Below are 57,671 nucleotides of genomic sequence, written 5' to 3'. Positions count from 1 at the left end.
TATGTAGTAAAAGGACATCCTCATGGTATGCCTCCAGGACAGGCTAAAAAGATTTATGGAAAAGGAAATAACGATAAGGGTCATGGAAATGACAATGGAAAGGGCCACGGAAATGGTAAAGGAAAACACTAATGCCCAATTTTATTAACCGATTTAAAAAGAGCTTCTTTCGGGGGCTCTTTTTTTATATATCTGTTACAATAGAAGTTTTGGCACAGCGTTTGAATTATTGAAATACACACAAATAAAATGGATTATTATGAAAAAGTTATTTATCATCTCCGCGATTTTAGGTATCGTGGCTTTAACATCTAATCAATCTAACGCTCAGGTAAGTATTAATGTAAATATAGGTGCGCAGCCAGCTTGGGTGCCTGCGGGTTATGAAAACGTTAATTATTACTATCTCCCAGAAGTTCAATCTTATTATTATGTCCCTCAAAGGCAGTTTGTTTATTTAAGTGGAAACAGATGGACAAGATCAAGGTATTTACCATCGAGGTATAGAGGTTACGATCTGCATCACGGAAGAAAAGTAGTCGTTTACGGTAATAGCCCATATCGTAATTATAATACCCATAGAGTAAGCTATTCACATCATAACAATTATTACCGCTCATCTTATGGTGGTGGAAACCGAGTACGTTATAGCTCGCCAAGAAATAATTACAGATCTTACCGCGTAGATAACAGATACCATGATAGAAGAGTAAATTCGAGTTTATTCTCTAGAGGACATAGAGAAAAACACGGAAGACATTAAAATAAAAAAGAGGCTTCAGGGCCTCTTTTTTATTTGTATATCGTCATGCAGATCCGATAGCTATCGGATTTGTTTCAGCATCTTTCAATCAATGGTGAGGAATAAAACTTTCCGCTTTTTCCAGAACAACTTTTAGTCCGGCTGGGTTTTTACCACCTGCGGTAGCATAAAACGGTTGGCCACCGCCACCGCCCTGAATTTCTTTACCCAACTCGCGAACAATATTAGATGCATTTAATCCCTTTTTCACCAGGTGATCAGAAAGCATTACGGTTATTCCCGGTTTGCCATCAATTTCTGTAGTAAAAACCAGAAACAGGTTATCAACCATGTCCTTCAAAGAGAAAGCAAGATTTTTAACTGCATCAGCGCTCTGGAGATCAATGTGTTTAGCAATCAGGTTAATGCCGTTAATTCCTCTTACATGATGAACGATTTCATGTTTTAAGGTGTTTACCCGTTCTATTGTCGACTTTTCAATCTCCTTTTTCAGTTTTGCATTTTCATCCAATAAGGCCTGAACAGACGCCGATAAATCTTTACTTCCATTTAGTAATGCTTTTAAATGGCCAAGTTCTTTTCTTTGATCTAAGAAGTATTGTTCAGCTTTGTCAGCAGTGATGGCCTCGATACGGCGAACACCAGCTGCTACAGCACTTTCCGAAACAATTTTGAATGAGCCGATCTGCCCGGTTGCTTTTACGTGTGTACCTCCGCAAAGTTCTTTAGAGAAATGGTCGTCAAAAGTAATCATACGGACAAAATCGCCGTATTTTTCGCCAAATAAAGCCGTTACACCACTTTCAATGGCATCTTGATAAGGAACGTTACGTTGTTCCTTTAACTTAATATTCTGGCGGATTTTCTGGTTCACAATTACCTCAATCTGTGCTAATTCCTCGTCAGTAACTTTAGCGAAGTGAGAAAAATCGAAACGTAAGTAGTCTGCATTCACCAACGAACCTTTCTGGTTAACATGTTTGCCTAAAACTTGTTTTAATGCCGCATGCAGTAAGTGTGTGGCAGAGTGGTTATCTTCAGTTAAAACACGTTTATCTTCATCTACAACAGCCCAAAATTTACCTTCTAAATTATCCGGTAAGATATCGGTAAAATGAACGGTTAAGCCATTTTCTTTTTTGGTATCGGTAATGTCTACCCAAAACTGGCGGCTGTGGTCTTCTAAACGGCCGGTATCTCCTACCTGACCACCACTTTCGGCGTAGAAAGGTGTTTGGCGAAGTACAATTTGATATTGCTCTTTACCCTTAGCTTTTACTTTACGGTATTTTAAAATTTCGGTTTCAATTTCTAAATCATCATAGCCTACAAATTCGCTCTGTTCTTCAGTATTTACGACGATCCAATCGCTTGTATCAATGGCTGTTGCGGCACGACTATCGTCTTTTTGCTTTTTCAAAGCCTGTTCATAGCCAGCCAAGTCAACGCTCCAGCCCTTTTCTCGGGCCATTAATTCCGTTAAATCGATCGGAAAACCAAATGTATCTGATAATTCGAAAGCGAAATTACCCTCTACTACATCATTCGATGCCTGATATTTTTCGAAACGTTGAATTCCCGTTGATAAGGTTCTCAGGAAAGAAACTTCTTCTTCCAGCACTACTTTTTGCACAAAATCCTGTTGCGAAATCAGTTCATCAAATACACCTTTAAATTGCTCAGCCAATAAAGGAACCAGTTGATTTAAGAAAGGTTCTTTGAAGTTTAAAAACGTATAAGCATAACGTACGGCCCGGCGTAAAATCCTACGGATTACATAACCCGCTTTATTATTAGAAGGTAACTGACCATCTGCAATAACAAATGAAATGGCACGGATGTGATCAGCCATAACACGCATGGCGATATCGGTTTTTTCGTCAGCACCATATTTAATGCCCGATTTTTCTGCAATAAACTGAATCATCGGTTGGAAAACATCGGTATCGTAGTTAGAGGTTTTTTCTTGTAAAACACGTACCAAACGCTCAAATCCCATTCCTGTATCAACGTGTTTAGCTGGTAAACTTTGCAAAGAACCATTTTTTAAACGGTTAAACTGCATAAATACATTATTCCAGATCTCGATTACCTGAGGATGATCGGCATTTACTAAAATAGCACCATCAACTAAAGCTTTTTCTTCATCAGTACGGCAATCTACATGGATTTCAGAACAGGGTCCGCATGGCCCGGTATCGCCCATTTCCCAGAAGTTGTCTTTTTTATTTCCTGGTAAAATATGGCTTTCATCAACATATTGTTTCCAAAGATCGTAAGCTTCCTGATCTTTTTCCAGACCTTCTTTTTCATCGCCTTCGAAGTAGGTGACATATAATTTTTCTTTCGGGATTTTGTAAACTTCGGTCAGTAATTCCCAGCTCCAGGCAATGGCTTCTTTTTTGAAATAATCGCCAAAACTCCAATTTCCCAACATTTCGAACATGGTATGGTGGTAAGTATCAATACCTACTTCTTCCAGATCGTTATGTTTGCCAGAAACACGTAAACAACGTTGTGTATCAGCAACACGAGAATATTTTATGGCCGCCTCTCCTAAAAACAGATCTTTAAACTGGTTCATACCCGCATTGGTAAACATTAAAGTGGGGTCGTTTTTAACGACAATCGGTGCGGAAGGAACAACATGATGTTGTTTCGATTCAAAAAAACTAAGGAATGCCTGTCTAATCTCTTTTGCTGTCATTTCAGTATTATTGGAGGGAACAAAATTAAAATTTTATTGCGTTATTAAGGAAAAATCGAGCTACATTTGAATACTTTAATTAATCGATATAAGACACTCATAATCAAGCACAAAATATGCCGTATAAAGAAAGAGACATTAATAAAATGTATTATACCATGGGCGAAGTGACTGAAATGTTTAATGTTAACGCATCACAGATCCGTTTTTACGAGAAGGAATTCGACATCCTACAGCCCAAGAAAAATAAAAAAGGCAACCGTCTTTTTACTCCAGAAGACATTGAAAACCTAAAGATCATCTTCAATCTTGTTGATGAAAAAGGATTTACATTAAAAGGTGCTAAAGACTATTTAAAAAATAATAAAACAGGTGTTAGAGAGAATCAAAAAATTATAGATTCTTTAGAAAAACTGAAAGGTTTTTTGGTAAACCTGGCAGAAGAACTGTAAACATTTTATTCCCTTTATCATTATCGATTTTCTTTGTATTACTCTTATGTAATTAGAAAAATACATTTTTTGTAGTTTTTTTAACTATTTTCCTATATTAGCAAAACCAAAACATCAATCACCCCTATTTTTTTTAACTGGTATAACCCCTGCTTATGAAAATATGGTATGTATTGTTGCTTGTCTTTTTCCCCTATTTTTTATTTTCCCAAAACCATTTGGGTGGCTATTTATCTGCAATAGTTAATCATTTCTTTCTTCGAGAAATTCCTTTTGGAATTACATTGCTACTTAACCTTTATGATATATTTCTAAATGGAGGTGGCTATGCGGTTTAAGTGCTTAGTTGTTGCATTTGTAATGATTGGATTCACGGCGAATGCTCAAATCAATGCTGGGGAAACAGATACACGAGATATTTTGGAGAGTATGGCTGAAAACCTACCCGATGATTACGATATGACCGAACTGATTGATGTATTGGAGAAATATCGTAAACATCCAATTAATCTGAACCGTACCTCAGTTGAAGAATTAAAAACTTTGGTTTTCTTATCCCCCCTACAGATTGGTAATTTCTTTACACATCTAAAGGAAAATGGTCAGCTTACAGATGTGCTGGAATTACAAAGCATTAACGGTTTTGATATTAAAACCGTGCATAATCTCCTCCCATTTGTAACATTGACCAATATTTCTGAATACCAACAGCTCAATTTTAAAAACATTATAGGTACTGGTGAAAATGATTTGATGATGCGCTTTGCACAGACCTTACAAGAACAAAGAGGTTATACAGATTTACCCGGGAACAGGTATTTAGGTTCTCCGGAAAGATTTCAGATGCGCTACAGATATCATTATAGTTCAATTCTATCAGCAGCCATTACCTTAGACAAAGATGCTGGTGAAAAATTTATAGGCAAGCCTTTCGATTTTTATTCTGGCAATATCGCTCTATTTAAATTGGGTAAGCTAAAAAAACTGGTAGTTGGCGATTATACACTGCAATTTGGGCAAGGCTTAACATTATGGTCGGGTTTTTCTTTTGGCAAAGGCCCTGATGTAACCAGTGTAGCTAAAAAAGATTTAGGTTTAAGGCCTTATAACTCTACGAATGAGTATTCTTTTTTTAGAGGAGGCGCTGCAACGATTAACTTATTTAAAAATGTAGACATTACTGCTTTTGTTTCGTTCCGAAATCTTGATGCCAGCCAAAAATTAGATTCAGCAGGAAATTTAGTTCAGTCCACTATTAATCAAACCGGTTTACATAGAACCCCTACTGAGATTAAGAATAAAGGTGTTTTAGCGCAAAGCGTATTTGGTACTACAGTTCAATATGCCAAAAACGAATTTGCTGTTGGCGCAATTGCTTACCATACTCATTATAAGAACCGCTTTATTACACAAACTGCTACTTATGATCGATATAGTTTCACTGGTACAGCATTAACCAATTTGGGATTGTTTTACAATTATACTTATAAAAATATGTACCTCTATGGCGAGGCGGCCAAAGGTCTAGGTGGTGGCATTGCCTATATTAACGGTGTCCTCATTAGTTTATCGCCAACAGTTTCTGTAGCTTTAACTTATCGCGATTATGCTAAAGATTATCATAGTTTCTTTAATCAGGCAGTATCCGAATCGAGCGAAGCGGTAAATGAAAAAGGATTATATGCAGGCTTAAATATTAATCCCAATAAACATTGGGCCTTTTCTTTCTATGGTGATTATTTTCGGTTCCCGTGGTTAAAATACCGGGTTGATGAGCCATCAAAAGGTTACGAGATTTTAACCCAGGCCGTTTATACACCAAGCAAAACCTTTAAAGTTTTAGTCCGGTTTAAAACAGAACATAAACAACAAAATACGGATTTGGATGTGCCTGTTAACTTTTTAGACCATGTAAAAAGAGAAGGTTATCGGGCAGAGGCAAACTGGCAATTGAATAATAATTGGCGCTTCCAAAACAGGCTAGAGATTTCTCAATATAAAAAAGGTAGTGCCAATAGAGAATTTGGTTATCTCGTTTATCAGGATGTAGACTATTCACCAATGTTCGCTAAGCTAACAGGAAATGTAAGATTTGCCTATTTCAATACCCCAAGCTATAACAGCAGAATTTATGCCTATGAAGATGATGTTTTGTACAGTTTTGCTTTTGGAATGTATAATGGAAGAGGTTTTAGGACTTATTTTAACCTGAAATACAGTATAGTCAAGAAGCTAAATGTTTGGGTTCGATATGGGTTGTTTGTTTATAAGAACGTAGAAACAGTAGGTACTTACCTGGATGAAATTAAGGGCAATAAAAAATCGGAAGTTAAAATTCAGCTACGCTATCAATTTTAAACAATGTTTAAGTCCGAATATGTTTTTGTCAGGATCCTGTTTCCTTTTCTTTTAGGTAGCTGTGTTTTTTATTTCTTTCCAAAAAGCGTATACATTCAATTGTGGGCCTCAGTCCTACTTGCTGTTATACTGAGCATTTTATTGTTGAATATCACTTATAAAAAATTAAGTGTGTACCGTTATAAGGGAGCTGTTGGTATTTTAATTTTTATACTTTTTCTTAGCCTTGGTGCTTTACTTTGCTTGCTCCATAACGAAAGTTTAAACCAAAATTACTTTGCAAAAGTGCAGTGCAGCTATTTAAAAGTTGAAGTGATCAATGAACCTCAGAAAAGTAGTAACATCATACGTTTTAAAGCAAAGGTAGTATCGGGATTTCAAAAAGACAAACAGATCAGATTGTCGGGGCAAATGCTTATTGCGGTAAAATTAGATGGTTTAAACCCAATTGAATTAAAGTATGGCGACGTAATCATAGTTCCGGCTACATATACCGAAATAGAGCCGTCATATAATCCTGCAGAATTTGATTTTAAAGCCTGGTTAGGTAGTCAGAATATTTATCATCAGGCTTTTATAGATCAGGATCATATCGTTAGCAACAAAAATAATATTGGTAATCCAATTATAAAGATGGCTTTAAGCTTAAGAGAAAAGCAGGTAGCCAAATACCGAAACTTGATTAAAAGTGATGAGGCTTTTGCGGTAGCCTCTACCCTTATTTTAGGCTACCGTGCTGATTTAAGCAAAGAAACTTTATCGGCTTATTCCAAAACCGGAACTATTCATGCTCTATCTGTATCAGGAGCACATGTAGCCATTATTTATGTCGTTCTGGATTTTTTGTTCTTCTTTTTGAACAAAAATCGGCCACTAAGAATTGTGAAGCTGTTGTTAATTTGTACTTTGATTTGGGGATATGCTTTGTTAACAGGATTATCACCTTCTGTAGTTCGCTCGGCTGTGATGATCAGCATTTTAATTACGGCTAAAGTTTTATCGAAGCAAACCAACAGTTATAATATTTTGGCCTTTTCGGCATTTTGCCAGCTCGTTTACAATCCATTTTTAATTTTAGATGTTGGGTTTCAGCTTTCCTATCTGGCCGTATTCGGGCTAATTTACCTTCAGCCTAAAATTTATAATCTTCTTTATACCGAACATATTTGGCTAGATAAGTTATGGAGTTTCACAGCTATGTCTTTAGCCGCACAACTGGTCACTTTTCCATTAAGCATCTACTATTTTCATCAATTCCCACTTTACTTTCTTTTTGCGAATCTTTTTATCACCATCCCATTGGTATTAATGATGTATTTAGGAATTGCAGTATTAATTCCAGCATTCAGATTTTTAGCTCCGGTTTTCGAATGGATAATAAATTTTACAAATGCTGTATTAAAATGGATTGCCAATTTACCATATGCTAGTTTTTCATCAATATGGATTAATTTGCCTGAATTTGTATTGTTGAGCCTATCGCTCGGATTGTTTATTTATGCCTTGGCTAAATTTAACAAACGACTTTTGTTCTCTTCTTTAATGCTATTTGTTTGCTATCAACTTTTGGTTGTACACGATGATCTAAACGCCTTTCATCAAAGGAAAATTATTTTCTTTTCACTGAGAAAAAACTATGCTACTGCTTTTATTAATGGAAAGGAAGCTGTTTTGGTTTCAGATTTAAGTGCTGAAGATAAAAATTATAATTTTTCTATTGTGCCGGCACTAACGCAATTGCAGGTAAACAAAATACGTTTTATTAGTTTTAACAAAGATACCGTTTTAGGGCAGTTTGTATTAAAGAACAATCAAATTGCCTTTTTTAATTATAAGATGCTGTTGATCGATGAAAACCTGAATGATAAAAATATAGACGGAAATGCTACTTTTTCAAGTATCTGGTTAAGTGGAAATACTAAATTTAATTTAGCCAAAATGGATCTTGATATAAAATATAAAACTGCAATAATCGATGCTACTAATAAAGATTATAAAATTCAGCTCTTAAAGAAGTATATGGAGAATAATGAAATAGATGTACATGTTTTAAAGAAAAATAAAGCATATTTGGTGCAACTAACCCAATAACATGGAAAATCTGGTTTTATATCAGGTTGCTGAAAGAATAGCAACGATAACTATCAATAGGCCCGGAAAAAGAAATGCGCTAAACCCTCAACTTATCGCTGAATTAACTTCTGCATTTATAAAAGCATCTGAAGATGACCTGGTAAAAGTGGTAATATTGAATGCAAATGGCGATACTTTTAGTGCTGGTGCCGATTTAGCATATCTTCAGCAATTACAGCACAATACATTTGAAGAGAACGTTGCTGATTCTAATCATCTAAAAAAACTCTTTACAACCATTTATTATTTACCAAAAGTCGTTATTGCGCAGGTAGAAGGTCATGCCATTGCCGGCGGCTGTGGTTTGGCCACGATATGTGATATTGTTTTTGCTACCCCTGAAAGTAATTTTGGGTATACTGAAGTGAAAATTGGTTTTGTACCTGCTATTGTTTCTTGCTTTTTAAAACAAAAGGTGAGCGAATCCATCGTCAATGAAATTTTATTAACTGGAAAAATCTTTTCTGCTGAGCAGGCATTGAAATATAATTTGATAAATTTTGTAACAAATTCATCCGATATTCATCAAATAGTAAGAGAATTTGCATTAAGTTTGTGCTGCGGGAGCTCTGGTAATTCATTAATGATTACTAAACAATTGATTACGCAAACAACTAATCCCCTATTGGAAAAATGCTTGGAAACTGCGGTACAGATAAATGCCCGTGTAAGAGAGAGTGAAGATTTTAAAAAAGGAATCTCTTCATTTTTAAACAAAGAAAAAATTAATTGGTAAAAAACTAAACTGAAATAAAAACATGTTCAAATCAATCAAAACTAGTGTTATAGCTTTAATCTTAGTAAGTACTGCTATAATTGCCCATGCACAAAAGAAAATTGCTGAAGGTACTTTGGTATTTGCAGTAACTGCTAATGGTACAACAACCGACGTTAAAACTAAATTTAATGGTAACTTAACCAAAATAGAAATAGAAAATGGACCTGCAATGGTTAATATCATTTCAAACACGGCAGATAAAACAGGATTATTATTAATTGACGTTCCGGTAGCTCAAAAACAGTTTGCGGTAAAGGTGAGCAAAGCTGAAACAGAAGCACAAGAAGCTTTATTGCCAAAATATTCTGATTATAAAGCAACTGGTGAAAAACAGACAATTGCTGGATTGAGTGCTGAAAAATATACTTACAAAGATGACAAAGGTGGAGCTCATGAATTATGGGCAACAAAAGATGTTGATATTGCTTCAGTTACCAATGGTGGTTTCTTTAAAGGTTTAGGTGCACTTCCTGTAAAATATTCGGCAGTAATTAATGGCGTAAATTCAGATCTGGTTCTAAAATCTCTTTCTGAAGCTAAAGTAGGTGCCATTAGCACTGAAATTCCTACTGGTTACGATGTAGTAACTATGGAAGAATTGAAAGCCATGCAAGGTGGTGGTGAATAATTAACCAATTCAAGATAATTTACAGCTTTTTAACTGCAGGCTTTTTATTTAAATTAGCCCGAAAGTTGAAAAGCTTTTTTTATGTCCAAAAACTATATATGATTAAAAAATTATTATTAAGATTATCAATTGCTTGTATAGCATTATGCACGCTAATTGATGCCCAGGCTCAAAATATCAATTGGGCAAAAGACGGTAACTCCTATTATCAGAATATTGGTGGCGAAATCGTTTCAATAACACTTCCTAAAAACGATCGTAAAACCGTTATATCGAGGGGATTATTAACACCTGCCGGAAAAAATGATGCCATTACAGTAAGAAGTTTCCAATTATCGGATGATGGTTCGAAAGCATTAATCTACACCAATAGTAAAAAAGTTTGGCGTTACGATACACGTGGAGATTATTGGCTGGCCGATTTAGCTTCCAATAAAATCACTCAAATTGGGAAAGATAGACCAGCTTCATCACTAATGTTTGCTAAGTTATCGCCCGATGGCAGTAAGGTTGCTTATGTAAGTAAACATAACCTATATGTAGAAAATATTGATGGAACTGGTGCAAAGGCCTTAACTACTGATGGTACAGACCGAATGATTAACGGTACTTTCGATTGGGTTTATGAGGAAGAATTTGATTGTCGTGATGGTTTTAGATGGAGTCCGGATGGAAAATCGATTGCTTATTGGCAGCTTGATGCAACGAAGATCAAAAATTTCTTAATGATCAATAATACAGATTCTATTTATCCGTATACCATTCCTGTAGAATATCCAAAGGTGGGCGAAAATCCGTCGGCTTGTAGAGTTGGTGTGGTTGATATTGCAACAGCCAAAACGAACTGGTTAAATGTTCCTGGAGATAATATTCAGCACTATATCCCACGTATGCAGTGGGTACCTAACAGTAATGACATTATTTTACAACAGCTTAACCGCGAGCAGAACGAAAGTATAGTATTTATCTGTAATGCAGGTACAGGATCGGCAAAAGCAGTTTATACCGAAAAAGCTAAAGCATGGATTGATGCACAGGATGAGTGGAAATGGTTAAATGATAATAAAGAGTTTACCATTGTATCTGAAAAGGATGGTTGGAACCACTTGTATAGAATCAGTTTGGACGGAAAAAAAGAAACATTGGTTACGAAAGGCAATTATGATGTGATTGATGTAAAATTGATCGATGTAAAAAATAATATGGTCTATTTTCTGGCATCACCAATAAATGCCACTCAGAAATATCTTTTTAAAACCAAATTAGATGGAAAAGGTAAGTTAGAACAGGTTACACCTTCGGTTTTACCAGGAACACACAATTACGATATTTCTCCAAATGCTGCTTTTGCGCGCCATTCATATAACAGCTCGCTTGTTGAGCCAATTACAGAGTGGATGAACTTTACTACCGGGAATCCATTTACAATGGACGGGAGCATTACTACACAACTAGCTAAGCAAGCGGCAACTAAAAACAAAGTTGAGTTTTTTAAAGTAACTACTGAAGATGGTATTGAAATGGACGGTTGGATGAAAAAACCTGATAATTTTAATCCGGATAAGAAATACCCGGTAGTATTTTATGTTTATGGCGAGCCCGCTTCAGCTACAGCATTAGATACTTATGGTGCAGGAAGAAACCGTTTATATGCCGGTGATATGGCCAAAGATGGTTATATCTATATTTCAATGGATAATAGAGGTGCACCCCTTCCAAAAGGCAGTACATGGCGCAAAAGTATTTACAAAAATATTGGAGTGATCAATATCCGCGACCAGGCGATGGCCGCTAAAAAATTACTGGCTACTCATGCTTTTATGGATAAAGACCGTGTTGCTGTTTGGGGCTGGAGCGGTGGCGGTTCATCTACTTTAAACCTGATGTTCCAATACCCAGAAATTTATAAAACAGGTATTGCAATTGCTGCGGTTGGTAATCAATTAACCTACGATAATGTTTACCAGGAGCGTTATATGGGTACTCCTTTCCCAAGTAAGGAGGCGTATATTAAGGGTTCTCCGATTACTTATGCTAAAAACTTAAAAGGCAATTTATTGTATATCCACGGTACTGGCGACGATAACGTGCATTATCAGAATGCCGAAATGCTGATTAATGAGTTAATTAAAAACGGAAAGGTTTTTCAATTGATGAGTTATCCAAACCGCACCCACAGTATCTCTGAGGGCGAAGGAACCGGCAAACATTTATCCTTAACTTACACAAAGTTTTTAAAAGAAAACTGCCCTCCGGGAGCGAGATAGAAAATTTAAAAGCAGCTTTCGGGCTGCTTTTTTTATGCAATAAATATTTGAATAAGCATAGCCGTTACAATGGCTATACCAAAGCTTAATAAAGTTCCGATCAATACGTATTCAGTTAATTTAAGGTCGTGTGCTTCTTTTAAATCGCCAAACCGAAATATGGATTTGGCTCCGAGTAAAAAGCCAACAGCTTCGAAATGATTGGTTAAGATAAATAAGAAAATTAGCAATCTTTCCAGTATCCCGATATACTTACCTGCGTTCTGTAGCGACTGCGGACTGTCTGGTTGGTTATCAGGAAGCCATTTGGCAATAATTACCCGCATCACAATAGATGTAGGCATCGTTAGAAATAAAGCTCCTACAATTAAAACCCAGGTTTTGGTTTCGTTAAAAAAACTGATGTTCAAACTTCCTTTATAAAAAAAGTGCCACACCACTACTATCGAAGTAAAATGTAAAACCTGATCAACAAAAAACAGTATCCGTGCATTTTTTTTGTTCTGAAAGATAGATTTTAAAGCGTCAATCATAAAATGAAGCACCCCTATTGACAGTGCTACCTTCCAAACGCCAAAGTTTAAAAAAATAAGGAATATCAAAACTATATGAATGGCCACATGCAAATAGAGCTTTATTGACCTTAATTTTTTCCTTTCTTTATCTTTTACCCAGGCATTGGGCTGTAAAAAGAAATCTCCAATTAAATGAACAAGAATAAGCTTGATTAAATAGATATCCATTATTTTAAAATCATTTGGTTCAATTTTTTACGGTAAAGCTTGTCCATTTCCATAATTTCGGTATAATGCGCACGCTTTAAAGCTTCGCTTACAGATGATTGCGTTCGGCCTGAAATAGCTGCCAGTTCGCTTTGTAACAGGTTATTGTTCTCCAAGGCAAGTTTTACCATTTCGGCAGCTACAACTCCCCAGCTATCCATTGATATTAGCGAAAGCTTTATTAAGATATTAATTTCCTCATCAAAATCAGCTGAATCAGTTTTAATGGCTAAATTAACCTTAGCCTGTTTTAAACTGTCAAATGCCACTCCTGAATTTACAAAAGCATCTCCACTGGATTCTGAAAGCTTTTTCCGTTTGTTTTTGATAGCTCCAATTCCAATACCCATCCTTACATCTGCAGGTTTATTTACCCTGATAGATGCTTTTAAATAAGCAGCAGCCCTGATGGCATTTTCTGGCTCAACTTCTACCTGAAAACTATCTCCCCGGTAAATCTCCCACTTACTATTCTGATCGGAAACTACTTTTAAAGCGGTTTTTAAGCTTAATAACCAGCTATCTTTAATCTTTCTTGAGCCTACAATATCACCTGTTATAATGCAAATCATATTACAATATCGAACTTATTATTCATATTTCAAAACTAATATCGGCTAATTAGCCGATATTTCTATTTATCGGGTAATTAGCCGATATTTTAAATTATCGGGCGTTTAGCCGATATTGACCTAAAACTAATCAATAAATTTATTGTTTAGTAGCTATGGCATTAATAGAATTTACCAAAAGAGGAATTTATTGTAAGCAGGGCGATTTTTATATAGACCCCTGGTGGCCTGTAGATTATGCAGTTACAACGCACGGACATAGCGATCATGTGCGTTTTGGAAATAAATATTACCTCTGCCATACTTTAACCAAGCCCATTATCAAACGCAGGATCAGCGAAGATTTGAAAGTAGAAACATTGGAATATGGAGAAAGCATTATCCGCAATGGAGTGAATATTTCATTTTTTCCTGCCGGACATATTATCGGATCTGCGCAGGTACGTTTAGCTTATAAAGGTGAAATTTGTGTAATCTCTGGTGATTATAAAATTGAAGATGATGGCATTACCACACCCTTCGAGCCTGTAAAGTGCCATTCTTTTGTTTCTGAGAGCACTTTTGGTTTACCTGTTTATAAATGGCAAAAGCAAGAAGTTGTTTTTAACGGCATCAAGAGTTGGGTAAGTGATAATATTATACAGCAAAAAACAAGTGTGTTAATTGCCTATAGTTTAGGCAAAGCACAACGTTTAATTAAAAATTTGGCTGGTGATATTCCTATTTATGTACATAACAGTATTGCTAATCTGAATGAAGTGATTATTGATGCAGGTGTAAAGCTTCCAAAAACCATCAGAATTACTCCTGAAACTACTAAGGATGAATTACAGAGAGGTATTGTAATTGTGCCACCTGCCATGAGGGATAGCCGCTGGATCAAAAATTTAGCTCAGCCCGTAACAGGTATTTGTTCTGGTTGGATGCAGGTGAGGGCACACCGCCGTTGGCAAAGTGCTGATGCCGGCTTTGCACTGAGTGATCATGCCGATTGGCCTGGCTTAATGGAAGCTATTACTGCAACCGGAGCGGAAAAAGTATATGTTACGCATGGTTTTACGGCTGCCTTTAGTCGGTTTTTAAATGATGCAGGTATAGAAGCTGCTGAAGTGTTAACCAAATTTGGGCAAGAAGATGATGAAGAAAATAAAGTAGATCTGGTTGATCAAAACGAAAATAAATAACGATGAAACGTTTTGCCCAATTGATCCAACAGCTCGAACTGAGCAATAAAACCAACGATAAAATCGCGGCATTGGTTAATTATTTTAACTATGCTGATGATAAAGATAAGGTGTGGGTTATCGCATTGTTTACAGGTAAAAAACCTAAAAGACCAATTAAATCAGCCTTGCTTAAATACTGGGCCATAAACATTACCGAAACACCAGAGTGGTTATTTGCCGAAAGTTATGCCAATGTTGGCGATTTAAGCGAAACCATCGCCCTATTGTTGCCGCCTGCAGAAAATACCTCAGATTTTCAATTGCATAAGTGGGTTGAAGATTTGCATGATCTGGAAGGTAAAGACGATGAAACTAAAAAAGAATTTATTCTGAGCGCATGGAATAAACTCGAAACACAGGAACGTTTTATTTTTAATAAATTGATTTCTGGAAATTTCAGGATTGGTGTTTCCAATAAAATGCTTGTGAATGCGCTCGCTAAACAAAGCAGTTTAGATAGCGCCCAGATTATGCATAGCATTATGGGGAAATGGAATCCTTATGAAATTACTTTTCACGAATTGATAAATGGTATCCATGTGAATACCGATAATTCCTGGCCTTACCCCTTTTGCCTCGCCTATGCCTTAGAGCAGGAACCAGAGAAATTAGGTGATATTTCTGAATGGCAGGCCGAATGGAAATGGGATGGTATCCGTGGGCAGATTGTAAAACGGAATGGAGAACTCTTTATCTGGAGCCGTGGCGAAGAACTGGTTACAGAACAGTTCCCCGAGCTGCATTTTATGATTGATGTTTTGCCTGATGGTGTGGTTTTAGATGGCGAAATACTGGCTGTGCAAGATAAACAGGTTTTATCATTCAGTACGCTGCAACAACGCTTAAACCGCAAAACGATTAGTAAAAAACAATTGGAAGATGCACCCATTGGCTTTTTTGTTTATGATATTTTAGAATATGAAGCCAAGGATTTTAGAGAAGAACCTTTAAGTATAAGAAGAAAAACACTCGAAAGGTTGATTGGTAATTTAGCTGAAAGTCCGGTGATGATCTCTCCGGTAATCAATTGCCATTCGTGGGAAGAATTAGCTAAATTAAGACAAACATCACGATCGATTAACAGCGAGGGGATTATGCTGAAAAAGTTAAGCTCTCATTATCATAGTGGACGAAAACGTGGCGATTGGTGGAAGTGGAAAATCAATCCATATACAGTTGATGCGGTAATGATTTATGCGCAAAAAGGAAGTGGTAGAAGGGCTAATTTCTTTACTGATTATACCTTTGCTGTTCGTGATGGCGAAAATTTAGTCACGATTGCAAAAGCCTATTCAGGCTTAACAGATAAAGAAATTAAAGAAGTGAATGCCTTTGTAACCCGTAATGCAATTGAGAAATTTGGCCCGGTACGTACCGTAAAACCCGAACTGGTTTTCGAAATTGCATTTGAGGGAATCGCTGAAAGTAAACGGCATAAAGCAGGTTTAGCATTGCGCTTTCCACGTATATTGCGGTGGCGAAAAGATAAAAAAGCCGATGAAATTAATACTTTGGAAGATTTGAGGCAGTTATTGCAATCGACTTTGTAATGAGATTCCATGGTCTGTGTCCTCACAGACCATGGCGATCATAATTCGAAAATTTCGGTCTGTGAGGACACAGACCGAGGAAATAGGTTTAGCTTAATGGGTTTGCCTCACTATTTTAAACCCGACAGCAGCGATACCCTTTTTTGTTATGGATAGATTAACATTTAACGGTAATTACAAAAAAGGTAAAGCGAATGGCGGGACTGCTCTAACCGAAGCATTACTGTTATTTGCTTTTCAAAAAAAAAATTAGAAAATCATCAAAAGCAGCGATATTTAAGCATGGATCAAACCAAAACCAAAGGTTATAAAAAGATAAAAGCCTGGCTAAAGGCCAATAAACGCAAGCCTTTTCAGTTTCAGGAAGATGCCTGGCAGTATTATTTGGATGGTTACAGCGGCTTGGTAAATGCACCTACAGGTTTCGGAAAAACATTTTCTTTATTTTTAGCAGTAGTGATTGAGGCCTTAAATGCATCAGAGGCTAACAATAAAAAAGCGAAAGACCGTTTACAGTTAATCTGGATTACCCCACTTCGCTCTTTAGCAAAAGATATTGCGAGAGCCATGCGCGAAACTTTATTGGAGCTGGAATTGGATTGGCACGTTGGTGTGCGTAATGGTGATACCTCTCAGGCAGAGAAATTACAGCAGAAAAAATCGATGCCCGAAATTTTGTTGATTACGCCAGAAAGCCTGCACTTGTTACTGGCGCAAAAAGGCACTTCAACTTTGTTCAAAAATCTTAAATGTATTGTTGCTGATGAATGGCATGAGCTTTTGGGTAGCAAGCGAGGCGTGCTGGTGGAGTTGGCGGTATCGCGCATTAAGGGCTTGCAAAAGTTAGAGAAAAACCAGTTTTTAAGAATTTGGGGAATTTCTGCCACCATTGGTAATATTGAAGAGGCACTGGATGTACTCGAACCCAATATGGAGGCCAAACGGATTATTGTTAAAGCCGATTTAGAAAAGAAAATCCTAATCAAATCAATTTTACCCGATGATATCGAAACATTGCCCTGGGCTGGACATTTGGGTTTAAAACTGGCCTACAAGCTTTTACCGATTATCGAGAAAAGTAAAACCACTTTAATTTTTATCAATACCCGCGGACAATCGGAAATGTGGTATCAGCATTTGTTGAATATCGAACCAGAACTGGCCGGGAGGATTGCCATACACCATGGATCGATAGATTTCGAACTCCGTAACTGGATTGAAGATGCCTTACATACCGGACAGCTTAAAGCTGTTATTGCTACTTCATCGTTAGATTTGGGCGTAGATTTTAAACCTGTTGATACTGTTGTTCAGGTGGGCTCGCCAAAGGGCGTTGCCAGGTTTTTGCAAAGGGCAGGTCGCTCGGGCCACTCCCCTCACGAAACCTCTAAAATATATTTTTTACCTACACATGCATTAGAACTGGTAGAGGCAGCAGCGATTAAAGAAGCAGCCAAAACAAACAATATAGAGAGCCGTGAGCCCTTTATTATGGTATTCGACACCTTGGTTCAGTATTTGGTTACACTGGCCATAGGCGACGGATTTGACGATAAAATCATTTACGAAGAGATTAAGAATACCCATGCTTTTAAGCTTATCCTTCCTGAAGAATGGACCTGGGTAATGCAATTTATTACCTCGGGTGGAGATAGTTTAAGCGCCTACACCGAATTTAAGAAAGTGGTAAAAGACGAAGATGGGCTTTGGAAAGTAAAGAGCAGGCAATTGGCTATGCGACACCGTTTGCATATTGGAACAATTGTAAGTGATGCAATGTTAAAAGTTAAATTCATCTCTGGTGGTTACATCGGCATGGTTGAAGAATATTTTGTTACCCGTTTAAAAGCTGGCGATAATTTCCGCTTGGCTGGCAGGGTTTTAGAATTTATCCAGGTGAAAGATATGACTGTTGTGGTGAGGGTAAGTAAACAGAAAAATGCGATCTCTCCGAGTTGGAATGGTGGCCGCTTACCCCTTTCTTCCAATTTAGGGTCAGTATTGCGGAAGAAATACAATGAAGCATTGGATAAAACACATCAGGACGAAGAATTAGATGCCGTGTATCCGCTGTTCCTATTACAGGAAAAACGTTCTCATGTGCCCAAAAACGATGAGTTACTGATCGAACTCATTAACAATAAAGAAGGTTTTCATCTCTTTGCCTATCCATTTGAAGGGCGTTTGGTACATGAGGTTTTGGCTGCCCTTGTTGCTTATCGTTTAAGTAAATTGTTGCCGATCAGTTTTTCCATTGCCATGAACGATTATGGTTTTGAACTTTTGAGCGAAACAGAAATTCCTATGGACGAATCAATTGCCTACGAGGTTTTTTCTCCTGTAAATTTGACCGAAGATATTACGTTGAGTATCAATTCAACCGAAATGGCTAGAAGAAAATTTAGGGATATTGCCTGCATTTCTGGACTCGTTTTTCAGGGTTACCCTGGTAAATATGTAGCCAATAAGCACCTGCAGTCATCTGCTGGTTTGTTTTTTAATGTTTTTAGCGATTATGACAAACATAATTTACTTTTGCGACAGGCATACGATGAAGTTTTTTACCAACAACTGGAAGAGCCAAGGTTGGCAGCAGCATTGGATCGAATTCAGCATGGATCAATTGTAATCACGAATCCTAAAAGTTTTACACCGCTGTCTTTCCCAATTAAGGTAGATAGCCTGCGTGAAAATATGAGCTCAGAAGAATTGGAGCAACGGATTGTAAGGATGAAGGCAGAATCGGAAAAAATTAAATAGATACATCTTCTTGTAACCTGTGGAATTTAAAAGATTCTTCGACAGGCTCAGGATGACAATAGCATAAAATAATGACCATTACAAGCCAGGGTGAAGAAATCATTTTAGATAAAGAAAAAGCCTTATTTTTACCCAAACATCAGCTTTTAGCTATAAGCGATCTGCATTTGGGTAAATCTGCGCATTTCCGTCAGGCAGGTTTGCAAGTACCTGCTACCATTGCCCAAACAGATCTTCAACGCTTAAGTTTATTGATTAAACAATACAATCCTAAAACATTGCTAATTAATGGAGATATGTTTCATCATGGTTTAAATACCGATATTGATGAATTTTCTGCATGGAGAAAACAATACCAGGGACTTAATTTTCTATTGGTAAAGGGGAATCACGACAGGCTTTCAAATGCCAATTATGCTGCAATGGATATCGATATACATGAACCTAGTTTTTGCCTGGGGCCGTTTTGTTTTATCCACGATGCGCCTAATTGCACTGAAGAAGAATTATATCCTATCAGCGGCCATATCCATCCAGGCGTAACGATTGTAGGCAAAGCCAAGCAGAGGCTAAAATTTCCATGTTTTTATTTTGGTAAAGACTACGCCGTTTTGCCAGCCTTTAGTTTGTTTACCGGACTTTATACGGTTTACCCGAAAGCAAACGAACGCATTTTTGCAGTAACGCCTAAAAGTGTGGTAGAAGTTTAGGCGTGCGCATCAATTACTTGTTTCAGCTGCGATGCCTGCAAAACACCACTTTGTCTCCACACCTGTTTTCCTTTTTTAAAGAGAATTAAAGTAGGTACACCTTGAATATTAAAAGAAGTAGCAGCTGGTTGATTTTTATCGATATCTACTTTAATGATAGAAACAGCATCGCCAACCTGAGATTTTAACTGCTCCAAAATCGGCTTCATCATTTTACATGGACCGCACCACTCGGCAAAAAAATCTACAAGAACAGGTTTGTCACCGTTAATTAAATCTGAAAACTTAGCCATGATATTTGTGTTTATTTAGAAACAACAGAAAAACAGATTGGTTTTTAACCAAAGAAGTCAAGTTTTTTTAAAACTTGACTTCTTAATGCATTTTTGCTCTGACGATCTGCGATTATTTAAGCACTTATCGGCAGTTCTGCAGCTAAGGCAGCAACCCAACTTTCGAATAAAGCTTTTTCAATTTTGATTACTTCAGCTGCATGATTTTCCCAATCATCAGAAAAACTAACGAGTTGGTTCATCATTTCTTCTAAGTGGCCCTCTTCTTCTAAGATAATCGATTTTACGTTTACCTTGCTTTTAGCTTCATCTAAAACCGCTTGATAAATTGGATACAGTTCATCGGCACGCACTTCAATCGCATAGGTAACAAATAAATAGGCAGCGAATTTTAAATCATAACCGGAAAGGTTAAATACAGCTTTTAAATAACGACAAACCGCAATATCTAAAGCGTGCAAATAGTATTTTGTATGATTTGGAGATAACAACTCGGCATTGGTGTAAGTTTTACAAAGTGCCTCGTCAATCTTCGAAATCTGCTTTTTTAAATAATATGCATGGCGGTGTTCTTCTGCAGCGTGTTTAAGAATAATCAGGTTTACATTTTCTTTATGCTCTGAAGCTGAAATCTTCTTTGCACCTGCGTTTTCCATATAAGATAGCGTATTTAACCATTTGGCATGCAATACGTTATCCGAAACTATCGATTTTAAATTTGAAGCTAACATTCTTGATTGTTAAACTGGTAAATTGTTTAATTGTTGAAATTACACCAACTGAAAAAGTTAATTGTAAACTGACTAAATTTCTCTGTTCAGGTCCCAGCTTTCTAAATAATCTGCTACTCTACGCACAAACATTCCGCCTAAAGAACCATCTACAACCCTGTGGTCGTAAGATAAAGACAAGAACATCATATGTCTGATCGCAATTACATCACCATGTTCGGTTTCTAAAACAGCTGGTTTCTTTTTAATGGCGCCAACGGCTAAAATAGCCACCTGAGGCTGGTTAATAATCGGTGTACCCATTACATTGCCGAAACTACCTACATTGGTTAACGTAAAAGTGCCACCTTGCGTTTCATCAGGCTTTAATTTAGAGTTTCTCGCTCTTGCAGCCAAATCATTTACTGCTTTCGTTAGGCCAACCAAATTTAACTGATCGGCATTTCTAATTACAGGAACGATTAAGTTTCCACTTGGTAAAGCGGCAGCCATACCAATATTGATATCGCGTTTTTTGATAATCTGCGTGCCGTTAACCGAAACATTGATCATCGGGAAATCTTTTATCGCTTTGGCAACTGCCTCTACAAATATTGGTGTAAAGGTTATCTTTTCATTTTCACGCTTTTCAAAGCTATTTTTTACTTTATTGCGCCATAAAACCATATTGGTTACATCAGCTTCAACAAACGAAGTTACATGCGGTGAAGTTGTTTTACTCATTACCATATGATCGGCAATCAGTTTACGCATTCTATCCATCTCAATAATTTCATCGCCACCACTAACGCTGGTTGTTGATGTTTTATTTACAACTGTTGCTGAACTTGCTTTATTTTCAGCCATTTGATTTGTTGGCGGAGCAGGTGGTGTTATGCTAACTGTTTTAGTTGCAATTGATGTTACACCATTTTTATTGGCGATATAATCTAATAGATCATCTTTATTTAACCGTCCATCAGCTCCAGAGCCTTTAATTGCATCAAGCTCGGCTAACGAAATATTTTCTTGTGCAGCAATACTTTTAACCAGAGGAGAATAAAAGCGATCAGAGGAGCTAAAATCAGTTGCTACAGTCTTGTTTTCTGATGGTAGTTGTGCAATTCCAGGAATAGTTTCAATTTTTTCTTCAGCTATTGGCTTTTCTACAACTGCAGCTTTTGTTGTGGAGGTTTCTCCACCTTCAGTTTCAATAATGGCAATTACATCGCCTACCTGTGCAACTTCATCTGCAGCAAATAACTGTTTTACCAATTTACCGGCAACCGGAGAAGGAACTTCAGAGTCTACCTTATCAGTAGCGATTTCCAGAACGGTATCATCTAAATCAATAGAATCACCAGGTTGTTTTACCCATTTAATCACCGTTGCTTCCGCAACACTTTCACCCATTTTTGGTAACAATAGTTCGTATTGAGCCATATTAAATTACAGTATTTTATATTGGTAATGCTACAAAAATACAGTTTTTATTCTTTCTAAACTGTTTCTTTAAGGAGATTTAATAACATGGCTAGTGCCGATGCCGCAGAACGTTCGATGTTTTGAATACGTTTGTTGTTGAAATTAAACAACTTAGCTACAGTTTTGTGTTTTGAAGAAATTGCGATCCATACCGTGCCAACTGGTTTGTCTTCAGTTCCACCATCCGGACCGGCAATGCCACTAACCGCAATAGCATAATCTGTTTTGAAATGTTTAATTGCACCTTCGGCCATTTCTGTAACGGTTTGTTCGCTCACGGCGCCGAAGGTATTTAAAGTACTTTCTTTTACACCAAGAATAGATTCTTTAAGCTCGTAAGCATAGGCTACTGCACCGCCCCAATAAACCGAAGAAGAACCCGGGTGCTGGGTAATCAGGTGTGCTATGTATCCACCGGTACAGCTTTCTGCTGTAGATAAAGTCAAACCCTTACTCTTCATGAGGTTTAGGATCGCTTTTTCCAAGGGAATATCTTCATCTGTTACGACAAATTTATTTACTTTTGAAATGATCTGTTTGGCATAAAGCTCAACCTCTTTTTGTAACGCTGTTTCGTTATCGCCTTTGGCCGATAAGCGTAAACGCACTTGTCCTAATTTTGGCAGATAAGCCAATTTGATGTGCGCTGGTAAGCTATCTTCAATTTCCTCTATCTCTTTGGCCAGAAATGATTCGCCTATATTTGCCGTAAGAATGGTTTTGTGGACAATAAATGGCAGCTTAAATCTGCTCGTAATTCTGGGTAGAATTTCGTCATCCATCAGGTACATCATCTCGTAAGGTACACCTGGCATCGATACAAAAATGGTGTTGTGTTGTTCAAACCACATGCAGGGTGCAGTACCATTTTTGTTTACAATAACCTCGCAACCATCAGGAACATCAGCTTGCTGAATATTAATATCCAATAAAGGGCGCTTGTATTTTTCGAAAATCTGACGAACCATTTCCAGTGCTCCTGGATCATTGCGAAAACCCATATTGAAATACTTTGCCAAGGTTTTCTTGGTAATATCATCTTTGGTGGGGCCTAACCCACCGGTAATTAAAACAATATCTGCACGTTTTTCGGCAAGTTCTAGGGCTTCGATAATATGTTGCTCATCATCAGAAACTGAAGTAATCTGCTTAACGGAAACACCAATTAAATTTAACTGTTTAGCCATCCAGGCAGAATTGGTATCAACGATTTGGCCAATGAGAATCTCATCACCAATGGTAATAATTTCGGCTAGCATAATTTATTGGTATGTGCTGTAAAAACCTTGTCTTTTGCTCAATTTCAAATCCTGTAATATCGATGCCTTAACTTTTATGGTAACAGAATAACTTTTGTATGCACCGTATGGAACCCAGTTTACACTCATATCCCAGCAATGTAAATCGCGGTAAATAGCTAAATTCATTGGGGTTAAACCATTGTTCTTAAAATCGTAACCTGAATTAAAAGTAACTTTCCACTTTGGTGTTAAGTTAACATCGCCATTAAAGTTTAGTGTATTCGAAATTGTATTGTTGTTTCCATCATTCGAATATTGAAAACTGTAAGAGAAAGAGAAATTCCAGGGAATGTTAAAATCAACGAAAGCATTAGGATCACGACTTATAGCCGCTAATTGTTCCGATTGTATATCGGTCAATCCTTTTTTATTGGCTGCTTCACCTAATTTATCATTAGCCTCGTTTTTACGCTTTAATGCCTCTGGATTTAAACTATAATCAAATGAGAAACCAAAGTTAGTTAAACGGGGTAAAAATTTACCTTTTTGAAAAAATAAACGATCTTCTCTAATTTTAGTGATTTGACCGTTAACAGTTGTGTCTTTTAAAGCATATGGATCTAATGTTCCATTATAATTTATCCCCAATTTATCGGTAAACTGCGACCGCCCACTAAAACCAATGGTTGATAACTTATAAGAAGGAGCCAGGAAATTATAAGAGCCGCTAAAACTCAAACCTTGAATAATCGGGATCTTTTTTGAGCCTGTTCCGGTTGTATCGTTTTTATTCCTCACTTTCAGTTCTACAGTATTATCCAACCCAAAACCAATGGATGCATTCGGGCCGCCAAAAGAGCCCGGCTGTGCCATACCATCAAAAATGGAATATTTTAAAGGTTGGCCGCTCGTATAAATTTGATTGCCATTTTGGTCTATTGCAGGTCTATATGGCCCTGCTCCTGCTTTAGTAAAATCCGGAGAATAAGAGAAGGAAACATTTGGGGTCATTACATGCCTCAACGCCTGGATTTTGCCAGCTGGATTAAAATCTCTTCTGCCATAAATTTTGGTCGACATACTGGTTGATAAGCTGTAACTGCCCGCTCTTTTAAAACCACTGAGGGTATCTTCTCTAAAAGTATAAGTATTATCGGCAAACTGCGTATATCTTCTATTTACACTCTGGAAATTCCAAACCTCATTATAGGTACCACCCAAACTAAAGTTTAAATATTTTAAAGCAGTGAATGACATATTTACCGGAATACTATGAGAGAATCCACTTCTTAATCGTTTTAAACCATCATTTTGAAATAATAAACTATCAAAAGTATCAATTCTGTTGGTTCCCTGTAAGCTATAGCCAACCGTTATTTTTTCATACCATTTTTGTTCGCCGACTGCATCTTTAGGGCGAAATGGGTTAAATGTAGGTACGTTGAAGGTCATTTCGGGTAATCTTAACGATATCGCTCTTGTACTTAAAGTCTGATCACTTGATGCGGCCAAAGAGAAATTCATCCCGTTCGAATAGGCCTTTGCATAACTGATACTACTACTTGTTGAGTTGGTTGCGATGGTATTAATGTCGTAAGTAGTACCTGCTGCAGTATTTTTATAGTATCCCCTTTTCCCTGTCGATACCAATCTTACACTGGCACTAAATGTGGTACCTGGATTGGCATTGGCATTCTGACTATGGCTCCAATTGATACTAAAGTTTTTGGTCGGGTTTCTAAAAGCTTCAGTACCTTCTAAACCATCTTTAAAACTAGAGTAAGCTAAGTTAATGTTACCGTTGTATTTATATCTTTTAGTGTAATTACTTAACAAGCTTGTTTCATAAGAACCATTGGTATATATGGAACCTAAAAGTTTGGCGTCCCAGTAATCGTTCAATCCTAGGTAATAACCACCGTTTTGCAAGAAAAACCCCCTGGTTGCATCTTCTCCCGGTGTGGGAAGGATTACACCTGATGTTCGTTTGTTAGGTTTTGGAAAAAAAGCAAAAGGTAGCCCCAGAAAAGTGGGGATATCTTCGATAATCATGTAAACCGGTCCGGTAATAATCTGTTTCTCTGTTACCACCCCTTTAGAAATCATTAATCCAAAATGCGGGTGCGGAAGATTACAGGTACTGTACATTACATTTTTAATGTGCAGCTCATCATCTATTTGCTTTTTACTCTGCCCACCAGAGAAGAAACCTCCCTCTTGTTCAGAAAAAACACCATATACTTTAGCCCGGGTTGTTTCTGAATTGTAAAAAATAGAATCGGCTATGGCTGTTCCATCAGCACCCGATTTAAAGATTGGTTTTCCGGTATACCTACCAGTTTTCGGATCTTTAATGCCTCGTGCAAATATAGAATTTTGCTTTTTATCGTATTTGATATAAGCCGCATCTAGCTCAAAATCACCGTATACCACCCTTGCGTTTCCGTATAAATACACAATGCTTTTATCAGCACTCATTTTTACCGAATCCTCCGCTTTGTATTCTACTTTCTGGTCGATACTGCTATTATTTTTACCTGTCTTTTTAGTCGTATCCTTTTTGGTTGTGTCTTGCTGAATGATTTGTTGCAATGAAAAATGAGAAAATGCGTTAGCTTTACCAACAACAAGTGTTAATAAAATGACAGATATTAGTAAAATAGAGCTCTTAAGAAGTTTCAAATTCGTATTTGAATGTTATTTTTGCACAAATGTTTAATCAAAAACGTTCAAAATTAGTGAAAAATATACCATTGATGTATCTTAAATCCATTTTAACAATTATTATTTATTTAGTGTTATCAAATTCAATTGATAATCAGGTGTTTGCGCAAGAATATAAAATTAAAACAATTGTGATCGATGCCGGTCACGGTGGTAAAGATGGTGCAACCCACGGTGTGTATTCGAAGGAAAAAGATGTGGCGCTTAAAACAGCATTGAACCTTGGCCGGGCGCTTCAAGATAGTTTGAAAGATATTAAAGTTATTTATACCCGTGAGACGGATGTATTTATTCCTTTATACGAGCGTATCAACATTGCAAATAATGCTAAGGCCGATTTATTTATTTCCATTCACTTAAATGATATGCCGGTTAGGGTATCTAGAGTGGTAGATTACTATAAAAAAGTTAGAGGGAGAAAAGTACCTGTTTATAGAACCGTTACTTCTAAAAGTACTTCAACAAGGGGAACAGAAACCTTCGTGTCGGGAACTCGCCGTTTAGGTGAGCAGGATGAAGTGATCAAACGGGAAAATGCATCGATGTTTCTGGAAGAGAATTATCAGAAAAACTATGAGGGATTTATTGCGAATACCCCTGAAAGTGACATCATGTTATCGTTAATGAAACAAACCAATAGAGATAGGAGTTTAAAGTTTGCTTCAATGCTTCAACAAGAATATGTTAATGCAGGCCGAATCAACAGAGGCGTACAAGAGAAAAGCCTTGCGGTATTGGCCCGTGCAGCTATGCCTGCTGTGTTAACTGAAATTGGTTTTGTGAGTAATCCAGATGAAGAAGATTATATGAATTCTCTTGAAGGACAAAATGAAATTGTAAGTGGAATTATTAAAGCAATTAAAAATTATAAACGTATAGCTGAAACATCATTTTAATATCCCTCCTGCATGAAGATTAAACTTCTGATTACAATACTTTTATTTTCGTTACTAGTTGCTGAAAAAGCGCCCGCCCAAGGTTATAAGATCAAAACAATTGTTATTGATCCTGGTCATGGTGGCAGAAAACCCGGAGCCTCTGGTAGTTTTTCGAAAGAAAAAGATGTTGCGTTGAAGGTTGCATTAAAATTAGGTGCTTTATTAAAGGAGCAAATGCCGGATATTAAAATAATTTTCACACGTAAAACAGATATAGATGTTGATTTATACAGGCGGGCAGAAATAGCGAATGAAGCTAATGCAGATCTTTTTATATCGGTACACTGCAATTCAATGCCTCCAGGCAATAAGCATATTAAAGGAGTAGAAACATTGGTTGCGGGCTCACACCGGTTAAAAGAACAGGATGCTGCCATACGCGAGAACGCCGACATTAAATTGGAAAAAAACTACAAAAGTAAGTACGATGGGTACGATCCAAGTAACCCGAGTAGTTTCATTCTTTTATCGCTTTTAAAAAATGCCTTTCGCGACAAAAGCATTAATTTTGCCAAGCTGGTACAGAACAGTTATATCAAGCGGGATAAGCGATTAAGCCGTGGTGTTAAAGAGCAGGGCGTTTTGGTACTGCAGCGTTGTGGTATGCCCGCCGTTTTAACAGAAGTAGGTTTTATCTCTAATACAGAAGAAGAAAAATATATTAATTCCCAAAATGGACAGAACGAAATCGCCAATTCTATTTTGGAAGCAATAAAAACATACAAAAAAAATATTGAGGTTAAATAAGTGGCATTATAAATGATAGTTATTTTACCTTTGGAAAAAATATAAAACAGATACCAAACAAATAGTGCAGCCTTTGTGTATTTATAGGGTTTAGCACAAGAATTAATTACGCTCCAACAAGTGAAGAAAAGATACCTTCAGCGCTTGTAGCCATTAAATAAAACACTCATGAAGATTAAGAACGAAACCAAAGTAGGTATTTTAGCTGCATTTGCTATTGCTTTATTAATAATTGGATATAATTTTTTAAAAGGAAATTCAATTTTCTCAAATGAAACCACATTATATGCAAAATATACGAGGGTTGATGGTTTAAGTGTTTCAAAACCTATCCTGATTAATGGTTATCAGATTGGCCGGGTGGCCAAATTGGATTTACAGCCAGACGGTAGTATTATTGCAACCTTAAGTGTAAACAGCAAATATGAAATTCCCGAAAATAGTATTGCCCGTTTAGAAGGAACAGATCTTTTAGGCAGTAAGGCCATTGTAATGTCGTTAGGTAATTCAAAAAAGATGGCCGAAGATGGTTACACCTTAAACGCAAATGTAGAAAAGGGCTTAATGGAACAGGTTCAGCCGGTTCAAAAGAAAGCGGAACTAATTATCGGCAAAATGGATTCTATTCTGAGTAGTGTAAACTCTATTCTGAATCCTAACTTCCAGAAAAACGTTGATAAAAGCTTTAACAGTATAGCGGGTACATTGGCTTCGTTAGAAACTACATCGAAAAAAGTTGATGGTTTAGTAGGTTCAGAAAGCGCACGTATTGAAGCGATTTTTAAAAACGTTGAAGGTATTACGGCTAACCTGAATAACAATAACCAAAAAATCAGCGATATCTTAACCAACATTAATACCGTTACCGATAAATTTGCAGCCGCTAACTTTAAACAAACATTAGATAATGCAAACAATGCTATTGCTGATTTACAAAGCGTAATTTCAGGAATTAAAGATGGAAAAGGTAGTTTAGGATTGTTGTTAAACGATGATAAAATGTATCAGAATTTAAATAATGCTTCAAAAAATCTTGATGAATTAATGATCGATTTGAAAGCTAATCCTAAACGGTATGTTCACTTCTCGGTATTTGGGGGTGGCAACAAAAAAGACAAGTAATTAATTTTTATAAAATCGAAAGCCTTACAGTTTAAATTGTAAGGCTTTTTTTATGGTTATGGTTCTAATATGCCTATTTTTTGCCACGGAAGCACAGAAGGCACGGAAAATTGAATGGCTTATTCTTTAGTCATCCTGAATGTAATGAAGGATCTTTAAATAAAATCGATGGAATTAATTCTGCGATAATCTGGGTTATCAGTGTGGAAATTTTCCGCTGTGTTCCCGCAGATTTAAGAAGATAACGCAGATTCTATTTAACATTTTCTTTGTCTTAGCTCTGCAAATCTTTGTGTATTCCTCTGTGGTAAAAATAAAAAATGTAAGGCCGATAATGGAATTAGCTCCGCGGTGATTTGCGTTATCAGCGGGCAAAACTTCTGCTATAGGTTCCCGCAGATTTAAGAAGATAATGCAGATTCTATTTAACATTTGCTTTGCACAAACGCTGCGAATCTTTGTGTATTCCTCTGCGTACTCTGCGGTAAAAAAGATAAAAATCCTTAAAGATGGAAAGTTCTCCCCTCTACAGCCAACTCCGTATTTTCAAAAACAGATTGTGCTTCTTCTAAAAGCATTTGTAAGGTTTTGTAACGTGAAGAAAAATGGCCGATGAGTAATTTCTTTACACCATTAATTTTGGCTACCTCTGCTGCCTGTAAAGCGGTTGTGTGATGTGTTTCTTTAGCCCTATCCAATAAATCGTGCATAAAGGTAGCTTCGTGGTATAAGGTATCACAATCTTTTATGGTAGCAAAGTAGCGCTCATCAAACAAGGTATCAGAGCAATAGGCGTAACATCTTGGTGCATCTGCCTCGATGGTATAATCTTCACTGCGTAAAATATCGCCATTTGGCAGTTCTACATCAATTCCCTTTTTTAAGGCTGTATAATATGCCATAGGCACTTCATCAGTCTTATCCTTAATCAGTTTTCGTTGCCGTTTCTTCTGCTGAAAAATAAAGCCCGTTGTAGGGATACGGTGGTTTAAAACAATAGTTTTAACTGTTAAATCACTATTCTCGAATATCTGTCTGGATTCATCGGCTTCAATCGGGAAAAATTCAATTGGATACCTTAATACCGTATCGGAATATTTAAACTGAACCTCTAAAATTTCTAATAAAGGTTTGGGCCCAAATATCTGCATGGGTTTTATCCTGCCGTTTAAATGCAAACTGGAAAGCAAGCCTATTAAACCGAAATAATGATCGCCATGTAAGTGGCTGATAAAGATATAATCGATGCGGGCGGCTTTAAGGTTGTACTTGGTCAATTGTTGTTGTGTGCCCTCACCACAATCGATTAAATAATATTTTTCGTTACAATTTAAAAGCTGTGCCGATGGGTTCCTGTTAAATACAGGAGTTGCAGAACTGCTTCCTAAAATTGTAACTTCAAATTTCATCATGATAAGATATAAAAAGCCTCGTAGATTTTTAGAAACTACGAGGCCTGAATGTTATTTAAATATTTGTTATTTAGCGCCTCTAAACTCTTTTTCCAATTCATCCATAAAGATAAAATCAGTTGCTTCCTCTATTGTATTAACAAACGTTACGGATTGAAATATGTTTGATAATTCGATAATCGATGCCAATTCATCATTAATTCCGGTTACAATAAATAGCCCACCTGCTGATTTGCAAAGCCTATCGCCAACCAATAAGCAGCTTAAATCCTGCGCATCGCTACACTCCGTAACATGACTTAAATCAACAATTATATTTTGAAATCCCTCTGCGTTGAGCAGATAGAACTCTGATTTCAACCCTGGAGCATTATCGTTTGTAAACTTAGGCTCTTCTAACTTTAAGGTTACATATTTATCGTGTTTATCTACTGAAAATTTCATCTCTCTAATCTTTATTTTACTAATGTATAAATTTCTTTCGAATTTAAAGTTTTTCTAAAGCCTTTAAAACATTGGTTTCAATGCGGCTAGAAATTGCATCAGCATCAGCTTTTATAAAGGTCTCTCCTACAATTTGTTCATAAAGTTCGATGTAGCGTTCTGAAATTGAATTAACAATTTCAGGTGTCATTTCTGGTACAACCTGACCTTCTTTCCCCTGAAAACCATTTTCGATTAACCATTTTCTCACAAATTCTTTTGAAAGTTGTTTTTGCGGCTCATCATTATCCTGGCGGTTCTGATATCCTTCTGCATAAAAATAGCGTGAAGAATCTGGTGTGTGTATTTCGTCGATCAAATAAATTACGCCATCAGCAGTGCCGAACTCGTATTTCGTATCCACTAAAATTAATCCGCTTTTTGCAGCAATCTCAGTTCCACGTTGATATAGTGCGTAAGTATATTCTTCTAATTTTTCGTAATCGGTTATAGAAACAATACCCTTTGCTAAAATATCTTCTTTTGAAATGTCTTCATCATGCCCTACCGAAGCTTTTGTGGTTGGGGTGATAATGGGCTGAGGTAGTTTATCATTTTCTTTTAATCCATCCGGTAAAGAAACACCGCATACCGAACGTTTTCCTGCACTATATTCGCGCCATGCATGACCGGCTAAGTAACCTCTAATTACCATTTCTACTTTAAATGGCTCACAGATACGGCCAATCGTAACCATTGGATCTGGCACATCTAAAACCCAGTTAGGAACGATGTCCTGGGTAGCTGCTAAAAATTTAGCTGCAATTTGGTTTAACACCTGTCCTTTAAATGGAATAGCTTCAGGTAATACTACATCAAAAGCAGAAATACGGTCTGATACCACCATCACCATAAATTGGTCGGCTATAGTATATACATCGCGAACTTTACCTTTGTAAAAATTACTTTGATTTGGGAAATTGAAATGAGTTTCTTTTAGTGCTTTCATGAGGGGATAAAAATAGGAAAAAAGTCCGAAAGTCCGAAGACCGGAGTCGGATGATAAAAGTTGTAAAAAGCAAAAGTCCGAAGTAGTCCTATTGCAAGACTTAAACTTCGGACCTCGGACTTTTCTGACTTCTGACTTACTGAATATCGCCGTAAGCTTTCAAGATATCTTTCACTAGTTTATGTCTTACCACATCTTCACCGCTTAAGTAAATAATATCGATACCTTTAATATCTTCTAAAATCCTTAAGCCGTTAAACAAACCCGACATCTGTTTTTTAGGCAAATCGATCTGTGTAACGTCGCCGGTGACAATAAATTTAGCTGTTGGTCCCATACGGGTTAAAAACATTTTTAACTGCATATCGGTGGCGTTTTGCGCCTCATCTAAAATCACGAAACAGTTATCTAAAGTACGTCCGCGCATAAATGCCAGTGGCGCAATTTCTATCGTACGGTTTTCGATGTAGAATTTCAATTTCTCTGCAGGAATCATATCATCCAAGGCATCGTAAAGTGGACGTAAATATGGATCGATTTTTTCTTTTAAATCGCCAGGTAAGAAACCCAGATTCTCCCCTGCTTCGACCGCCGGACGGGTTAAAATAATCCGTTTAATTTCTTTATTCTTTAATGCCCTAACAGCCAGAGCTACGGCAGTATATGTTTTTCCGGTTCCAGCGGGGCCAATGGCAAATAGGATATCATTTTTAGCAATACTGCTTACCATTTTGCGTTGATTAGCAGTTCTTGCCTTAACCAAAAGGCCGTTTGTACCAAAAACAATTACCTCTCCACCGCCTCCGGTAGGTTGTTCCACATCTTTTTTTACTACACCGGCTGCTTTTGCACCCAGTATAGATTCTACGTCGTTATTGGTAAGTGAGCTATATTTCTCGAGGTGTGCAATAAGCTGGTTAAACTTATCCTCAAAAGCCTTAAGTTCCTGTTCATCACCGAGAACCTTAACATCACTACCTCTCGCTACCAGTTTCAACTTTGCGAAAGCACCTTTAATCATTTCGTAATTCTCGTTATTCGGCCCCCAAAAGTGAGCAGGATTTACGGTATCCAGAGTTAATTTTAATTCGTTCAAACTGTAGTATTTTAAAAAGTTATCGGGGTATATTAATTAAAATTTGAATATTTGCAGACGCTTAGGCCCGTACACAAGAATAAGCAATAATAATGAATTTTTAATGGGGATAATTACTTTAACAACAGATTTAGGTTCAAAAGATTTTTACCAGAGTGCCCTTAAAGGTAGTCTGTTGAGTCTTATGCCTAATGTTAATTTAGTTGATATTACCCACGAGGTTCCATCATTCAACATTTCGTATGCAGCCTTTGTGCTAAAAAACGCTTATCCTTACTTTCCGAAGAATACGGTACACTTAATCGGTATCGATTCTGTATACAGCGAAAACACCAAATATATTGCTGTAAAGCACCGTGATCACTTTTTTGTAGGGGCTGATAATGGTATTTTCTCCCTTCTTTTTGACGATGTTCCGGAAGATGTAGTAGAGCTGAACATTATGCAGGATTTGAAATATTTACACTTCCCTTTGGTTGATATTTTTGTTAAAGCAGCAACACATTTAGCCAAAGGTGGCAAACTGAAAGACATCGGTTTACCTGTAGCAGAAATTGAACAGAAGATGCTTTTACACCCTGTAATTGAACGAGATGTGATCCGCGGAAGTGTAGTGTATATCGATACTTTTTGCAATGTAATCACCAACATTACTAAAGACCTTTTTACCAAAATACAGAAGAACAGAGACTTTACACTATACTTTAGAAAAAGCGAAACCATTACGCAATTAAGCTGGCATTACAACGAAGTACAGGAAGGTGAAAAGCTTTGCCTGTTCGGAATTAGTAACCACTTGGAAATTGCAATTAATAAAGGTAAAGCAAGTGGTTTATTAGGTTTGCATTTAGGTGATATTGTACGGGTAGAGTTTCATCCTTAAGAAAGCTCAGTAGTTCATTGGTTCAATGGTTCATTTGTCAATGCGCCTAAACAAACTAATTGCAGACTATTTTTATGCATTCGCAATGATGAAAAACGGAATAGCCAATTGTAAACCAATGAACTAATGGTTAATGAACCAATAAACCAACCAAAACAACTTTCATCCTTTTCACGTTTATATCGCATGAAGAAATATTTTTATCTGCTTATTATTTTATTGCTGAACCTACATGCCTTTGCACAGCAAGATACCGCGGCCTATGTTGCTCAGCGAGCTAAAGTAAATTCGTTACTCGTAGAAAGAAGTAACAAGTTTGGCCAGTATGATGAAAGTTTAAACCAACGAACTGGAATATTCGGCTGGCAAACCAAACGCGATATTAAAAATTCCAATGAAATTCTTCGTCAGGTAGTTTTAACCGATAACAACATCTTCAAAGAGCTGAAAGTATTAATGGATTATAAAGATTTGCAGAACCAGCAGAAAGTAGCTGTGGCGGATAATTCTCAGGAGCGCATGGAACGTTATATGCAAACCATCAAAAAACTACAGGATCAGAATGCGCAGCTTAAAGAAGATTTAGAGAAAAAGACTAAAGGAGGTTTATCAACCTACATCATCGTCTTTTTAATTTTAGTAATGGCAGATGGATTTTATTTCTTCAGCAAAAAACTTCAAAGGTATAAAACTGCTAAAATCAGCTCTTAAAATTACAATTAGATATTAGCAGCTTCGTAATCATTAAAAGCAATAGACAAATTATGAAAAAAGGACTGTTTAAAATCTTGGTGAAGATAAATAAGGTGCTTTTACCAAGTTTGTATAAAAAGGATCCGAGTAAGCTGACTACTTTTCAGAAGGCGGTATTGGGTTACCGATATTGGGTGCTAACGAATGCGTTAGATTAATATAAAGACCTTACAGGTTTTAAAAACCTGTAAGGTCTAGATTTTTTATTATTTCTTAAAATGCTCAATAATTAACGTTGCCAGTTCCGTACCAATACGTTCTTGTGCTTCGTTGGTTGATGCACCAATATGTGGTGTTAAAGAGATTTTTGGATGGGTTAAAATTTCTGCCAATGGTGTAGGCTCGTTATCGAAAACATCTAAACCAGCGAAAGAAACTTTACCAGAATTTAGTGCTTCAATTAAAGCTGGCTCATCAATTGTTCCACCGCGTGAACAGTTTACAATACCTACCCCGTTTTTCATTTTAGCAAATTCTTCTGCACCTAAAATCGGTTTATCAGCAAATGGAGTATGTAAACTAAAGAAATCACTTCCTGCAATTACTTCGTCCAATGAAACTGTTTTAATTGGAATACTTACTGATTTTCCACCTTGGAATTCTAAAGTGATTTCAGATTCTGAAGGATATAAATCGTAAGCCAAAACATTCATACCTAAGCCTAAAGCCACTTTTGCAGTAGCGCGACCGATACGTCCAAAACCGATAATACCGATGGTTTTACCGCTTAGTTCAGTGCCTTTAGCATAAGCTTTTTTCAAGTTATTAAATTGAGTTGAACCTTCTACTGGCATTTTACGGTTAGCATCCTGTAAGAATCTGATACCCGTAAATAAGTGAGAGAATACCAGTTCGGCAACTGATAATGAAGATGCAGCTGGCGTGTTTACTACATTAACACCTTGGCTACGTGCATATTCTACATCGATATTATCCATGCCTACTCCACCTCTACCAATTAATTTGATATTGGGTACCGCATCAATTAATTCTTTTCTAACTTTTGTTGCACTACGTACAGTAATGGCATCATAGTTTTTTAATGCTTCAGCCAATTTATCCTGAGGAACGGTTTCAGTATCAACCTGGAAACCAGCTTTTTCTAATAATTCTTTTCCGATCGGATCAATCCCATCGTTTGCTAATATTTTAATCATTGTTGTATATGATTGCACAGATTTGATTGATTACACCGATTAAATAATCGCAGTAATCATCTGTGGTTAAAATTTAAATTAATTTGCTTTTGCTTGTTGTTCTTCAAATACCTGCATGGCATCTACCAAGGCGTGTACGCTTGTTATTGGCAATGCATTATACATTGATGCACGGAAACCACCAACACTTCTGTGCCCTTTAATACCCACAATACCTTGCTCTTCAGCATATTTCAAGAATGGTTTTTCCAATTCCGGGTTTTCCATTACGAAACAGATGTTCATTCTTGAGCGGTCTTCAACTGCACAAGTTCCTTTAAATAATGGATTACGGTCGATTTCTCTGTAAAGTGCTTCAGCTTTTTGTTTGTTTTCTTTTTCAATCTCAGCAACACCACCTTTTGATTTTAACCAACGTAGATTTAATAAAGCTACATAGATTGAGAAAACCGGAGGGGTATTGTACATCGAATCGTTATCGATATGCGATTGATAGTTCAACATAGATGGAATTTTACGGTCTATTTTGCCTAAAATTTCATTCTTAACAATAACAATGGTTAAACCGGCAGGACCTACATTTTTTTGAGCTCCGGCATAAATTAAATCGAATTTAGAAACATCGATTACACGGCTCATAATATCAGAAGACATATCGCAAACAACAGGAATGTTTGTTTTAGGTACTTCGAAAAGCTCAGTTCCGTAAATGGTATTGTTTGAAGTATAGTGGAAATAAGCACTATCAGCAGGAATTTCAAAATCCTTTGGAATGAAAGTATAGTTCGCATCTTTAGATGAGGCAACTACATTCACATTACCGATAAATTTAGCTTCTTTTAATGCTTTGGTTGCCCAAACACCAGTATCTAAATAACTTGCTGTTTGTCCATCGCCCAATAAATTCATCGGAACCATTGCAAACTGTAAACTTGCACCACCTTGTAAAAATAAAACGGAATAACCCGACGGCACATTTAATAATTCCTTTACCAACTTATCAGCTTCAGCAACAACTGCCTCAAATTCGGTTGTTCTGTGCGAAATTTCTAAAATTGATAATCCATCGTTAAAATCTAAAACAGCCTGAGCTGCTTGTTTAAACACTTCTTGAGGTAAAATACAAGGGCCTGCGCCAAAATTATGCTTCATCTTATTATATAATGTTTTATGGGCGTAAATGTAAAATTTTTAAAGCAGTTATGCCCATAAAATCGTATCATAAAAAATTAAATTTTGTTAAAAATCTCAACCAAATTGAGCGTTTTGTTGCAGTTTTTGCAAAAGAATTCGCTAATCAGAAAGACAAAAGATTAACGCCGATAGATTTAGTAGTTTATGGCTTATTCTTCAACTTCACAATCAACTTCAGGTTAAACTGCCTGCCTGTTAAATAATTTGGAATGGCATATTGCACATTATCTACATCCTTAAGCCATAAGTAGGAAACTGTATTGTCGATATTCAACATATTAAAAACTTCAAAGAATAGAATAACCGAACTGAAATTTTTGTCCAAAAATTTGGGTTTGTGCAAAGCGGCGTCATCAAGGAAATCTTTAGAGAAACCGATATCTACCCGCTTGTATGATGGGATAAAAAATTGATCTAAGTACCGTGGTGTTTGTGATGGACCAATCGGTAACCTTGACCCATAAAGCGCGTTTAAGTGTACTTTATAAGTTGGACTATTTAATAATTTATCCTGGAAAAATATAGAAAAATTCAAACGCTGATCAGTTGGTCTTTTTAGATAGCCAGGATAAATTGTACTTCCATTCTGAATATAACGATCTCCGATAATATCTTCATTGGCATGCATAACCGACATTCTGAAATAAGAAACCAGATCCTTAACAAATTCGCCGCCTATGCTAAAATCGGCCCCATAAGCATAACCACGCGAGACTTCATTCGCCAGGTATTTAATTCTCAGGTTATCAATTTTGTACGGAATCAATCGGTCTGAATATTTAAAATAGGCCTCAGAGGTAAACTTCAAGCGCGTTCCAAAAGCATCGAAAGCGTATTCATAACCTAGAGAAGTGTTATAAGAACTCTGTGCCTTTTGATCGATATTTAATACTCCTGAAAAATCACGAATAGTCCGGTACGAGGGTGGCTGTTTGTAAACACCAGCAGAAAACCTTAAAATTTTATTGTTTGAATTGGGCCTGTAAGCAATTAACATCCTCGGACTGATCAATAGCTGTTTGCTTAACGAACTATATGTGGCGCGTGCTCCTAATTGCAACTCTGCAGAATTGGAAAGCGAATAGCTATCCTGAATGTAAGTACTGTAGTTTTTAATATCGATATTGTTCTGTATGTTGATTACATTTTGTAACGTGATATTTTTCGAATTGTTGGGCAAAATGAAGCCGGCAGAATCGGTATAATTATACTCGTTCAGCTGATCGTTGTAATTAGATTTATCGAATTTTATCCCCCATGAAAAAACATGATTATCAAAATTCTGATCTACTTTTATTTCAGAAGCGAAAATCTGGGTATTTAAACTATTTCTTCCGTAGTTATAATAACTACCAATGCCCCTGTTTTTATTGATCATCCCAAAATTTTCACCTGAAAAGTTATTATCCACCTCATCAAAAATATAGCTGCCATTAATATCGAAACGCTCTCTCTCAACCGTACTAAAATAACTGTTTATAAACTTGATCACCAGGTTTGGTTTGGGCGAATAAGTAGCGGTAACGGCGCTTCCTAAAGTTTGGTAATCGTCTATTTCTTGTCCCGTATAATCCACATTTAGTCTTAATGTAGTGCTCAACGTTCCGAACTGAGTTTCCCTATTGGTGGGTACTAATTTAAACTGACCGAGGTTAAAGCTCCCCAAAAAACCGATATTGAATTTTGGTGAAAAATCATATTGATACAGCAATTGAGCATCGGCAAAATTTGGACTGTAACTTCCCTTTTCATCTTGTTTAATCAGTACACTCGAGTTGTTTTTATAACGTAAACCAGCCAAAAGGAAGCTGTTTTTGAATATCTTTTTGGTTGTTAACGAAGTATTTAAAAGGCTGGTACTAAAAATGGTTTGATTACTATCCGGTTTATCGTATCTAATATCTAAGATTGAAGATAGTTTATCGCCATATTTCGCTTCAAAACCACCTGCAGAGAATTTTGCTTTACTCACCAGATCCGAATTGATAAAACTTAGTCCCTCCTGTTGTCCATTGCGGATCAATACTGGTCGGTTAATTTCTACATCGTTGATGTAAATCAGGTTTTCGTCGAAGTTACCTCCCCTAACGCTATATTGGGCACTTAATTCGTTGTTTGTAGATACACCTGGCAGGGTTTTGAGCATGGTTTCAAAATTGCCAGAAACCAATGGCATTGAAGAAACATCGGCAATATTAATAGTAGTGGTGTTACTTAACTGGTTTTGTTTATTGGTGATATTAACCTGCTCTAATTCATTGATATTGGCAATTAAATTTACCTGTTTGATAATCCGGGCTCCCGAGCGCTCACTAAATTTTATGGTTTGTGGCTGATAGCCCAAAAGCGAATATTTAATGCTAAAGGTTTTCGATTTTGAATAAATCGTATATACACCAAATTCATCAGTAACGGTTGATTGTGCCTGCCCTAAAACGATTACGGTAACCTGTGCCAAGGGTAACCTTTCATCGCTATAAACTATTCCTGAAACTCTAACTAAAGGCTGTGCTACTGCAAAACCGCAACCAGCAATTAAAAGGAAAAGGATTAGCCGAAATTTGAGCATTTTTAGTATCAAGACAAAGGTATCAGGTATTAAGACTGTATGCGCCTCATCCTAAAAACAATTTAGCAATAAAACATTTAACAATTTAAATATTTATAGCGCTAGTTGTCAAGCTTTTCATTTTAGAAATAGTTTCCGTTGGATTATCTGTTGCGAAAATTGCATTTCCGGCCACAAAAGCATTGGCACCTGCAGATACTAATGTAGCAATATTTTGCAAACCAACACCACCATCGATTTCAATTATTAGATCTTCATTTACCCCTTGAATCAAGGCCTTTAAATCTTTTATTTTCTTGTAGGTATTATGGATAAAAGCTTGTCCACCGAAACCGGGATTAACCGACATAATGAGCACCAGATCAAGATCTTCAATTACATCCTGCAATAAGGTTACCGGAGTGTGCGGGTTCAAAGCCACACCAGCCTTGCAGCCTGATGCCTTGATTAACTGAATGGTTCTATGCAGGTGTGTGCAGGCTTCGTAATGTACCGTGATTCTATCCGCTCCTGCTTTGGCAAAATCCTGAACATATTTATCCGGCTCAACAATCATTAAATGTACATCCAAAGGTTTGGTAGCATGTTTTTTTACAGCAGCCATTATAGGGAAACCGAAAGAAATATTTGGAACGAAAATACCATCCATCACATCAACGTGGAACCAATCGGCCTCGCTGTGGTTAATCATTTCAATATCTCGTTGTAAATTGCCAAAATCGGCAGAAAGTATGGATGGGGCAATGATGTATTTCATTTCTTTTATAATTCCATCATTGCGAGGCACGAAGCAACCTTTTAAAATAGTCTACTTAAAGATTGCTTCGTGCCTCGCATTGACGATTTGTTTATACGATTTACTAATAATGCAAGTTACGAAAGAAGTCCGAAAGTTTTTAAGTTAGAGATAAAGATGCTGAAATAAATCCGATAGCTATCGGATCAGCATGAAGAAACGCATTAGGTCGATTTAAAAGTAAAAAGCCCTTTCAGTGTAAACTGAAAGGGCTTTTTATATATTTCCCGACTTCGGACTTCCGACTCCAGACTTTTTTTATGCTTGTGGCGCAGCTGGTTTTTCTGGTCTTGGCAATAAAACTTTGCGAGAAAGTTTCATTTTGCCTTGCTTATCGATGTCTAATAATTTAACCTCGATTTTATCACCTTCTTTTAATACACCGTCCATGGTTTCTAAACGTTCCCATGAAATTTCAGAGATGTGCAATAAACCATCTTTACCCGGCATAACCTCAACAAATGCACCGAATGGCATAATTGATTTTACTTTACCTTGGTAAACTTCGCCGATTTCTGGCTTAGCTACGATATTACGGATACGGGTAACCGCTGCATCAATAGCTGCTTTGTTATCAGCAAATACTTCTACAATACCTTTGCCATCAACTTCTTCGATAGAGATTGAAGCACCGGTTTCGCGTTGCATTTCTTGAATAATTTTACCTCCAGGGCCGATAATTGCACCAATAAATTCTTTATCAATAGTTAAAGAAACAATACGTGGTGCATGTGGTTTATAATCTTCGTTAGGTGAGCTGATGGTTTTCTTCATCTCGTTTAAGATGTGTAAACGACCTTCTTTAGCCTGTAATAAAGCTTTTGTTAGCACTTCGTAAGATAAACCATTGATTTTTAAGTCCATTTGACAGGCAACGATACCATGTTCAGTACCGGTTACTTTAAAGTCCATATCACCTAAGTGATCTTCATCACCTAAAATATCAGAAAGGATTGCATATTTGCCAGTTTTCTCATCGGTAATTAAACCCATTGCTATACCTGAAACTGGAGATTTGATTTTAATACCTGCATCCATTAATGCTAATGTACCAGCACAAACAGTTGCCATTGATGACGAACCGTTAGATTCTAAGATATCAGAAACAATACGGATGGTATAAGGATTTGCTTCACCTTGAGGCAATACTTTTTTCAATGAACGTTGTGCTAAAGCACCGTGACCAATTTCGCGACGGCCAGCGCCTCTGTTTGGTCTAACCTCTCCAGTTGAGAAACCAGGGAAATTATAGTGCAATAAGAATTTGTTGTAACCATTAAAGAAAGCACCATCAATCATTTGCTCATCATCTTTACTACCTAAAGTAACTGAAGTTAATGATTGTGTTTCGCCACGTGTAAATACAGCCGAACCGTGAGCAGCAGGTAAATAACCAACTTCACTCCAGATAGGACGAATTTCTGTAGTTTTACGGCCATCTAAGCGGATACCTTCATCTAACAACAGGTTTCTGATGGCATCGTACTGAACATCATGATAATAATGTTTAGCCATTGCTTTAGTTAAATCTGCAGTATCTTCTGGCATTGCCTCGAAGAATTCGTTAATGATCGCAGTGAAACCTTCTTTACGAACATCTTTATTGCCACCAGCTTTTGCTACAGCATAAACTTTATCATAAGTATCAGCATAAACCTTAGCTTTTAAATCAGCATCATGGTCTTCGTGGCTGTACTCGCGTTTAACGGTTTTGCCAGTAGCTTCAGTTAATTCAACCTGAATAGCGCACTGAACTTTAATTGCATCGTGTGCAAATTTTAAAGCCTCAACCATTTCGTCTTCCTGAATTTCATCACACTCACCTTCAACCATGCCTATATCATTAGCCGAACCAGCTACCATAAACTCTAAAGTTGCACGCTCTAATTGGCTAGCTAATGGATTGATTACCAATTTACCATCAATTTTAGCAACACGTACTTCAGAAATCGGACCGTTGAAAGGAATATCAGAAACTGATAATGCAGCTGATGCTGCTAAACCTGCCAAACAATCTGGCATAATATCTTTATCTGCAGAAATTAAAGAAATCATCACCTGTGTATCAGAGTGATAATCACTTGGGAACATTGGGCGTAAAGCTCTGTCTACCAAACGAGAGATTAATACCTCGTAATCGGATAATCTTGCCTCACGACGTAAAAAGCCTCCTGGAATACGGCCTGTAGCCGCATATTTTTCCTGATAATCAACCGATAAAGGTAAAAAATCAGTACCTGGTTTAGCACCAACAGTTGATACTACTGTTGCTAACAACATGGTATCGCCCATTTTTACCACAACTGAACCATCAGCCTGTTTAGCCAATTTACCAGTTTCAATTTCTACAATTCTGCCATCGCCCAAATCGAACGATTTTTTTATTACATTCATTTAAATAGAATTATGGTGTGTTTTCCTCTTTCTACACACCGTTGTTTATATATGTATTTGTTTTTGCAAACGAAGATAGGATTAAAAAAGCCTATCTATAATAAAACCCGTTAAAAAAATTAACAGGGAATTAAAAAGCCATTCCCTAAAGAATGGCTTTTATTGATAAACTTGCGCTTATTTTTGTTTGATGATATCACGAAGCGATAAAGCTTTGATGATAGCACGATAGCGCTCAATATCTTTTTTGTATAGGTAAGCCAAAATACCGCGGCGTTTACCTACCAATTTTTGAAGTGACAACTGAGTAGAGAAATCTTTACGATTTTTCTTTAAGTGTTCTGTTAAGTGCGCAATACGGTATGTAAATAACGCTACTTGACCTTCTGCAGAACCAGTATTGGTTTCTACTTTGCCGTGTTCTTTAAAGATCACAGCTTTTTTCTCTGGACTTAAATACATTCTTGAATAATATTAAAGCAATAAAAATTAATTAATTGTGGCGCAAAGATAAGGCTATTTTTATTTATAAACAAGTGCTTGTTAAATGATAAATTATTATCGTCTTTATCTGATTTGGGTTTTGGAAAGCAAGGTAAGTTCTTATTGGCTATTGTACTCCCGCCCTCGCCGCAATCTTTTTGCAATCTTACTTTCTTTATAGTTATGCGAGAAGGAAACGATGAAGCAATCTAATTCGGCAAGTAAAGCAAAAAGTATTCCCTACTAAGTCGGGTTTCGAGAACTTGAGGGGGGCAAGAAACTTAGTTTCGCTTATTAATACGCTCCAATTCTAAAACATCCAATTGGTCTTTAGGCCTATTAGTTGCCCGTTTATTATCCAAAAGATGGTTGTAATGAAGGAACCTAGCTTTGATACCATTAATCTCATCTACTGTGGCCATTTCAAAATACTCATTAAATTTGTGCTTATCCAATCCAGGGATATCAGTCATTAGATCGGCATACATGCCATCATCCATTAAGACTTCACAATAGCCTGCTATAATTGGAACATCTAACAACACATCGTATCGGCCGTAACCCATTTTATCTAAAGCGTAAATAAGGTTTTGCCTGTTTTCTTTTGTGTCTTTTAAGTAGATGTCTAAATCGCCAGTGGTACGGTTATAACCATACCGGTTAACGGCAAAGCCACCAACAATAAGGTAATGCACATCAAACTGCTCGAATGTTTCCAGCAACAAAAGCATTTCTGGATTTTCCTTATCAAATGACATGTAGAGATTATATATTTGGTTTGCGGATGATAATGCCTTTTCCTTGTGGAAACTTTAAAGGTTGGCCACCATTCATGGTAACTGAAATGTGGTTAAGATATAAAACACCAAAGAAGCGCTGCTCTGGGGTACGTTTTAAATAAACGTTTTCACGCTCTTCGACTATTGTTTCACGCGCAACTGTAATATCATATAAAGTGAGCTTTCCCATTTCATATCAAAAATACGAAAAATTAGCAAGTAATACATTACATTTTCTTCGACATTTTGCAAGCAATACTTTACAATCAAGCTTTATTAATACTTTTGCAAAAACATTTACCCTTGGAAAAGAATCAATACAGCATTTTCGAAAGTGAATTACGTGTCCGTCCGGATGATATCGATATGTTTAACCATGTACATAATAGTAAATATTTAGATTATGTACTGGCAGCACGTTATGAGCAAATGGAAAAATTCTACGGTATGCCCTGGGAACATTTTACCAAACAGGGTCTGGGTTGGGTTGTAAGCCATGTTGACATTAATTTTAAACGCCCATTGTTGATGAACGATTTAATGCTGATCAGAACTGGAATCTTAACCATGAACGATAAGGGTTGTTCTGTTCAATTCGAAATCATTAATCAAAAAACAGGTAAAGTGGCTTCAGATGGCATTTTTGATTATGTATTGATTGATTTAACTACTAGTCGTGGAACAAAGGTTTCGGAAGAAATGATTAAAGCCTACAGTATATAGAAGATGATTACACCGATTTAGGGATTATAGATTCCTAAGTTCCGTGTCTAGGTTAAAAAAAAGTTATAAATCCAACCTGTATGGTCTATGAGACACAGATCATGGATCAACAATAAAAAATTAATCACTTCAACAAAAATTAGTCATCTAAATTTGACAATTCGAAATTTTATCTATCTTTGTTGCATCAAAAAGACCAGAGCCATGATAGTATCTGCAATCCGTTTGAGGTTCTAAATAACCGAGGATTCCCTCCCTTACAATTTTTAGATATGTACGCTTAAAGGCGTATCATTGGTTTATACATTACACTTACTTTATTATTTATATGTCACAGTCAACAAAGACACAGGGCAAACTTTCGTCTTTTTTCGATATCCTCGTCCAATCTTTAAAAGGGCACGAAGTTGATTTAACTTCAATTAGTATTAAACGCGCAATTATTTTATTGGCCATTCCGATGATGCTGGAAATGGCTATGGAGTCGGTTTTTGCCTTAGTCGATCTATATTTTGTAGGTCATTTAGAAAACAGTAGCCATGCTATACAGACCGTTGGTTTAACAGAATCGGTGTTAACCATTATTTACTCATTGGCCATCGGGTTGAGTATGGCTGCAACAGCGGTTGTTGCCAGGAGAATTGGCGAAAAAAATCCAGAAGCAGCATCAAAAGCTGGTATGCAGACGATCGTAATTGCGGTTTTCGTTAATATTATAATCAGTATCCTTGGGTTAATTTATGCCAGAGATATTCTATTGCTCATGGGGGCTTCAACTGAAACAGCTGATCAAGGCGTTCCATTTGTTCGGATTATGATGGGTGGAAGTATCATTATTGTACTCTTATTCTTAATCAACGGGATTTTTCGTGGTGCAGGTAATGCAGCAATCGCTATGCGGAGTTTGTGGATCGCCAATATTGCGAACATCATCCTCTGCCCTATTTTTATCAATGGGTTTGGGCCAGTGCCGGCATTCGGTTTAACAGGCGCTGCAATTGCCACTACCATTGGTCGTGGTTTAGGAGTTACTTATCAGGTTTACAATCTGTTTAGTGGTAAAAACATACTAAAGATACGCATTAGTCACTTCTTGCCTGATTTTACCCAGATTAAAGCGATCGTTAAAATTGCCGCTCCGGCTATTTTCCAGTTCGTAATTGCGAGCTGTAGCTGGGTGTTTTTGGCAGAACTTGTTGCCACTACTGGTGGTGATACAGGATCAGCAGGTTACCAGACAGCACTGCGACTCATGATGTTTTTTATGTTACCAGCCTGGGGCTTAAGCAATGCAGCCGCTACTCTGGTTGGTCAGAATTTAGGCGCAGGCCATATAGATCGCGCTGAAAAATCAGTATTCCAAACCTTGAAATACATTATTGTTTTCATGGCAGTTGTAAGTGTACTGTTCTTAACCTGTGGGCATTTGTTCGCGGCATTTTTCACTTCAGATGAAGAGGTAATAGCTATTGCCAGTAAGGCCCTTAAGATTATGAGCCTCGGTTTTGTGATTTACGGAGCTGCAATGGTATTCAGTAGTGCATTTAATGGCGCTGGCGATACCTGGACACCTACCAAAATTAATGTTTTTGCCTTTTGGTTGTTCCAGATTCCTTTTGCTTACTTTTTGGCCAAATTTTTAGAAATGGGCCCAACAGGTGTTTTTATTGCCATCCCAGCAGCTGAAGCAGGTATTGCTATAGCTGCCTATATCTTGTTTAAAAAGGGTAAATGGAAAAAAACGATGGTTTAGATTAACCCTAAGAGAATTTAACCACAGATGCACACAGATAGGTAAGATATCTGTGTGCATCTCTTTTATCTTGATTCAATTTTTATAATCCGTACTAATAAATTTTCAAAAGTAAACCATCTCTGATAAAATAAACCTGATCCGATAGCTATCGGATGGAACGTACAAGGAGTGCAACGGAATAGAGTGGAAAGCAGGTCTGCAGTAACAGAAAACTCACTGTATTTGCTTTTCAGATCAATTGCCTGTAGCAGATATTTTCTAGATTAAAAATTACCTTAAAAAGCATATCTTTGCGCAAAGATGAAGCATATACGTAATTTTTGCATTATTGCACATATTGACCATGGCAAGAGCACCTTGGCTGATAGGTTATTAGAATACACCGAGACAATTTCAAAGCGTGAGGCGCAGGCACAATTGCTCGATAACATGGATTTAGAGCGTGAGAGAGGCATAACAATTAAAAGTCATGCCATACAAATGAACTATAAAGTAGGTGATATCGAATATAATTTCAACCTGATTGATACACCTGGACACGTAGATTTTTCGTACGAAGTTTCGCGTTCCATCGCTGCCTGCGAGGGTGCATTGCTTATTGTTGATGCTTCGCAAGGTATTCAGGCACAGACCATTTCGAACTTATATTTAGCACTTGAACACGACCTTGAAATTATTCCGATTTTAAATAAAATGGATTTACCTGGGGCAATGCCTGAGGAAGTAAAAGACCAGATTATTGATTTAATTGGGTGTAAACGAGAAGATATTATTCCTGCATCGGGTAAAACCGGAATGGGTATCCCTGATATTATTCAGGCCATTGTAGACCGCGTTCCAGCTCCGGTTGGTGATCCGGAAGCACCTTTACAAGCTTTGATTTTCGACTCTGTTTTTAACTCATTCAGAGGAATTATTGCTTATTATAAAGTAGTAAACGGCGAAATTAAAAAAGGCGACAAAGTAAAATTCATTAATACTGGTAAAGAATATCTAGCTGATGAGGTTGGGATTCTGAAACTGGATATGTCACCACGTAATGTGGTAAAAACCGGAGATGTGGGATACATTATTTCCGGTATTAAAGAAGCCAGAGAGGTAAAAGTTGGTGATACGATTACGACTACTGCAAGACCATCTTTAGATTCGATTCAAGGTTTTGAAGAGGTTAAACCAATGGTTTTTGCAGGTATTTACCCTGTTGATACTGATGAGTTTGAAGAACTTCGCGAGGCAATGCACAAGTTGCAACTCAATGATGCATCTATTGTTTTCGAACCGGAAAGCTCTGCTGCATTAGGCTTTGGTTTCCGTTGCGGGTTCCTTGGTATGTTGCACATGGAGATTATCCAGGAGCGTTTGGAGCGTGAATTCGACATGACGGTTATCACAACCGTTCCCAACGTATCTTACATTGCCCACACTACTAAAGGGGATGAAATTTTTGTAAATAATCCATCTGATTTGCCCGACCCAAGTAAATTGGATTCAGTTGAAGAACCATTTATTAAAGCAAACATCATTACCAAAGCTGATTTTGTTGGTCCTGTAATGTCACTTTGTATTCAGAAAAGAGGAACAATTGTAAATCAATCGTATTTAACATCTGATCGTGTTGAGCTGGTTTTTGAAATGCCAATGGGCGAAATTGTATTTGATTTTTATGATAAATTGAAAACGATCTCAAAGGGCTACGCATCTTTCGACTATCATCAGATTGGTTATCGTAAATCCGATTTGGTTCGTTTAGATATGTTAATAAATGACGAGCCGGTTGATGCATTATCATCTTTAATCCACCGTAGCAATGCTTACGATTTTGGAAAGAAAATTTGCGAGAAATTAAGAGAATTAATCCCTCGCCAACAGTTCGAGATTAAAATACAGGCATCAATTGGTGCTAAAGTTATTGCCCGCGAAACATTAAGTGCTTTACGTAAAGATGTAACAGCTAAATGTTACGGTGGTGATATTTCCCGTAAACGTAAGTTATTGGAGAAACAGAAAAAAGGTAAAAAACGTATGCGCCAGGTTGGAAACGTAGAAATTCCACAAAGTGCATTTATGGCGGTTTTGAAATTAGATTAAAAATTAGATATGAGATGATAGGATATGAGACATTAGACAATTTGTTCGATCTCAGATCTCAAATCTCATTTCTCACATCTTTAAGAATGAAATTATTAGACGGTAAATACGTATCAGAAAAAATTAAAGTTCAAATTGCAGAAGAAGCTGCCGAATTTTTAAATAAAAGTGGTCGCAAGCCACACCTCGTTGCTATTTTAGTGGGTAACGATGGTGGAAGCGAAACTTATGTGGCCAGTAAGATGAAAAACTGCGAAAAGGTCGGTTTTAAATCATCGTTACATAGATATGATAATTCGGTAACTGAAGCTGAGTTATTGGCGAAAATTGAAGAAATTAACCAGGATGATGATGTAGACGGATTAATTGTTCAATTGCCTTTGCCGAAGCACATTGATCCGGAGAAAGTTACCGAAAAGATCGATCATCGTAAAGATGTTGATGGATTTCACCCGGTAAATTTAGGTAGAATGATGCGCAACCTACCTTGCTTTATCCCGGCTACACCCTATGGTATACTATTGATGTTGCAAGAATATGGCATCGATACTACAGGAATGCATTGTGTGGTTGTTGGTCGCAGTAATATTGTGGGTAGCCCAATGAGCATTTTAATGGCCCGCAATGCCAATCCAGGCAATTGTACGGTAACACTTACCCATTCTCGTACTAAAGATTTAAAAGAACAGGTTCTCCAAGCAGATATCGTGATTGCTGCCATTGGTAAAAAGAATTTTGTTACTGCCGATATGGTGAAACCTGGTGCCATTATTATTGATGTAGGTATTAACCGTGAAACTTCTGCTGAAACCAAATCTGGCTTTAAGTTATATGGTGATGTAGATTTCGAAAATGTTGCACCCAAAGCTTCTTATATTACGCCTGTTCCTGGTGGTGTGGGTTTAATGACCATTGTTGGTTTATTAAAAAACACATTAGCATCGGCTAGGAAAGAGATATATTCTTAAGCCTAAAGACTAAATAAGGGAAAGCGGTTCATTTTTGGATCGCTTTTTTTATTTAATGAAAAGGCAGTTAGTTAGCATATACCCCGCTTACGATAGGCAATTGGCTTTACCAATGAACGAATGACCAATGAACTAGTGAACCTATAATACATCTGTGTTCATCCTTTTTATCTGTGGTTAAAAATCAACTCCACAATTTACTCCACCAGCTTTCTTCAAAACCAATATAAAGGCCATCTTCGCGCAATTCTGTTGGATAGATGTTGATATAATCACCCTGTCCCTCTGCTCCCCTTCCCGTGGTTAAATTGTATTCGTAGCGATGGATCGGACAAACCAGATGTCCGTTTTTGCACCAGCCGCCACTAAAATGTCCGCCAGCATGCGGACAATGCGATTGGGTTGCGGTAATTTTGTCTTCATTATTAATCAAACAAATTTGTTTTCCCGCAACTTCAATTGTTTTAATTGTATCAAGACGGGGAATCTGGTTGTTATTTAATGCCTTAAACCACTTCATGCAGCTAAAATACGGCAAATAAATATCAGTCTTATTTCATCTTTACATTAAATTTCAAAAGAGGAACAGCATCACCATATTTTTTTAGGATATTTGCATCCTCAAAAATGAAACAAGACATACCAGAAGACGGCACATTACTTCCTTTAATGGAAGAATTTTATACCATACAGGGCGAAGGATTTAATACTGGTAAAGCAGCTTATTTTATCCGTTTAGGGGGCTGCGATGTAGGCTGCCATTGGTGCGATGTGAAAGAAAGCTGGGACGCCGAAATGCATCCACTTACGGCATCGGATGTAATTGTTGAAAACGCCGATAAATTTCCGGGTAAGGCTGTTGTAATTACAGGTGGCGAACCCTTGATTTATAACCTGGATTATTTAACCAATAAATTAAAAGAAAGAGGTATTCTTACCTTTATAGAAACATCTGGTGCCTACCCACTTTCTGGAAATTGGGACTGGATCTGCTTATCACCAAAGAAATTTAAAGCACCAAGACCGGATATTACACCTTTTGCGCACGAATTAAAGGTGATCGTTTTTAATAAAAGTGATTTTAAATGGGCTGAAGAATATGCGGCTATGGTGTCTCCTACCTGTAAATTATATCTACAGCCAGAATGGTCTAAATCAAAAGAAATTACACCATTAATTATTGATTATGTAATGGCAAACCCAAAATGGGAAATTTCTTTGCAAACACACAAATTTTTAAATATTCCTTAAAAACAATACATTAGCTTTATCACCAAATGTTAATGTAATGAAATTCTGTTTAGTCCTCTTCTTTAGCATACTGAGTATTTATTGTTTTGGGCAAAGCTCCCCGAATAAAAAAGCACAGGTTTTTTTTGAAAAATCCGGTCCATTTATTGATAAACTGAATTATGCTGCTGCCGAACAGGTATTAGAAAGTGCGGTTGAAGCTGATCCGTTATTTCAGAATGCCTATATTGTGCTTGCTGGCGTTTATAAATCACAAAAAAAGTATACTGAAGCCAAAGCTGCTTACGAAAAAGCCATATTGATCAATAAAACTGTAGCTCCGGCTGTAATTTATGGCTTGGCTGAAACCGAATTCGCAACTCAGGATTATTTAAAATCGAAACAGCATTTTAGTGAATTTTTAACATTAGATCCTTCATCTGATAGAGCAAAAAGAGCAAAGAAATATCTTTTAGATTGTGATTTCGCCACCATAGCAATCGAGAAACCCGTAAAATATAGTCCAACAAATTTAGCTGAAGGTGTAAATACAACAGATGCTGAGTACTTTCCTGCGATAACAGCTGATGGTGAAACTTTGGTTTTTACGCGTCAGCTAAATGGTAATGAAGATTTCTGGACATCACAGCTTAAAAATAATAAATGGGGTGCCGCTACTCCCTTATCCAGCAATATAAATACTATCCGATACAATGAAGGGGCGCAAACCATTTCGCCTGATGGGAAGTACCTTTTTTTTACGGGATGCAACCGACCAGACGGCCTAGGTAGGTGTGATATTTATGTTTCACACCGTGAGGGAAAAGATTGGGGCGAACCTTACAACGTTGGGAAACCCGTTAATTCAGAATATTGGGAATCACAACCTGCAATCAGTCCTGATGGAAGAACCTTGTATTTTATAAGTAACAGACCAGGTGGATCTGGAGGTTATGATATCTGGAAAAGCAGTATTACCGATGATGCCAAATGGGGACCTGCCATTAACCTGGGGCCTGATATTAACACGGTTTATGATGAAAACACACCATTTTTGCATGCTGATGGAAGAACTTTGTATTTTTCTTCTGATGGTTGGCTAGGTTTTGGAAACAAAGATATTTATTATAGCAGAATGGATAATGATGGCAAGTGGCAAAAGCCGGTTAATATCGGTTATCCAATCAATTCTTTCGAAGATGAAAGTGGTTTGGTAGTAAGTGCTGATGGAAATTTCGGCTTGTTTTCTTCGAATTTAAAAGGAGGTTTTGGCTTACAGGATATTTATAGCTTTGGAATTCCTGAAGTAGCTAAACCGCTGAAGGTTTCTTATGTGAAAGGGATTGTAAGGGACCGGGATACTAAAAAAACGATCGAAAGTAATGTTCAGGTGGTTGATCTGAAAAGCAATAAAACTGTTTTCGACGATTATACTGATCCAGAAACTGGTCAGTTTTTAGCGGTAATGCCTGTTGGGAGTAATTATCTGTTTAATGTAAATGCCGAAGGTTACATGTTTTACTCTGAAAACTTTGAGCTCAAGGCAGGAGATATCAATAAACCTTACCAGATTGAAGTTTATATCGAGAAAATAAAGCAAGGTGGAAATGTAACCTTAAGAAACATTTTCTTCGATACCAATAAGTTTAATCTTTTACCCGCTTCTATCCGTGAACTGGATCTACTTATCGATTTTTTGAAACAAAACGAAAACGTACAGATTGAGATTCAGGGGCATACCGATAATGTTGGCGATGATAAGTTGAATGAAAAATTGTCATTTAACCGTGCCAATGCAGTTTACGAGTACCTGATCAAAAATAGTATTGATGCTAAAAGGCTTACCTTTAAGGGCTTTGGAGCAAGTAAACCGATCGCTGATAATAAAACGGAATCAGGTAGGAAAAGCAATCGTAGAACGTCATTTGTAATTACTAAAATATAAACATATAAAGTATTACTTAAAAAAATCAAGATGTCTCAGCATTACGGAAACCATAAGAGATTTTATCCACCTTTCCATTTTTTTACAATACCCTTAGAGGTTTTAGGATTAGGTTTTGCCATTTATTGTTGCATAGCCATACCTACTATAATTACGGGCTTGCTTGTGCTTGCATTTTTCCTGATTGCCATTATAGCTGTAATGGCACGGATGTTTGCACTTAAGGCACAGGATAGAGCTGCAAGAGCCGAAGAAAAGTTGCGTTATTACATTCTTGTGGGTAAAGCACTTCCGAGTGAGCTGAGAATGGGGCAAATTATGGCTTTGCGTTTTGCTGGTGATGAAGAATTTATAGCCTTAGTTGATAAAGCCGTAGTAGATAAGTTATCTCCTGATGAGATCAAAAAAGCCATTAAAAATTGGCGCGGAGACTATCATAGGATATAATGGTAAATTTATTGTTCTGAACTTAGTGAAGAATCCTCCGCTTATGAAACACAAGTTGAAATTTATTTAATAAAGATTCTTCATTGCATTCAGAATGACAAGAATATTTGCCGTATTAAAACTTTTTCCCTTTTAACACCCTTATTTCAGAGCCTTCAGCCAAGAATACAGAATCAGGCTTAACATCGTTTAAAAAAGAAAAATCATTTCCATAGTTAATTCCAAAATCGGCATTAATTTTATAATCTTTTACAGGATAAACTTGCCAGCGCGGATGTTCAACACCATATTCAGATGTTTTATTTGCGTTGATTTTAGTATAACCCCAATAATGTTCTGTGATAAATTCTTCTTCGCTACCAATCTGTATTTGTTCTGCCTTTGAAGAAGAAATGATTGAAAAATTATGCCAGGTTCGGTTTTTCCAGCGATAATCTACCTCAAGCTGATGTTCTTGTTCAATCCAAACATGTTTCATCGGGAATGTTTGGTAATTCTCCTTATAAATGGTGTTGGCTACAAAGGTGATGGCAGGCTTGGGTACAAATTCTTTAATAAATACCACTCCTCTTTTCCACCCGTCTCCATCCTTAAATTTGACGTAAAATCTTAAGTTAACCTCTTCAAAATCAGTGTGAAATGGGATATTAAGGCCTCGAAGTTTAACATCAACAAACATAAAGCCAACTAAACTCACATAATATTTACCCCGCCAATCATCTAATTCGGTGTGCGGAGGAAGGTATTTCGAAAGTATTTCTTTATCTACGGCATACTGTGCCAAAGCCAGTTTACGCCATTCGGCAGTGAGAAATACTTTCGGATTGTTCAAGATTATAATATAGCTTGTCTGATTCGGATCAGTTTGGTTAATGTTTCTTCCAACAGGTCTAAATGTAACATATTGGCCCCATCCGATTTTGCATTTGCAGGATCAGGGTGTGTTTCAATAAATAAACCATCTGCTCCTACTGCAATTGCTGCTTTAGCGATAGTTGAAATTAATTCTGGCTTACCACCGGTAACACCACTACTTTGATTGGGTTGTTGTAAGGAATGTGTGCAATCCATCACTACCGGAACACCGAAACCCTGCATTTCGGGTAAACCACGGTAATCAACAATCAGGTCCTGATAACCGAAAGTATTACCTCTATCTGTTAAAATCACTTTGTTGTTTCCAGCTTCTTTTACCTTTTCTACTGCAAATTTCATTGAACCTGCGGAAAGGAACTGACCTTTTTTAACGTTTACTACTTTTCCGGTTTCGGCTGCAGCAATTAGTAAATCAGTTTGGCGACATAAAAATGCAGGGATCTGCAATACATCTACATAAGCAGCAGCCATTGCGGCCTCACCACTTTCATGGATATCGGTAACCGTTGACACACCAAACTCTCTACCAATCCTTTCTAAAATGCGCAAAGCTTTTTCATCGCCAATGCCTGTAAAAGAACTTCCTTTGCTTCTATTTGCTTTTCGGTACGAACCTTTAAAAATATATGGAATCTGAAGTTTATCAGTAATTGTAATAATCTTTTCGGCAATTCTCATGGCAATATCCTCGCCTTCAATAGCGCATGGACCAGCCATTAAAAAGAAATTTCCCGAATCTGTATTTTTTAATTTATCTAAATAGTTAAGCATAGTTGAGATCTGAGATCTGAGATGTGAGATGTGAGATGTGAGATGTGAGTCCGTCTCAAATCTGGCATCTCCTATCTCACATCTAATTTTTAATTTCCTAGTTCTGACATGAATTTAATCCGCATCAATTGAATTTCTTCGCGGGTATAATCGGTTTCGCCTAATTCGTTAAGTGCTTCATCGATAGAATCGCTTTCAGCTGCTCTGAAGTAGTCAAATACTTCATCCTGTCTATCATCATCAATTACCTCATCAATGAAATAGTTTAGGTTAAGTTTAGTACCAGAGTTTACAATCGATTCTACTTCTTTCAGAATTTCTTCATAAGTGATACCTTTCGAATCGGCAATATCTTCCAAACCAATCTGTCTGTCGATATTTTGAATGATCGAAACCTTCATCTGCGATTTATTGGCCTGCGTTTTAATAATCAAATCGATAGGACGTTCGATATCATTATCCTCGACATATTTTTTGATCAGTTCGATGAAAGGTGTACCGAATTTCATCGCTTTCCCCGAACCAACACCAGAAATCTGGCGAAGCTCTTCCATCGTAATCGGATAATGTGTACACATTTCCTCTAAAGATGGATCCTGGAAAACTACGAATGGTGGAACACTTTTTTGCTTCGCAATTTTTTTACGTAGCTCTTTAAGCAATGACAAAAGATGGGTATCTAAAGCACCTGTACCTTGTTTTACATCATCGTCATCGTCATCAGCACCGTTTTCTATTGGTTCGTTTAGTATGAATTTAAGGCTATAAGGGTTGATAATAAAATCTCTTCCCTGTTTGGTTAACTTTAATAAACCGTAATTATCAATGTCTTTAAAAAGGAAATTATTTAGAACAGCCTGGCGGATAATCGATTTCCACATCAGCTCGCCTTCTTCTTTACCGATTCCAAATTCAGGAATCTTGCTGTGTTCGTAAGCAATTGTCTGAGCGGTTTCTAAACCTAAAAATACGTTTAACAGGTGTGCATCATCAAATTTTTCGCCCGATTTTTCGATAAATTTTAAAACGGTCAACAACTGACTTTCTGCATCAAATTGCTTTTTAGGCTTTTTGCAGTTATCGCACATGCAGTTACAGCCCGTTTCGTTAAAATTTTCACCGAAATAATGAAGGATCTGCTTACGTCGGCATACGCCAGATTCAGCATAATCAATCACTTCTTTTAATATCTGTGTGCCAATTTCACGTTCCGAAACTGGTTTGTCTTTCATAAATTTAGCCAGCTTATCTACGTCTTTTTGAGCGTAGAAAGCAATACACACACCTTCGCCACCATCACGTCCGGCCCTGCCAGTTTCCTGGTAATAACCCTCCATACTTTTTGGTACATCATGGTGAATCACAAAGCGAACATCGGGTTTGTCGATCCCCATACCAAAGGCAATGGTTGCAACAATAACCTCAGCATCTTCCATTAAAAATTTATCCTGTGTTTCGGCCCTAACCTTCGGGTCTAACCCCGCATGATAAGGCAAGGCACTAATTCCATTTAGATTTAATGCTTCTGCCACTTCCTCAACCTTCTTACGGCTAAGGCAGTAAATAATCCCGGATTTGCCCGGATTAGATTTAATATACTTAATAATTTCTTTGGTAATGTCTCTTTTAGGGCGGATTTCGTAAAATAAATTGGGCCTGTTGAATGACGATTTAAACAATGTTGCTTCCGTCATTCCAAGATTCTTCATAATATCCTGCTGTACTTTTGGCGTAGCAGTTGCAGTTAATGCAATAATTGGAATGTTATTTCCTAATCCTGCAATAACCTGTTTAATCTTACGGTATTCTGGCCTGAAATCGTGCCCCCATTCAGAGATACAATGCGCTTCATCAACGGCAACGAAAGAGATTTTAATCAGATTTAAAAATTCAATATTATCCTGCTTCGCCAGAGACTCTGGAGCAACATACAATAACTTAGTCTGACCGCTTAAAAGATCAGATTTAACTTGAGTAATTTCAGATTTATTTAGGGATGAATTAAGAAAGTGAGCAATACTGTCATTTCCACCAAAAGCCCTTAATTGGTCAACCTGGTTTTTCATCAATGCAATTAGTGGAGAGATTACAATTGCTGTTCCCTCGCTCATTAAAGCGGGTAACTGATAGCAAATAGACTTCCCTCCGCCTGTTGGCATAATAACAAATGTGTTATTGCCTTCTAAAATATTTGTAATGATCGACTCCTGATCACCTTTGAAATTGTCAAACCCGAAGAAATTTTGTAGGTTATCAAATAACGACTTTTTCACGTCCATTTTGTGTAATAAAATATGCGATGCTATTTTTGTATCCAAAATAACATAATTTTACAAGAATTTCAAGTATTAACAGACAATTATTTTCTCTTTGAAAAGTAAAAAATCAATAATCCAATCGGCTGTAAGCACATTAGAGCTTGAGGCAGCAGCAATATTAAATGTTGCAAAGAATATTAACAGCGATTTCGAAAAAGCCGTATCAAGCATTTTACATGGCAAAGGGCGGGTAATTGTTACGGGTATAGGAAAGAGTGCAATTATTGCACAAAAAATGGTAGCTACTTTTAATTCAACAGGTACCCCTGCTATTTTTATGCATGCCGCAGATGCAATTCATGGCGATCTGGGGATGATACAGGTAGATGATATTATAATCTGCCTCTCTAAAAGTGGAAACACGCCAGAAATAAAAGTGCTTACCCCCTTGTTAAAAACAGCTGGCAATCTGCTCATCGGGATGGTTGGTGAATTGAATTCTTTTTTAGCCGAACAGGCCGATCTGATTTTGAACACTTCTTTCGAAAAAGAAGCTTGTCCGCATAATTTGGCCCCCACCACCAGTACAACGGCGCAATTGGCACTGGGCGATGCCCTAGCTATTTGTTTGCTGGAATGCAGAGATTTTAATGAATCCGACTTTGCGAAATATCACCCGGGCGGATCATTGGGTAAAAAACTCTATTTAAAAGCC

50 protein-coding genes (2 of these 50 running past the window's edge) are annotated in these 57,671 nt (G+C 37.1%); 26 read left to right on the top strand and 24 right to left on the bottom strand.

The genetic code is table 11. The features are described 5' to 3' along the window. Positions 1–132 carry the 3' end of a hypothetical protein gene (locus tag ACTJKN_RS00725; protein WP_440821781.1) on the top strand. The gene continues 390 nt to the left of window position 1, outside the view, so the window shows 132 of its 522 coding nt (coding positions 391–522); the start codon falls outside the window, past its left edge; its stop codon occupies positions 130–132. 127 nt (positions 133–259) lie between these two features. After that, on the top strand, positions 260–763 hold the full coding sequence (locus ACTJKN_RS00720; protein ID WP_440821779.1) for a hypothetical protein: 504 nt from the start codon (positions 260–262) through the stop codon (positions 761–763). Positions 764–851: 88 nt separating this feature from the next. Here ACTJKN_RS00720 and alaS read toward each other — a convergent pair whose 3' ends face one another. Next, on the bottom strand, positions 852–3,470 hold the full coding sequence (gene alaS / locus ACTJKN_RS00715; RefSeq protein WP_440821777.1) for an alanine--tRNA ligase: 2,619 nt from the start codon (positions 3,468–3,470) through the stop codon (positions 852–854). A gap of 116 nt (positions 3,471–3,586) precedes the next feature. Between alaS and ACTJKN_RS00710 the strand changes: the two genes are divergently transcribed. The 6 genes from ACTJKN_RS00710 to ACTJKN_RS00685 all read left to right on the top strand — a co-directional run bounded on the left by ACTJKN_RS00710 (position 3,587) and on the right by ACTJKN_RS00685 (position 12,086). After that, entirely contained in the window at positions 3,587–3,922 is a 336-nt protein-coding gene (locus ACTJKN_RS00710; protein WP_029274329.1) for a MerR family transcriptional regulator, read from the top strand. 327 nt (positions 3,923–4,249) lie between these two features. Further along, positions 4,250–6,280, top strand: coding sequence for a helix-hairpin-helix domain-containing protein (locus tag ACTJKN_RS00705; protein ID WP_440821774.1), 2,031 nt, complete (start codon positions 4,250–4,252; stop codon positions 6,278–6,280). 3 nt (positions 6,281–6,283) lie between these two features. Further along, positions 6,284–8,371, top strand: a complete 2,088-nt coding sequence (locus tag ACTJKN_RS00700; RefSeq protein WP_440821773.1) for a ComEC/Rec2 family competence protein — start codon at positions 6,284–6,286, stop codon at positions 8,369–8,371. Position 8,372: 1 nt separating this feature from the next. Beyond that, on the top strand, positions 8,373–9,149 hold the full coding sequence (locus ACTJKN_RS00695; RefSeq protein WP_440821771.1) for an enoyl-CoA hydratase/isomerase family protein: 777 nt from the start codon (positions 8,373–8,375) through the stop codon (positions 9,147–9,149). Between the two features lie 22 nt (positions 9,150–9,171). Then, positions 9,172–9,819 (top strand): hypothetical protein, encoded by a 648-nt coding sequence (locus tag ACTJKN_RS00690; protein ID WP_440821769.1) that lies wholly within the window; start codon positions 9,172–9,174, stop codon positions 9,817–9,819. A gap of 98 nt (positions 9,820–9,917) precedes the next feature. Then, on the top strand, positions 9,918–12,086 hold the full coding sequence (locus ACTJKN_RS00685; protein WP_440821767.1) for a S9 family peptidase: 2,169 nt from the start codon (positions 9,918–9,920) through the stop codon (positions 12,084–12,086). Positions 12,087–12,118: 32 nt separating this feature from the next. Here ACTJKN_RS00685 and ACTJKN_RS00680 read toward each other — a convergent pair whose 3' ends face one another. Both ACTJKN_RS00680 and ACTJKN_RS00675 read right to left on the bottom strand, forming a co-directional pair. Beyond that, positions 12,119–12,829, bottom strand: a complete 711-nt coding sequence (locus ACTJKN_RS00680; protein ID WP_440821765.1) for a DUF3307 domain-containing protein — start codon at positions 12,827–12,829, stop codon at positions 12,119–12,121. Continuing rightward, positions 12,829–13,440, bottom strand: coding sequence for a SatD family protein (locus tag ACTJKN_RS00675; RefSeq protein WP_440821763.1), 612 nt, complete (start codon positions 13,438–13,440; stop codon positions 12,829–12,831). Before ACTJKN_RS00675 ends, ACTJKN_RS00680 begins: the two co-directional genes overlap by 1 nt. Before the next feature lie 155 nt (positions 13,441–13,595). Between ACTJKN_RS00675 and ACTJKN_RS00670 the strand changes: the two genes are divergently transcribed. The 4 genes from ACTJKN_RS00670 (at position 13,596) to pdeM (ending at position 19,686) form a co-directional block, all read left to right on the top strand. After that, positions 13,596–14,624 (top strand): ligase-associated DNA damage response exonuclease, encoded by a 1,029-nt coding sequence (locus ACTJKN_RS00670; protein ID WP_440821761.1) that lies wholly within the window; start codon positions 13,596–13,598, stop codon positions 14,622–14,624. Positions 14,625–14,626: 2 nt separating this feature from the next. Further along, the gene (locus tag ACTJKN_RS00665) at positions 14,627–16,216 is read left to right on the top strand and encodes an ATP-dependent DNA ligase (RefSeq protein WP_440821759.1); all 1,590 of its coding nucleotides are present in this window, start codon (positions 14,627–14,629) and stop codon (positions 16,214–16,216) included. A gap of 282 nt (positions 16,217–16,498) precedes the next feature. Then, the gene (locus tag ACTJKN_RS00660; protein WP_440821757.1) at positions 16,499–18,976 is read left to right on the top strand and encodes a ligase-associated DNA damage response DEXH box helicase; all 2,478 of its coding nucleotides are present in this window, start codon (positions 16,499–16,501) and stop codon (positions 18,974–18,976) included. A 71-nt stretch (positions 18,977–19,047) separates the two neighbouring features. Next, positions 19,048–19,686 carry a ligase-associated DNA damage response endonuclease PdeM gene (gene pdeM / locus ACTJKN_RS00655; protein WP_440821755.1) on the top strand — a complete coding sequence of 213 codons (639 nt, stop codon included), beginning with the start codon at positions 19,048–19,050 and terminating at the stop codon, positions 19,684–19,686. On the opposite strand, the gene trxA is transcribed toward pdeM, so the two are convergent. From trxA to ACTJKN_RS00630, 5 genes are all read right to left on the bottom strand, one after another. Continuing rightward, positions 19,683–19,979 (bottom strand): thioredoxin, encoded by a 297-nt coding sequence (gene trxA / locus ACTJKN_RS00650; protein ID WP_440821753.1) that lies wholly within the window; start codon positions 19,977–19,979, stop codon positions 19,683–19,685. The genes pdeM and trxA overlap by 4 nt on opposite strands. Positions 19,980–20,095: 116 nt before the next feature. After that, positions 20,096–20,710: a hypothetical protein gene (locus ACTJKN_RS00645; RefSeq protein WP_440821751.1), complete on the bottom strand. Its 615-nt coding sequence runs from the start codon at positions 20,708–20,710 to the stop codon at positions 20,096–20,098. Between the two features lie 72 nt (positions 20,711–20,782). Next, positions 20,783–22,132, bottom strand: coding sequence for a dihydrolipoamide acetyltransferase family protein (locus tag ACTJKN_RS00640; protein ID WP_440821749.1), 1,350 nt, complete (start codon positions 22,130–22,132; stop codon positions 20,783–20,785). 56 nt (positions 22,133–22,188) lie between these two features. Then, positions 22,189–23,433 carry a competence/damage-inducible protein A gene (locus ACTJKN_RS00635; protein ID WP_440821747.1) on the bottom strand — a complete coding sequence of 415 codons (1,245 nt, stop codon included), beginning with the start codon at positions 23,431–23,433 and terminating at the stop codon, positions 22,189–22,191. A 3-nt stretch (positions 23,434–23,436) separates the two neighbouring features. Continuing rightward, positions 23,437–26,007 carry a putative LPS assembly protein LptD gene (locus ACTJKN_RS00630; protein ID WP_440821745.1) on the bottom strand — a complete coding sequence of 857 codons (2,571 nt, stop codon included), beginning with the start codon at positions 26,005–26,007 and terminating at the stop codon, positions 23,437–23,439. A 164-nt stretch (positions 26,008–26,171) separates the two neighbouring features. On the opposite strand from ACTJKN_RS00630, the gene ACTJKN_RS00625 reads away from it, so the two are divergent. The 3 genes from ACTJKN_RS00625 to ACTJKN_RS00615 all read left to right on the top strand — a co-directional run bounded on the left by ACTJKN_RS00625 (position 26,172) and on the right by ACTJKN_RS00615 (position 28,946). Continuing rightward, positions 26,172–27,035, top strand: coding sequence for an N-acetylmuramoyl-L-alanine amidase family protein (locus tag ACTJKN_RS00625; protein WP_440822990.1), 864 nt, complete (start codon positions 26,172–26,174; stop codon positions 27,033–27,035). A gap of 12 nt (positions 27,036–27,047) precedes the next feature. Beyond that, positions 27,048–27,824 carry an N-acetylmuramoyl-L-alanine amidase family protein gene (locus ACTJKN_RS00620; RefSeq protein ID WP_440821744.1) on the top strand — a complete coding sequence of 259 codons (777 nt, stop codon included), beginning with the start codon at positions 27,048–27,050 and terminating at the stop codon, positions 27,822–27,824. Positions 27,825–27,992: 168 nt separating this feature from the next. After that, positions 27,993–28,946, top strand: a complete 954-nt coding sequence (locus ACTJKN_RS00615) for an MlaD family protein (RefSeq protein ID WP_440821742.1) — start codon at positions 27,993–27,995, stop codon at positions 28,944–28,946. Positions 28,947–29,449: 503 nt separating this feature from the next. On the opposite strand, the gene ACTJKN_RS00610 is transcribed toward ACTJKN_RS00615, so the two are convergent. The 4 genes from ACTJKN_RS00610 to ACTJKN_RS00595 form a co-directional block, all read right to left on the bottom strand. Further along, positions 29,450–30,355: a ribonuclease Z gene (locus ACTJKN_RS00610; protein ID WP_440822988.1), complete on the bottom strand. Its 906-nt coding sequence runs from the start codon at positions 30,353–30,355 to the stop codon at positions 29,450–29,452. A gap of 69 nt (positions 30,356–30,424) precedes the next feature. Then, positions 30,425–30,802 (bottom strand): STAS domain-containing protein, encoded by a 378-nt coding sequence (locus ACTJKN_RS00605; RefSeq protein WP_131031946.1) that lies wholly within the window; start codon positions 30,800–30,802, stop codon positions 30,425–30,427. 43 nt (positions 30,803–30,845) lie between these two features. Further along, positions 30,846–31,790 (bottom strand): phosphoribosylaminoimidazolesuccinocarboxamide synthase, encoded by a 945-nt coding sequence (locus tag ACTJKN_RS00600; RefSeq protein WP_440821740.1) that lies wholly within the window; start codon positions 31,788–31,790, stop codon positions 30,846–30,848. Between the two features lie 136 nt (positions 31,791–31,926). Continuing rightward, positions 31,927–32,886: a PhoH family protein gene (locus tag ACTJKN_RS00595; protein ID WP_029275135.1), complete on the bottom strand. Its 960-nt coding sequence runs from the start codon at positions 32,884–32,886 to the stop codon at positions 31,927–31,929. Between the two features lie 103 nt (positions 32,887–32,989). Between ACTJKN_RS00595 and ACTJKN_RS00590 the strand changes: the two genes are divergently transcribed. The 3 genes from ACTJKN_RS00590 (at position 32,990) to ACTJKN_RS00580 (ending at position 34,680) form a co-directional block, all read left to right on the top strand. Beyond that, positions 32,990–33,769 (top strand): SAM hydrolase/SAM-dependent halogenase family protein, encoded by a 780-nt coding sequence (locus ACTJKN_RS00590; RefSeq protein ID WP_131031948.1) that lies wholly within the window; start codon positions 32,990–32,992, stop codon positions 33,767–33,769. Positions 33,770–33,955: 186 nt separating this feature from the next. Further along, positions 33,956–34,480, top strand: coding sequence for a hypothetical protein (locus tag ACTJKN_RS00585; protein ID WP_440821738.1), 525 nt, complete (start codon positions 33,956–33,958; stop codon positions 34,478–34,480). Between the two features lie 53 nt (positions 34,481–34,533). Then, positions 34,534–34,680: a hypothetical protein gene (locus tag ACTJKN_RS00580; protein WP_440821736.1), complete on the top strand. Its 147-nt coding sequence runs from the start codon at positions 34,534–34,536 to the stop codon at positions 34,678–34,680. Positions 34,681–34,728: 48 nt separating this feature from the next. On the opposite strand, the gene ACTJKN_RS00575 is transcribed toward ACTJKN_RS00580, so the two are convergent. The 8 genes from ACTJKN_RS00575 to ACTJKN_RS00540 form a co-directional block, all read right to left on the bottom strand. Continuing rightward, positions 34,729–35,679: a D-2-hydroxyacid dehydrogenase gene (locus ACTJKN_RS00575; protein WP_200912343.1), complete on the bottom strand. Its 951-nt coding sequence runs from the start codon at positions 35,677–35,679 to the stop codon at positions 34,729–34,731. 78 nt (positions 35,680–35,757) lie between these two features. Continuing rightward, entirely contained in the window at positions 35,758–36,831 is a 1,074-nt protein-coding gene (gene serC / locus ACTJKN_RS00570; protein ID WP_440821733.1) for a 3-phosphoserine/phosphohydroxythreonine transaminase, read from the bottom strand. 184 nt (positions 36,832–37,015) lie between these two features. After that, positions 37,016–39,442, bottom strand: a complete 2,427-nt coding sequence (locus ACTJKN_RS00565) for a TonB-dependent receptor (RefSeq protein WP_440821731.1) — start codon at positions 39,440–39,442, stop codon at positions 37,016–37,018. An 85-nt stretch (positions 39,443–39,527) separates the two neighbouring features. Further along, positions 39,528–40,199, bottom strand: a complete 672-nt coding sequence (gene rpe / locus ACTJKN_RS00560; RefSeq protein ID WP_440821730.1) for a ribulose-phosphate 3-epimerase — start codon at positions 40,197–40,199, stop codon at positions 39,528–39,530. 297 nt (positions 40,200–40,496) lie between these two features. Further along, positions 40,497–42,632, bottom strand: coding sequence for a polyribonucleotide nucleotidyltransferase (pnp, locus tag ACTJKN_RS00555; RefSeq protein WP_029275142.1), 2,136 nt, complete (start codon positions 42,630–42,632; stop codon positions 40,497–40,499). 177 nt (positions 42,633–42,809) lie between these two features. Then, positions 42,810–43,094 carry a 30S ribosomal protein S15 gene (gene rpsO / locus ACTJKN_RS00550; protein ID WP_029275143.1) on the bottom strand — a complete coding sequence of 95 codons (285 nt, stop codon included), beginning with the start codon at positions 43,092–43,094 and terminating at the stop codon, positions 42,810–42,812. A 302-nt stretch (positions 43,095–43,396) separates the two neighbouring features. After that, entirely contained in the window at positions 43,397–43,873 is a 477-nt protein-coding gene (locus ACTJKN_RS00545) for a hypothetical protein (protein WP_440821727.1), read from the bottom strand. A 7-nt stretch (positions 43,874–43,880) separates the two neighbouring features. Next, entirely contained in the window at positions 43,881–44,084 is a 204-nt protein-coding gene (locus tag ACTJKN_RS00540; RefSeq protein WP_440821725.1) for a hypothetical protein, read from the bottom strand. A gap of 113 nt (positions 44,085–44,197) precedes the next feature. Here ACTJKN_RS00540 and ACTJKN_RS00535 point away from each other — a divergent pair, with 113 nt between their 5' ends. The 4 genes from ACTJKN_RS00535 to ACTJKN_RS00520 all read left to right on the top strand — a co-directional run bounded on the left by ACTJKN_RS00535 (position 44,198) and on the right by ACTJKN_RS00520 (position 49,429). Next, positions 44,198–44,617 carry an acyl-CoA thioesterase gene (locus tag ACTJKN_RS00535; RefSeq protein WP_440821723.1) on the top strand — a complete coding sequence of 140 codons (420 nt, stop codon included), beginning with the start codon at positions 44,198–44,200 and terminating at the stop codon, positions 44,615–44,617. A gap of 328 nt (positions 44,618–44,945) precedes the next feature. Further along, a complete protein-coding gene (locus ACTJKN_RS00530; protein ID WP_440821721.1) occupies positions 44,946–46,370 on the top strand; it encodes an MATE family efflux transporter in 1,425 nt (474 codons plus the stop codon). A 303-nt stretch (positions 46,371–46,673) separates the two neighbouring features. Further along, positions 46,674–48,461 carry a translation elongation factor 4 gene (gene lepA, locus ACTJKN_RS00525; RefSeq protein WP_230141310.1) on the top strand — a complete coding sequence of 596 codons (1,788 nt, stop codon included), beginning with the start codon at positions 46,674–46,676 and terminating at the stop codon, positions 48,459–48,461. A gap of 86 nt (positions 48,462–48,547) precedes the next feature. After that, positions 48,548–49,429, top strand: coding sequence for a bifunctional 5,10-methylenetetrahydrofolate dehydrogenase/5,10-methenyltetrahydrofolate cyclohydrolase (locus ACTJKN_RS00520; RefSeq protein ID WP_440821719.1), 882 nt, complete (start codon positions 48,548–48,550; stop codon positions 49,427–49,429). 184 nt (positions 49,430–49,613) lie between these two features. On the opposite strand, the gene ACTJKN_RS00515 is transcribed toward ACTJKN_RS00520, so the two are convergent. Continuing rightward, a complete protein-coding gene (locus tag ACTJKN_RS00515) occupies positions 49,614–49,949 on the bottom strand; it encodes a Rieske (2Fe-2S) protein (protein ID WP_440821717.1) in 336 nt (111 codons plus the stop codon). 107 nt (positions 49,950–50,056) lie between these two features. Here ACTJKN_RS00515 and ACTJKN_RS00510 point away from each other — a divergent pair, with 107 nt between their 5' ends. Genes ACTJKN_RS00510 through ACTJKN_RS00500 form a run of 3 tightly spaced genes read left to right on the top strand, consistent with a single transcriptional unit; the run spans position 50,057 to position 53,051 of the window. After that, positions 50,057–50,680 (top strand): 7-carboxy-7-deazaguanine synthase QueE, encoded by a 624-nt coding sequence (locus tag ACTJKN_RS00510; RefSeq protein ID WP_057934199.1) that lies wholly within the window; start codon positions 50,057–50,059, stop codon positions 50,678–50,680. Between the two features lie 37 nt (positions 50,681–50,717). Continuing rightward, the gene (locus ACTJKN_RS00505) at positions 50,718–52,604 is read left to right on the top strand and encodes an OmpA family protein (RefSeq protein ID WP_440821716.1); all 1,887 of its coding nucleotides are present in this window, start codon (positions 50,718–50,720) and stop codon (positions 52,602–52,604) included. 30 nt (positions 52,605–52,634) lie between these two features. Beyond that, the gene (locus tag ACTJKN_RS00500; protein ID WP_440821714.1) at positions 52,635–53,051 is read left to right on the top strand and encodes a DUF6526 family protein; all 417 of its coding nucleotides are present in this window, start codon (positions 52,635–52,637) and stop codon (positions 53,049–53,051) included. 115 nt (positions 53,052–53,166) lie between these two features. Here ACTJKN_RS00500 and ACTJKN_RS00495 read toward each other — a convergent pair whose 3' ends face one another. From ACTJKN_RS00495 to recQ, 3 genes are all read right to left on the bottom strand, one after another. Next, positions 53,167–53,883 carry a YqjF family protein gene (locus ACTJKN_RS00495; RefSeq protein WP_440821712.1) on the bottom strand — a complete coding sequence of 239 codons (717 nt, stop codon included), beginning with the start codon at positions 53,881–53,883 and terminating at the stop codon, positions 53,167–53,169. Between the two features lie 2 nt (positions 53,884–53,885). Further along, a complete protein-coding gene (gene kdsA / locus ACTJKN_RS00490) occupies positions 53,886–54,698 on the bottom strand; it encodes a 3-deoxy-8-phosphooctulonate synthase (RefSeq protein ID WP_440821710.1) in 813 nt (270 codons plus the stop codon). An 89-nt stretch (positions 54,699–54,787) separates the two neighbouring features. Then, positions 54,788–56,977 (bottom strand): DNA helicase RecQ, encoded by a 2,190-nt coding sequence (gene recQ, locus ACTJKN_RS00485; protein ID WP_440822986.1) that lies wholly within the window; start codon positions 56,975–56,977, stop codon positions 54,788–54,790. Positions 56,978–57,068: 91 nt separating this feature from the next. On the opposite strand from recQ, the gene ACTJKN_RS00480 reads away from it, so the two are divergent. After that, a protein-coding gene (locus ACTJKN_RS00480) for a KpsF/GutQ family sugar-phosphate isomerase (RefSeq protein WP_440821708.1) crosses the window boundary here: on the top strand, positions 57,069–57,671 show its 5' portion. Its footprint extends 366 nt past the window's final position; the window shows 603 of its 969 coding nt (coding positions 1–603); the start codon lies at positions 57,069–57,071; its stop codon lies beyond the right edge, outside the window.

This window comes from Pedobacter sp. 22163, from assembly GCF_052045595.1.
Taxonomy (GTDB): Bacteria; Bacteroidota; Bacteroidia; order Sphingobacteriales; family Sphingobacteriaceae; genus Pedobacter.
The sequence above is the reverse complement of the archived record's forward strand: the minus strand, read 5'-3'. Positions and strand labels throughout refer to the sequence as shown.

Bases quoted from the DNA above. Each gene is read 5' to 3' on its own strand.
- ACTJKN_RS00720 (WP_440821779.1), top strand. From the start codon at position 260: ATGAAAAAGTTATTTATCATCTCCGCGATTTTAGGTATCGTGGCTTTA.
- alaS (WP_440821777.1), bottom strand. From the start codon at position 3,470: ATGACAGCAAAAGAGATTAGACAGGCATTCCTTAGTTTTTTTGAATCG.
- ACTJKN_RS00710 (WP_029274329.1), top strand. From the start codon at position 3,587: ATGCCGTATAAAGAAAGAGACATTAATAAAATGTATTATACCATGGGC.
- ACTJKN_RS00705 (WP_440821774.1), top strand. From the start codon at position 4,250: ATGCGGTTTAAGTGCTTAGTTGTTGCATTTGTAATGATTGGATTCACG.
- ACTJKN_RS00700 (WP_440821773.1), top strand. From the start codon at position 6,284: ATGTTTAAGTCCGAATATGTTTTTGTCAGGATCCTGTTTCCTTTTCTT.
- ACTJKN_RS00695 (WP_440821771.1), top strand. From the start codon at position 8,373: ATGGAAAATCTGGTTTTATATCAGGTTGCTGAAAGAATAGCAACGATA.
- ACTJKN_RS00690 (WP_440821769.1), top strand. From the start codon at position 9,172: ATGTTCAAATCAATCAAAACTAGTGTTATAGCTTTAATCTTAGTAAGT.
- ACTJKN_RS00685 (WP_440821767.1), top strand. From the start codon at position 9,918: ATGATTAAAAAATTATTATTAAGATTATCAATTGCTTGTATAGCATTA.
- ACTJKN_RS00680 (WP_440821765.1), bottom strand. From the start codon at position 12,829: ATGGATATCTATTTAATCAAGCTTATTCTTGTTCATTTAATTGGAGAT.
- ACTJKN_RS00675 (WP_440821763.1), bottom strand. From the start codon at position 13,440: ATGATTTGCATTATAACAGGTGATATTGTAGGCTCAAGAAAGATTAAA.
- ACTJKN_RS00670 (WP_440821761.1), top strand. From the start codon at position 13,596: ATGGCATTAATAGAATTTACCAAAAGAGGAATTTATTGTAAGCAGGGC.
- ACTJKN_RS00665 (WP_440821759.1), top strand. From the start codon at position 14,627: ATGAAACGTTTTGCCCAATTGATCCAACAGCTCGAACTGAGCAATAAA.
- ACTJKN_RS00660 (WP_440821757.1), top strand. From the start codon at position 16,499: ATGGATCAAACCAAAACCAAAGGTTATAAAAAGATAAAAGCCTGGCTA.
- pdeM (WP_440821755.1), top strand. From the start codon at position 19,048: ATGACCATTACAAGCCAGGGTGAAGAAATCATTTTAGATAAAGAAAAA.
- trxA (WP_440821753.1), bottom strand. From the start codon at position 19,979: ATGGCTAAGTTTTCAGATTTAATTAACGGTGACAAACCTGTTCTTGTA.
- ACTJKN_RS00645 (WP_440821751.1), bottom strand. From the start codon at position 20,710: ATGTTAGCTTCAAATTTAAAATCGATAGTTTCGGATAACGTATTGCAT.
- ACTJKN_RS00640 (WP_440821749.1), bottom strand. From the start codon at position 22,132: ATGGCTCAATACGAACTATTGTTACCAAAAATGGGTGAAAGTGTTGCG.
- ACTJKN_RS00635 (WP_440821747.1), bottom strand. From the start codon at position 23,433: ATGCTAGCCGAAATTATTACCATTGGTGATGAGATTCTCATTGGCCAA.
- ACTJKN_RS00625 (WP_440822990.1), top strand. From the start codon at position 26,172: ATGTATCTTAAATCCATTTTAACAATTATTATTTATTTAGTGTTATCA.
- ACTJKN_RS00620 (WP_440821744.1), top strand. From the start codon at position 27,048: ATGAAGATTAAACTTCTGATTACAATACTTTTATTTTCGTTACTAGTT.
- ACTJKN_RS00615 (WP_440821742.1), top strand. From the start codon at position 27,993: ATGAAGATTAAGAACGAAACCAAAGTAGGTATTTTAGCTGCATTTGCT.
- ACTJKN_RS00610 (WP_440822988.1), bottom strand. From the start codon at position 30,355: ATGAAATTTGAAGTTACAATTTTAGGAAGCAGTTCTGCAACTCCTGTA.
- ACTJKN_RS00605 (WP_131031946.1), bottom strand. From the start codon at position 30,802: ATGAAATTTTCAGTAGATAAACACGATAAATATGTAACCTTAAAGTTA.
- ACTJKN_RS00600 (WP_440821740.1), bottom strand. From the start codon at position 31,790: ATGAAAGCACTAAAAGAAACTCATTTCAATTTCCCAAATCAAAGTAAT.
- ACTJKN_RS00590 (WP_131031948.1), top strand. From the start codon at position 32,990: ATGGGGATAATTACTTTAACAACAGATTTAGGTTCAAAAGATTTTTAC.
- ACTJKN_RS00585 (WP_440821738.1), top strand. From the start codon at position 33,956: ATGAAGAAATATTTTTATCTGCTTATTATTTTATTGCTGAACCTACAT.
- ACTJKN_RS00580 (WP_440821736.1), top strand. From the start codon at position 34,534: ATGAAAAAAGGACTGTTTAAAATCTTGGTGAAGATAAATAAGGTGCTT.
- ACTJKN_RS00575 (WP_200912343.1), bottom strand. From the start codon at position 35,679: ATGATTAAAATATTAGCAAACGATGGGATTGATCCGATCGGAAAAGAA.
- serC (WP_440821733.1), bottom strand. From the start codon at position 36,831: ATGAAGCATAATTTTGGCGCAGGCCCTTGTATTTTACCTCAAGAAGTG.
- ACTJKN_RS00565 (WP_440821731.1), bottom strand. From the start codon at position 39,442: ATGCTCAAATTTCGGCTAATCCTTTTCCTTTTAATTGCTGGTTGCGGT.
- rpe (WP_440821730.1), bottom strand. From the start codon at position 40,199: ATGAAATACATCATTGCCCCATCCATACTTTCTGCCGATTTTGGCAAT.
- pnp (WP_029275142.1), bottom strand. From the start codon at position 42,632: ATGAATGTAATAAAAAAATCGTTCGATTTGGGCGATGGCAGAATTGTA.
- rpsO (WP_029275143.1), bottom strand. From the start codon at position 43,094: ATGTATTTAAGTCCAGAGAAAAAAGCTGTGATCTTTAAAGAACACGGC.
- ACTJKN_RS00545 (WP_440821727.1), bottom strand. From the start codon at position 43,873: ATGTCATTTGATAAGGAAAATCCAGAAATGCTTTTGTTGCTGGAAACA.
- ACTJKN_RS00540 (WP_440821725.1), bottom strand. From the start codon at position 44,084: ATGGGAAAGCTCACTTTATATGATATTACAGTTGCGCGTGAAACAATA.
- ACTJKN_RS00530 (WP_440821721.1), top strand. From the start codon at position 44,946: ATGTCACAGTCAACAAAGACACAGGGCAAACTTTCGTCTTTTTTCGAT.
- lepA (WP_230141310.1), top strand. From the start codon at position 46,674: ATGAAGCATATACGTAATTTTTGCATTATTGCACATATTGACCATGGC.
- ACTJKN_RS00520 (WP_440821719.1), top strand. From the start codon at position 48,548: ATGAAATTATTAGACGGTAAATACGTATCAGAAAAAATTAAAGTTCAA.
- ACTJKN_RS00515 (WP_440821717.1), bottom strand. From the start codon at position 49,949: ATGAAGTGGTTTAAGGCATTAAATAACAACCAGATTCCCCGTCTTGAT.
- ACTJKN_RS00510 (WP_057934199.1), top strand. From the start codon at position 50,057: ATGAAACAAGACATACCAGAAGACGGCACATTACTTCCTTTAATGGAA.
- ACTJKN_RS00505 (WP_440821716.1), top strand. From the start codon at position 50,718: ATGAAATTCTGTTTAGTCCTCTTCTTTAGCATACTGAGTATTTATTGT.
- ACTJKN_RS00500 (WP_440821714.1), top strand. From the start codon at position 52,635: ATGTCTCAGCATTACGGAAACCATAAGAGATTTTATCCACCTTTCCAT.
- kdsA (WP_440821710.1), bottom strand. From the start codon at position 54,698: ATGCTTAACTATTTAGATAAATTAAAAAATACAGATTCGGGAAATTTC.
- recQ (WP_440822986.1), bottom strand. From the start codon at position 56,977: ATGGACGTGAAAAAGTCGTTATTTGATAACCTACAAAATTTCTTCGGG.